Consider the following 57671-nt stretch of genomic DNA (forward strand, 5'->3'; position numbering starts at 1 on the left):
CACCACTGCTTTTGTTTCCGCCTTGGCGGCCTTTTACCAAAAAATACCCGTGGCCCATGTCGAGGCGGGCCTCCGTACCGGCAACATTTATGCGCCCTGGCCCGAAGAGATGAACCGAAAACTGGTGGGTTGTATGACCCGCTTGCATTTGGCCCCGACTGAATCGGCGCGTTGCAATTTGCTGGCGGAAGGCGTCCCCGAGGAACGCATCCGCGTCACCGGCAATACCGTTATTGACTCCTTGTTTTACGTGGTTAATCGCCTCAAAACCGAGGAGGCCTTTGTGTCCGAGTTGGCGCAACGTTTTTCCTTCCTCGATTCAAAGCGCAAGCTCATTCTGGTGACAGGCCATCGGCGTGAAAATTTTGGATCCGGCTTTGAGTCCATCTGTCATGCGCTCAAGCATTTGGCTGAACGCGATGATGTTGAGATTCTCTACCCGGTTCACCTCAATCCCAAGGTTCAGGAGCCGGTTCACCGCATCCTTGGACCCGTCAAGCAACGGGTTCACCTGATCGATCCCGTGTCCTATCTGCCTTTTGTTTATCTGTTGCAGCGCGCCTATCTTGTGCTCACCGATTCCGGCGGCATCCAGGAAGAGGCGCCCTCGTTGGGTAAACCGGTGCTGGTCATGCGGGAAACAACCGAACGGCCTGAGGCCGTCACCGCTGGTACCGTCCAGTTGGTTGGTACCGATTACGACCGCATCACCAAGGCCTGTTCCCGGCTGCTTGACGATTCCAAGGCTTATCAATCCATGGCCCTGGCCCACAACCCCTACGGAGACGGGCTGGCCGCCAAACGCATTTGTGAGGGGCTCTATCATGAAACCAAGGCATAAAGTCATTGTTTCCGGGTTGGGTTATATCGGCCTGCCGACCGCCAGTTTGATTGCGACCAAGGGTTTTGAGGTGCGCGGGGTCGATGTCAGCGAGCACATCGTCGACACCATCAACCAGGGAAAAATTCACATTTATGAACCCGACCTCGATGTTTTGGTTCGTTCCGCCGTGAACAGCGGCAACCTCACCGCAAGTCTGGAACCGTCCGCCGGTGATATTTTCATAATTGCCGTGCCGACCCCAATCAAAAACGACCACACCAGCGACATTCATTATATCGAGCAGGCCGTCACCAAAATTGCGCCCTACCTTGCGCCGGGTAACCTCATTATTCTTGAATCAACCAGTCCCGTGACGACCACCGAAAAAATCGGAGACTGGTTGCGTGCGTTGCGACCGGACTTGAGCATCCCAAGCTTTACCCTCGCCGATGACGATGATAACGAGGAGCGAATCTTTTTGGCGCACTGTCCTGAGCGGGTTTTGCCAGGGCGGATTTTGAAGGAACTTGTTGATAATACACGGGTTGTCGGTGGTGTTGATCCGGCTTCGACACGGGTTGCCATGGATTTTTATCGTTCCTTCGTAAATGGTGAAATTCTACCGACCAACTCACGCACCGCCGAGATGACCAAGTTAACCGAAAATGCCTTCCGCGATGTCAACATCGCTTTTGCTAACGAGCTATCGCTGATCGCCGACCAATTGGAAATCGATGTTTGGGAGCTTATTGGTCTGGCCAATCACCATCCACGGGTGAATGTGCTGCAGCCGGGGCCCGGGGTCGGCGGACACTGTATTGCCGTGGATCCGTGGTTTATTGTCGAGGCGGCACCGGATAAAGCAAAGCTGATCCGGCAAGCACGTGAGGTCAATTTGTATAAAACCGACTATGTGTTGGGTCGGATTCATGCTTTGGCGGGGACCATGTACCAGCCCAAAGTTGCTTGTTTGGGTTTGTCCTTTAAGGCTGATATCGACGATTTTCGCGAATCACCCGCGCTTGATATTGTCACCCGATTGGACGAACGCTTGTTTTCCAAGGTTTTGGTGGTCGAGCCCCATTGTCAGCGGTTGCCGGCCGGCCTACTCAACCGCGAAGGTTTCGAATTGGTCGATTTGGACGAGGCCCTCGCCGCCGCCCAGATGGTGGTGGTGTTGGTGAACCACAAGGCATTTTATGCCGTCGCCCCCGAGGCGTTACAGGGCAAAACCGTGCTTGATACGCGAGGGGTATGGCGGTTTTTAGAGCCAGGACAAATAGCTAAGTCTTGAGGGCTTAATGCGATTTTTTATGGATTGAGGCGCGAGCATGCGACAAGTTCTTCAGAATCTTAAAAACGGCGATGTTGAATTGGCGGAAGTGCCTTGTCCGCGGCTGAAGGCCGGCCATCTCTTGATTCGGACCACCCGAACCTTGATCTCGGCCGGAACCGAACGCATGCTGCTGGATTTCGGTAAGGCGAATTACCTTAATAAAGCGCGGCAGCAACCGGAAAAGGTGAAGCAGGTGTTGCACAAAATCCAGACCGACGGGTTGGTGGCAACCGTGAATGCCGTGCGCACCAAACTGGATCAACCGATGGCCATGGGTTATTGCAATGTCGGCGTCGTGATTGGTGTGGGTCACGGGGTGCACGGCTACAAAGTCGGAAATCGGGTGGTCTCGAACGGCAACCACGCGGAGGTCGTGGTTGTTCCCAAAAATCTGTGTGCACCGGTACCCGAGGGCGTTGCCGATGAAGATGCCGCTTTTACCGTGCTGGGTTCGATTGCGTTGCAAGGCGTGCGTTTGGCCGCGCCTACGCTGGGCGAGTCCTTTGCCGTATTCGGTTTGGGTTTGGTCGGTTTGTTAACCGTACAGTTGTTGCGTGTCAGCGGCGCCCGTGTGATCGGGTTTGACTTTGACGAGCAGCGGGTGGCCTTGGCCAAAACCTATGGCGCGGAAGCGATTTGCATCGCGGGTGGCGCTGATCCGATTCAAGCGGGCGTCGCCTTTTCCCGCCAGAGCGGGGTTGACGGGGTCGTGGTGACCGCCGCGACCAGCAGCGATGAACTGATGCACCAAGCCGCCCAGATGTGTCGCAAACGTGGCCGTATCATTTTGACGGGTGTCACCGGATTACACTTGCAGCGCGCCGATTTCTACGAAAAAGAGATTACCTTTCAGGTCAGTTGTTCCTATGGGCCGGGTCGATACGATCCCAGTTATGAGGAACAGGGCCGTGATTACCCGCTGGGGTTTGTCCGTTGGACCGAGCAGCGGAATTTCGGTGCCGTGCTCGATTTGATGGCGGAGCAACGTTTGCAGATGGGGGCTTTGATCTCCAAACGGGTGTCCTTTGATGCGGTAGAACAGGCCTACGCCGCCCTGCGAGAACGCGAGGCCATTGGGATTTTGCTCGAGTACCCGCAACCCCAAAATGACGAGCAGGTCGCCGCATTGCTTGGGCAAACCGTGTCTGTTCACGCCGCTGTCGGCCGTAATCAGCCCGATGTTTTGGCCGTGATTGGCGCGGGTGCTTTTACCTATAACATGGTGCTGCCTAAGTTGTCGGGTTGTGGTGGCCGTTTGAAGTGGATTTGTTCGAGTAAGGGGCAGAGCGGTACCATCGCCGCGCGCAAATACGGGATCGAAAACAGCACCACGGATATGGAAGCGATTCTGGCCGATGATGAGGTCAAAGCCTTGGTCGTTACCACACGACACAATACGCACGCGCGTTTTGTTTTGGAAGGCCTGCGCCGCGGTAAGCACGTGTTTGTGGAAAAGCCGCTGTGCTTGACCGCGGCTGAATTGGCCGATATCGAAGCGACCATGGCCGCATTTTCCACGGGGGAGGCGCCAATCCTGATGGTGGGCTACAACCGCCGATTTGCACCATTGGTCCAGCCGATCCACAAGTTTCTAGCCCAGCGCACCGCGCCGCTTTCGATGACCTTCACCTGTAACGCGGGTATGTTGCCTACTGATAACTGGAACCACGATCCCGAAATTGGTGGGGGACGGATTCTTGGTGAGGCGTGTCATTTCATCGATCTTCTCCAATTCTTGGTCGGGGCACCGGTGACGCATGTGGGTGCCATGAAGCAGCAACGTGAAAGCGGTGATACCGAGGATAATGTTGTTTTGTCCTTGATGTTTGCGGATGGTTCAATTGGGAACATTAACTACTTCTCAGGCGGTCATAAATCGTTTCCGAAGGAGCGGCTGGAAGTATTTACCGGTGGCGGTGTGATCTGCCTCAATAACTTTCGTGAGTTACGCGGTTATGGGATTCGCGGCTTTTCGAACCGCAAGAGCGGCCTTGATAAGGGTCATGAGGCTGAGTTTCAGGCCTTTGTGGCCGCTATCCGCGGCGAAACCGAGGCCCCGATTCCCTTTTCGCAATTGGTGAACACGACCCATGCTTCACTCGCGGCGCTTACCGCGATGCGTAACTGTTGCGTGGTGGATTTGACCGCGAATCCGGCGGATGTTGTCGAAAATGAGGTATCTTAGAGGGCTCACCGCCTGTCCGGCTTCTCGTTTCGATGGAAGCAATTGTATGGATTGGTTGTTATTGATGTATCCCTCGAGACGCCAAGTGGGTGTCGCTTGCGGGAGGTTCTTCCCTTTTGGGAACATAGGACTCGCGATGGTAGACGCGGTTTTTTTTACGGTGAAAGGAAAAGCACCCTATGGCTCTATCTTCTATTATTTTGGCAGGCGGCGGTGGATCGCGTTTGTGGCCGCTCTCGACCCCGACACGGCCTAAGCCGTTTGTGGATGTTTTTGCGTTAGGTGGACCATCCTTGTTCCATTCCACGTTGGATCGGATGGAGCGTTGTTTGCCCGAGGCACCGATTCGGGTTGTTTGTTCGCCGTCACTGGCGCCCCTGGTAACCCATTCATTCGGGGAACGGTCTCGGCGGGATCATTTGGACATAATCCTCGAGCCGGAGGCGCGCAACACCGCACCCGCGATTTTGCTGGCTGCCCTTGAATGTTTGGACGGGGACGAGGATGCAATTTTGGCCGTATTACCGGCCGATCATTTGATTCAAGAAGAGCAGATTTTTCAACGTGCGCTTCAAGCCGCCGTTAGTGAGGCTCGGCAGGGTAACATCGTTTTGTTGGGCATTGTGCCGACCAAGGCGGAAACGGGTTACGGCTACATTGAAACCGATCCCGGTGCGACGCGGATGCAGGCTACGCCCGTGATTCAGTTCGTGGAAAAGCCCGATCAATATCTGGCGCAACGTTACTTGGACAGTGGTCGGTTTTTTTGGAATTCTGGAATGTTTGTGTTTCGGGCGCGGACCATGGTGGATGCCTTTGAGCAATTGCGTCCCGATCTTTTGGATGCTGTTCAACGGCATCGTCGCGGCGAGCAGGGGGCGTTCGCTGCTTGCGCGTCTATTTCCATTGATTATGCTGTGATGGAACATTTTTCAAATAAGGTTGTTATTCCTGCGGATTTGGGTTGGTGTGATGTAGGGAGTTGGAACGCGTTGCACGATTTGGCCCAGGCTGACAAGCATGGCAATGCGGCGTTTGGCGGTGTCACCCTGAAGGATTGCGCGAACACCTATGTACGCGCTCATGACAAACCCGTGTTGGTAATGGGTATTCAGGATGCGGTGGTGGTTGACGCGGCGGACGGGCTTCTGGTGATGCGGAAGACCCGAGACTTGAAGGCGGGTTTAGCCCAGATGGCGCGCAACCAGCAGCCCGTGCTGGACCAATCGCCGAGTACCAAGCCGGATGAGGAGCCACGCCGAGAGGAGCGACCTTGGGGGCGATTTTCCGTTATGAGCCAAACCCCCAACTCCAAAACCAAGCGGCTGGAGGTTGATCCCGGCCAGCGAACTTCGTTGCAGATGCATCATCATCGTGAGGAACAGTGGGTGATTGTGGAAGGGCGAGCTCGTATCGTCAAAGGATCGGATATTCTCAATCTCAAGCCGGGGGACAGCGTGCGCATTAATCGTGGTGAGCGTCATCGGATCGAGAATCCAGGAACCGATGTGTTGGTGATCATCGAGGTACAAATGGGTACTTTGCTGATCGAATCCGATGTGGTCCGTTTCAAGGATGACTACGGCCGGGTGGCAACCGATGAGGCCGTACAGAGATTACCTGGCGAGTCTTTTTCCGCCTAGCCCAATTCTTTTCGAGAAAAAGCCAGGTCTTACTGGACCCAGGGTGACCGCCTTTCTTACTTCAACACCACAGGCTAGGAGCGTATAGCAACTATTCCAAGCACCTTAGGGGTGTCTGTCTTTTTGATCCCAAGCATTTTACGGGTGTCTGTCTTTCTGATCTATCAGGTCGTTGCCGTAGGCCGCTTTGGAAAGTCTGTCTATCAGATCGTTACAGAAGGAATTCTGCTGTTCTCATTGTTATCGGCGCTTACCCATCAAGGATGACGACCGTTGCGTGCTCAGGCCTGAAGAGCGTGGGCGTTGCGAAGAGTTCACTTTCCGCCTTGCCCGGATGTGAATAGCTTCCGGGTTTAGGGGGCATTCTGGAAAATCGACTTGTCCGTAGAAGACGAAATATAAAAGGTCATTTTTTCTAGGTAGTTAAGCATGTTTGGTGCTTTTTTCTCTTTTTTTCTTCCTTTGTGAACGCCATTTCCTCTCCGTGAGAATGTCGAAACGCGCAATTTTTTAAAATCTTGCAGAGACCCATTCTTCTGATCCGGCAATGAAAGAGGTTTGTTCAGTTATAAACAGAGGGCCTTTCTTAATCTATTGATAAAAAAAGACCTAGGCCTTGGGGGTCTCCTTGAGGCAGGTGGCGGTCTTCTTCACAGGCGAGGGTGGGGGTAAATGCTAGGGGGTGAAAAATATTTATATATAAAAAAAATAGATGCGAAAATGTTTTGTTGGTATAATCCCTCTCGCCAAACCTCGCATGGGGAGAAATGACTAACTATTCCGTGCGAAAGAAAAATACGCACCAGCTTCTACACGGCTCTTTTTTTGCAAATTCGATAAAGGGGTTTGTTCAGAGGAGCCGATCTAAATGGGTACCTGAAAGTAGCAACGCTACCTTGGGCCGCGCTTACCGCCGAAGATCCACCTTGATTGTCCCCACCAATCAAGGGGCAGAGATCGAATTCGTTGGTCGGTGCCGCCACTTTGAGGTGCTTGTCCGGCAACAGCATGAACTTCTTAGTTTCACACTACTAGGAGGTTCACTGTGAGTCGCAGACCCCGAATCAAACTGAATCGGCCAACGGCCTATTACCACGTCATGATTCGTACCGCCCAGCAAGAGATGTATCTTGGTGAGGATTACGTTCCTGGCTTCAAAAGGGTTATGCTTGACATTTTTCAAAGCATGGCTGAAGTCTACTACGTCAAAATCTTTGCTTGGGCCATCATGGATAACCACTACCATCTGTGCCTTGAAGTGAAAAAGCCACCGAAGGACATGGAAGATCTGCAGCTCAGGTTTGAACGTCTCCAAAGCCTCAATCAAAGCTCAAGGAAGTGGCAACCGGAGCTGGCCGATAAATTTTACAAACGCTTTACTGATTTATCAGAGTTTATGCGTTCCGTGAATTTACGGATTGCCAAGGCGTTTAACCGCGCTCGGGGAACCAAAGGCCATTTGTGGGGTGATCGTTTCTTAAGTAAGATTATTGAGAATAAACCAAGTCTTCTAAGGGTGATGGCATATATCGAACAGAACCCGGTAAGGGCTGGTTTATGCCGATTTCCTTCCCAATACCCTTGGTGCTCGGCAGGTTGGTATAAGACGCGGCTTCTTCAAGGAGAACTGGTTGAATTCCCTGCTTTCGAGATCTTCACAGGCGAAACACCAGACCAGATGATGGGTTCATATATTGACCTGGTTGACGAATTGGCTTTCAGGATGCACCCACCACCTCCCACTGTCGGAGCTCGAGTGGAACCCCCTCGGTTTCGCATGGATCCAGCCCAATACGCGTCTTGGAAACAAGACTTTGAAGCAGGAAAGCCGGAGGACTGGTCGAAACAAGGATTTGGGTCTTCTGCGTTTCAAAGAGAAGTTTCTCTTGCAGAAAAAACAAAATTGCAAAACAGGGCTCTGAAACGGGGCGAAGCCATGGAGCTAAACGCATACCAAAAAGCACTTTGACAAATTAGAACAACTCAAATTGCTTGTAAGTTTTTGCTAAATATGAGTTTAGCCTTTGAGCCCTTTGGGCTTGAGGATCTTCCTGCGTCTTGACGTAGGGATAAAGGCTTGAATTGGAAATTGCGCACGCCTTTGTTCCGGTGATAAACCAGGTGAGTGTTACACCTAGGAAGCGCGATAACTCTCGGTGATTTTCGCGCTTCCTCTGGGCTAAAACGGCCTGTTAAAATTCTCACCGTACCCAGTGGGTGTGGTCGTTCGCGACCCCGGTCCGCTTTTTCCAGACCATTTCGCTCCAGATCTTTAGCAAAAATCCCACGCTCTAATCGCGCTTCTTAGGCTAAAGGGTGAGCTCTTTAAGCTATTTGTTTTACGGGATCTTCTCGTTAAATTATTTACTTGCAGTATTTATAAAAGTCAGGTTGTTTTTGGGGGAGTCGGGCCGCCTGATGCTGGGCGGCCCGATCGATGTTGTGTGCTGGGCCTTTAAAAAGTTAATTGGTTTCTAGGGGAAACAACCAGGCTAACAGGTCGTCTTGGCGGGTACGCCAATTACCCCAACCTTGGGCCAATGGAAGTTCGTTTGTTTGGACACGAACGCCTTTGTTTTTAAGGGTTTCGGAAAAACGTGCATTCCAGGTGCCGACGGGGCGACGGCTGTCGTCTACGTGGTCGTAACTACCCCACTCGAGGTGAACCGCGACGTTGGGGGAGTCTTGGGTATCGGCGAGAACGGCTTTTTCGAGTTCTGGGTCGAATAGGCCGGATTGGACGGCAACCTTGCTGAAGATCTTTGGATACTTGAGCGCGGTGTGGACGGCCGCGGGTGCCAAACCGTAATGGCTCAGGATGCCTCGTGCGGATCGGTCGGCGCGGGTGCGGTAGGTGCTGTCAATATGGGGCACGATTTCTTCCGCGATCATGGCGGCCAGTTTGCCGCCATTTTGGCCGAAGTCACGTTCCGCGTAACGGTTGGGCTGGGGTGGGATAAATACCACAACCATTGGTTGAATTTGTTTGCCGATCAGTTGGTCAAGGGTGTTGGCCATTAAGCCGTAATCCAAAGCCAGAAAGCCGTAATCCACATAGACCGTGGGGTAACGGGTTTCCCCTTGGTCGTAGCCGTGGGGTAGGTATACCTTGAGTGGGCGTTTTTTCTCGGTATGCTTGCTCTCCAGCTCAATTTCTTCAATCCGACCTTTAGGAGCACCCTCGGCCGGTGGGCTGAGGTGGTTGCTGTCCGAGAAACCAGGCATGGTAAGCAGTGAAAGCGCGTCGTCACGCCACATGCCTTTGCCTTTATTGGGATTGCGTGGGTCGGCGGCGGCTTGTTGGTAATCGGTGGAAATGGCATACATAACATTTGCGGCTGGATCTATTTCCAGGGAGTAGTAAAACAGGTCGGATTTGCCGACGCGTTTCATGGGAAACTCGCGCGCGTAGCCAAGCGATTGGACGCTCACGGCGGCATCTTCGACAGGCCCTTGGAATACGATATGGGCGTAACGATCCCCTTCGATAATGGGAAAACCTGTTTGGGCGTTAAGGTACTGCTCAATTTCCTCCTTGGGATCGTCTGATTTTTCCCATTTGGCAACCTTCGCCGCGAATTGTGATTCAGGCAAAACACCGGCACCACTATCGGCAATGGCACTGCGCTCGGCGCGTCCCAGGTCGATGGCGGCGATGGATTTCATCGAGCGCACATACAGTTTGCCGTTTGCATAGGAAGGTGGATTGTAGGTAGTTTCTTCAAAGACAGCCAAGCTCGCTTTTTCCTTATATTCCTCGTGTCCGGCTTCAATTAGGTGAACACTGCCTTTGCGGGAAATAATGGCCAAATGGTCTTCAATCATGATCATAAAGCCTTCACCAGGGGGACGTGATTTCCATTGCCGTTTTCCTTCGGCTAAATCGATACAAGTCAAGAACTTGCCGCTGTAACCATAGAGGTAGCCATTGTGGTGAAGGACCATACCGGCGCCTTTGCCCAACTCCCGTGTGCGCCATAAGGAGGAAGCCTGGATACTGTTGTTTTCTTGCTTGAGTTGGATCAGCATGCCCTCGTCTTGGTAGTGAGAGGGATGCAGGTACATTTTGTCATCACCAATCTGGGTGAGGTGGCCACCAAAGCGCAGATCGGTTTTGAGTTCCCACAATTCCTGACCGGTTTGAGGGTCGACACCCACAACTTTTTCTTTGGCGGCAACCACCACCTGTTGTTTGCCGAAAAGGGTAAGCAAGCTACCGGTATCGTAAACGGCGTCAAAGGAGGGACTTGACCAAAGTTGTTTGCCGGTTTTTTTGTCGAATCCCATTAATCCGGCTTTGGCCTCTTTGCCACTGGTGTGCAAAACAAGCACATTGCCGGCGATTAGTGGGGAGGAAGTGAAACCAAAGTAGGGCTCAGGTGCGCCAAGGTCTTTTAAGTTGAAATGAAAAACTTTTTTTCCGGTTTTGAGGTCCAGGGCGAAGAGGTCGCCGACAGGGCCGAGCGCATAAACGTGACCGCCGTCGATGGCGGGGGTGGCGAGGGGGCCGTCATAAGAACCGCCGTTGCCTTTGTAGGCGGCGCCGATGTCGAAGGACCAGCGTTTCTCACCGGTTTTTGCGTCGAAGGCGACAGCGAAATCACGTTCTTCACCGCCGTAGAGGGTAACCGCGAAGCCGTCGGAAACAGAGATTGATGAGTAGCCGGGACCGAGTGGCTGTTGCCAGGCTTTGGCAAGACCGTGGCCTTGTTCAAAGCGGTTGGTATCGTGGGCGATACTATCTTGGGATGGGCCGCGGAAAGCAGGCCATTCTTTGCTGGTGGGTGACGCTGCGTAAGCGCTCGCCAAAGAGGCGACGATTACGAGTACCAAAACTAAGCGCAACATAAATATGCTCCTTGCATTAATGAAAACGAGACCTTTAGGGCAAAAGGCAAAAGCGCTTGGGTGCGTGACACAACGATTCGCGCTGTTTGAGACGATTCACGCGGTTTGTGCGGACGCAAAGGGTTCTTAGTTAGAAACATCGAAGCGAGGCGGTGGATTGCTGCACGCCGGTCCTAAAACCGCCAAACGCGTTCAGGTGTTCAGGGAATTGGTTAGGAAAAAACCAGAAGTACCATGTTGGTGGTGGGAATATCCAGAACAAAGGCTCCTACGAGTCCCATCCGCTAATAGTTTTCTTTTCTCCGAATGGGGCGGATAAGGATAGACGTGGGCAAATCGTTGGGCTGGCGATAGACGGTTTGACGGGCCTCGTGTTAATTAGTCCCAAACCGCTTTGGAATACGCCGAAAATTTTTAAATAGCAGGGCCAGGTTCCCCGAGTGCTGGATAAAAGGACCTATTTTCAACCCTTTTCACCGATGACCAAAATTTTTAGGCCCTGATTGGCGGCGATGTTAAGCCGTGTCGGTGTTCGTTTTTCGGTCTTTTCTTGCAGTTAACGTGGATCTAAAGTGAGAACTTAGTCAGATTTGGGTTCTCGGCTTGAAATCAATATGGGATCATGGCGAGAATAGCCCGTTAGTTGAAGGCAAAGCCGCCGTTCTGTTTGCTTAAGCATCTGGATTAAAAAGTTTTGATGCTGGTTTGCGGCGATCTTAAATACGGTTTCGCGTTTGTGCTGCACTACGCCCGCTGATTTCGGGTTGACGCGAGACAACACCCACCGTGAGGAGTACCCACGCATGCGCAACATTTTAGGAATCGGGGCCGGTTATGTCGGCGGTCCTACCATGGCCGTGATTGCCGACCAGTGCCCGGAACACAAAGTCACCGTGGTCGACATTAACCACGCCAAAATCGACGCTTGGAACTCCGACCAACTGCCGATCTTCGAACCCGGCCTCGACGACCTGATTCAGCGAGTACGCGGTCGCAACTTGTTTTTTACCACCGATGTGGAACAAGCGATTCGCGAAGCCGACATCATTTTTGTATCGGTGAATACACCCACCAAAACCTACGGTGAAGGCGCCGGCTTGGCGGCCGACCTGCAATTCTGGGAAAAAACCGCGCGGCAAATTCGCGAGTTCTCCAGCGAATCAAAAATCGTGGTGGAAAAATCCACGGTACCGGTTCGGACCGCCGTGGCGATGGAGCGCATTCTCAACGACAAAGACAGTGATTTGCATTTTGATGTCCTGAGCTGCCCCGAATTTTTGGCCGAGGGTACGGCCATTCGGGACTTGGAAGAGCCGGACCGGGTGTTGATCGGCGGCCGTCATGAAACGGAGAGCGGGCGTGCGGCGATGCAAACGCTCCATGACATTTTCGCCCACTGGGTGCCGCCTGAACGCATTTTGCATTCCAATGTGTGGAGCGCGGAACTCTCGAAGCTGGCTTCTAACGCATTTTTGGCGCAGCGCGTTTCCTCGATTAACGCGATTTCGGCGATTTGTGAAAAGACCCAGGCCGACATTTCCGAGGTTAGCCGTGCGATCGGCCTGGATCAACGCATTGGTTCTCGGTTCCTCAACGCCTCGGTCGGTTTCGGTGGGTCCTGCTTCAAAAAAGATTTGCTCAACCTGGTGTACCTGTGTCGCTTTTACGGCCTGGAAGAAGCGGCCGAGTACTGGATGTGGGTGGTGAAATTTAACGAATACCAAATGAACCGTTTCGTGGACCGCATTTTGCGCAAAATGTTTAACACGATCAACGGCAAACGCATTGTGCTGTTTGGCTTTGCGTTCAAAGCCAACACGGGCGACACGCGCGAATCGCCGGCAATCCACGTTACCCATCGCCTTTTGGAGGAACGTGCTGAGGTGGTCATCACCGATCCACGTGCCATCCCCAATGCGCGTAAGGACTTGCAAGGTTGTAACGCAACTTTTTGCGAGGATCCCTACGAGGCGGTGCAGGGTGCCCACGCGATTGCGGTGATGACGGAATGGGATCTTTACCGCCAACTGGATTACCAGCGCATTTACGACGCGATGGAAAAACCCGCGTTTGTGTTCGACGGCCGTAACATCCTCGATCACCAGGGTTTGTTTGAAATGGGGTTCCACGTGTTCCCTATTGGAAAACAGGCGTTATCGCATTTTAGCAATCGATGAACTTTGCCTCTTCGGCATGGAATCGTTACAATAGGGGACACTTGGCGCAAGCGCGCATGCGAGGGTTCCCCTTTTTGGTTTCTGTAGGGCGATCAGCTCCCAGGGACGATCCACCATGCGTTAGAGGATGTTATGACAGAAGAAAAGACGAAGCCCGAGACGACCGCGGCGGCGCCTGCCAAGGATTTAAGCAACGGTTTGAAAAGTGTACGCATCGACAAATGGTTATTCGCGGTGCGGTTTTACAAAACCCGAAGTGAGGCGGCGAAGGCCATCGCGGGCGGGAAAATCAAGATGGACGGCCAAAGCGTTAAGGCCCACCGACCGGTTAAAATCGGCGAGGAAATTGAGTTCAAACGCGATGGGCGTACCCATCACGTCACGGTTAAAGGTTTACTGGAACGGCGGGTCGGTGCCAAGGTTGCGGTTGAATACTACGACCTCACCCTCGACGCTCATCTTGACGAGGAAACCCGCGAGATGGTGGAGGTGGTGCGTGCCTTGGAAAAACAAGCGCCGCGCGTGCGCGGTCGTCCCACCAAACGGGATCGTCGCCAGATCCAGAAATTTAAGGAAAAAGGATTCGACTGAGAACCCGTATCGCCGGTTAAAATGGGGCGTTTCGTTCCTATTTTGATCCACTTCCGGGAGAGGTTGACATGAAGGTTTTGGTAGTAGGCGGCGCCGGTTATATCGGCAGCCACGTGGTTCTCGATCTATTGCAAGCGGGCCATGCGGTAACCGTGTTCGACAACTTGAGCAGCGGTCTGGAGATCAACCTCTTCGAAGATGCGCATTTTGTGAAAGGCGACATCATGTTCGGCCCGGAATTGGACGATACGTTGGCGGCTGGTTCCTTCGATGCGGTGGTTCACCTTGCCGCGCTAAAGGCGGCGGGTGATTCGATGGTTGAGCCCGAACGCTACGCCGAACACAACACGACCGGAACCTTGCGCCTAATTAACGCGGTGTGCAAACACGGTGTCGGCAAGTTTGTTTTTTCCTCGTCAGCGGCGGTATTTGGCGATCCGGTTTGCTTGCCGATGGATGAAAGTCACCCGCTCGTACCGACCAACTTCTACGGTTTTACCAAGTTGGAGACAGAGCGCTTCCTTAAATGGTACAGCCAATTGCGCAACCTGCGTTTCGTTTCGCTGCGTTACTTTAACGCGGCCGGTTACGATGTAGCGGGACGGGTCAAAGGCTTGGAACAGAACCCCAAAAACCTGATTCCCATTGTGATGGAAGTGGCGTGCGGTACCCGGGAGAAACTCACGATTTTCGGCGACGACTACGACACACCGGACGGCACCTGCATTCGCGATTACATTCACGTGAACGATTTGGCCGCGGCCCATACGAAAGCGCTGGACTACATGGCACAAACCGACAGCGATTTAATTTGTAACCTCGGCACCGGTACCGGTTACTCGGTTTTGGAAGTGGTAAAGGCGGCAGAGCGAATCCTCGGCAAATCGCTTAATTACAATATGGGTCCCCGACGCGCGGGTGATCCGGCCCACCTGGTGGCGGCAGCGGCGCTTGCCGGCGAAAAGCTGGATTGGACCGCCCGGCACAGTGATTTGGATACACTGCTGAAAACCTCTTGGTCAGCCTACCATTCGAATAAGTAAGATTTAGCCAAGAAGTCGGGATTTCTGACGAATGCCTCGTGCTTGGAGACCCTGCATGAGGAAAGCGGTACCTGTAAATTGGGGTTCCTTCCCTTCTGCCGGCAACATGAGATCGGTTGCCTTTGCACGGTCACGGCGTGTTCGCCTCGAGTGATCGTTCTGGTGATCGCTTCGTTGTGCTCGAGCGCCAGACTTGGCTCCAACCTGCATTTCTCACAAGTAATTCTGCTACGGGGCAACCCATGCGATTGCGCGAGGTCGGCCTTCCGCATTATTCGGTCCAGACACCTTCGCCTCGGTTGCTATACGGAAGGGTCGAACCCTCGGGTCGTCTCTCGGTCGTAAGCCTTGTGCTAACAACGGTTTTTGCATACTCGGCGCCAAACCTAGCGATGACGATGGGCCAAGATTTCTCTTGGTGTATCTACTGTGAATGTAGTACGTTAATGGGCGTACACTGGGTCTTTTTGACCAAAACCCTTTAACTATCCCTTCTTCCCGGTGGTTGCGCCTGCTCGAGCCGATCACCCGAATGACTTGTCCCTCAGGAGGATCTCACATGATGGATGCCCTTTTTTCCTTCCTCCAGTCGCCCACGGCCGTGGCTGTTTCGGCCGGTTTGTTGGTGACTTTGCCTGTCGGCTTGGTGGTCACCTTGATTTTGGTTTGCTTGCTGCGGCTCCTGTCTCCCCGTCGAGCGGGCTGGCGCTACAGCCTCTGCCTCGGTGGGTTGTTGCTTATTGTGAGCAGCGCGCTGCTGATGTCCGCATGGCTGGTTGAATTTCCCGAGGGACCGCGACTGCTTCACGGTCAAATCCTTGCTGAAACCCATACCAAGCCGGCTGCCGACCTTCCCATCGGTATGCCTGTTGAGCCGGGCCGTCCCGTTCGGGAATCGGGTGTTCGGCCGGCCGCGGAACTTGGCGAATCACCTTCTCCCGAGATGTACACGTTTTCTCTACTAGCCTGGTTTCTTTGGTTTTCCCCTTGGATGACCGGTGCTTGGTTGTGTGGGGCGCTCTTTTTTACCTCTCGGTTCCTGATTGGTCTGTTAGCCGACCACCGCCTCGTTCAGGCGGCCCATCCCTTGGAAGATCCCGAATTTCTGCAACAGATTCATGTGCTTGCCGAACGTGTTTGTTTAACCCATTTACCACGAGTGGTATGCAGTAATCTGGTAAGCAGTCCGGCCGTTCACGGTTGGTGGCGCTCCACCCTGCTGCTGCCGGTCTCTTTCGCGACGCGTTTTCCGCCGGACCAAATTGAGGTGATCCTCCTGCACGAGCTGGCCCACCTGCGCCGCCACGATTACTTGGTGAACCTGATCCAAATGCTGATCGACGCCCTGCTGTTTTTTAACCCGATGGTCTGGTGGCTCAACCGTCAAATCCGTTTGGAGCGGGAAGCCTGTTGCGATTTGGTTGCGTCGCAAGACTGTTCGGCGACCGCGCTTGCCCATGCCTTGTCTGATTTAGCCGGCGCCTTGAAACCGTCGCCAATGGCGGCGGCCCAGCGCTTGGGAGGCTTCCCGCGCGGGAGTTTGTTAAACCGCATCCAGCGTTTACTGCGCCCGGAAACCCGACCCAAACTTCATTTGTCGCTTTATCAGTGTGCCTCGTTCCTGGGGAGTTGGGGCGTGGGTTTGCTGTTTTTGTTTTTCGTCAGCCGCCAGGCAGCGTTGCTGGCCCAGCCCTTTTGGACACCCGCCACCTATGAAGCAATTACGGCCCAACACGAAAAGCAACAGAGGTTTGGCAAAGGTGGGCAGGGCGTGCAGCCGGCTCGAATTCACGTGGTTGACCCGGAAGGTCGGACCTACGTCGTGGTGTTCCGAAAGAATGCACCTCGTGGGGTGAAGGCTCTGTCTGCCCGTATTCTCAGTGGCAATTCGGGGACGGATGGGTTTCATCTCGCGATGAAACGTCGCGTGGTACTGATGCCTTTGGCCGATGCGGCGGACTTGCCGGCACATTTCCTGACCAATAGATCGCACTTTCCTCAGCATGATTTACTTTGGCTTTCGGTGCCGGGTTTTGCGCTGGCTGACATTGCTCTGAGTGATGCGGAACACGGTGGTCGGACACTGACAATACCCTTAAAGCGGGCTGACCCGCTGGGCTTTCAGTTAACAGACGTTGCGGGTAAACCTTTGGCCGGCTCACCCGTCACCGTGGAGGTCTGGCTTTCCCCTGTGATCGAATCGCGAAAGAATTTGGTTGCGGCGCGTGATCGTCGTGCTTCTTTTATTCGCGGCGGCTTGTATCAAGCGAACGATAAAGGTTGGGTGACGCTAAACAAAGAGGTTTGCGAGGACGACCGCGGCAAATACCGGTTTTTTATCAGTGCGCCGGGCTATGAACCGAGGGTTCTGCAAGGTGACGCCTTGGATGGTGTTACCTTGGCGCTTAAGCGCCTGCGCAAGTTCGATGTGGTGTTGCGGGACGCTGACGGCCAAGTGATCCAAGATGGTTGGGTGCGGCCGAGAACGGTACGGATCGGGGAACAAAATGAACGGGATATTTGGTTGGAACCGGCGGTTGGGATGGGGAAAACCGATGCCTCCGGCCGCGGCCAGGTTTGGTTTCCCGCCGATGCACGGGAGATTGTGATTGAGGCCGGCGTCGGCCACCCGCTCCAGGTGGGGTATCCCTTCGATTCCGTTCCCGATCATCGCCTGGCGGTGGCCGTGGTTTCCCCTGATCATCAAGGACCGGTCACCTTGACCCTCAAAAAGTATGGTGCAGACATCGTGATCGAAAAGGGCGATGCCGATCTGAGCGACTTTTCGTCCTACAAATTGGGCATGGTCCAGGCGTTTTGGTCTCAAGAGGTTGCGAGCGAAACACGGTCTCTCGGTACTTGGAGCCGCATCTCATTGACGGAGGAAGCAGACCGATTTCACGGCCGGGTTGAAAGCGGCTTGCCCGGGATCTTGCTCCGTTTGCGGCACCCCTTGGGTGAGCAAATGGTGGAACCGGATGAAGATGGTGTTTACCGTCTGCACCTTTCCGCTCAAGCCGAAGCGGAAGCCAAGTTGTCCGTGCCGCTTCGCGAGGTAACCCTGCTGCTAGAAGTTGCGGAGGGCGCAGCACCGCCGGAGGGAACCTTGAGTGTGAGCTGGTCGGTGCCGAACAACAGCGAGGCGCTTGCTTGGAACCACCACAAAACACAAGGTTTTTGGCCGCGTAATCAGGTGCCCTTGTCACGATTCTATAATGGATTGCCGAAATTCAGATCTTCGGCGAGCTTGCAAGTTGCGGTACGTGACGGCCGCGCGGTGTTCCATGCGCCGTCCGGTGTTAAGGTTCGTACTCATGAAAGGGGTTTAATTGGTTACCGGACCGAAGGATCCGGGTTAGGGCGATTTCAGGTGCCCGAGGGAACGGGACCGGTCACCTTGACTTTTACCGCGAAGCGGCGCGGTGTTGTTGCACTGAACACGCCGTTACCGGTTTGGATTAAAGAAGAATTGAGTTTGTCTTCGGGCAAATTGTTTGCCGAGGCGCGTTTTGTCCATCGCGATGAGCAAGGGTTCAAATGGGTAGAAGAGGACTTTACCATGCGGTCCGGGCGTACCTTGAAGATTCCGATAGGGGCCGATTCGGTGTCGGTCCACAAGGGCGCGTTGCAGCTATCGGCCCACGTCCCGCTCGATAAAGAAATGCAGCTTTTTGTCCAGCTCAATGGTGTTCTGTTGCTGTCGGAGCCATTTCGGGCAACCGTTTCCCGTCCGACCCCCGTGGTGCGCTTCGATTGGGCGCGGGCGTGGGCACAGACCGAGATTGAAACCACCTATCAAGGCGAAGCCCTGTCTTTTTGGCCGAACGGCCACATCGAAGGCTGGCCGGCCAATACGTTTACCTTTGGGAGCGAAAACCTGGGAACCCAGCGTTTAACCTATCCCAAGGGGTGGGAAAGCCACATACGGATCGGCGCCGCGGGACATGGATGGACCTTAAGCCACCGTCTGCTCTCTCGCACCACGCAGAACCGGGATAATCGGCATTGGCTGTTTTACGGCAAACAGGTTCCCCTTGAACCGGATTTGCCTCGCCAAAACATGGAACTCGATCTTTGGCCTTTGCCCCGTGAAGGCGACATTGCGGCGATCGTTTGGAGAGACGTGGAAAAACGGATGTGGCAAATGGTGCTGTCCCAGCGGTATGAGGATGAAGAAGTGCTGTTAACACCGCTGTACCTGTCGGTTTTCATGATAGAAGAAGATGGGATTCCTGGGCGGGTTGATCGGAGCGTGCCGTTTCGGCTCTTGCTAAAAAAGTCGGACCACATCATTAAAGGCCTTACCGAGTCACAACCGCTGCCGAGGCGTTTTGTGACCCCAAAAGACCGCCAAGCCTTTAATGCCGGGGAGAGAGTCGATGTAACCCTGGTAACCCTGCACTTGGATCAAGCGGAGGAATTGGTACCCAATATGCTGTGGCGTTTTGACGAAGAACCCTTGCGACTTGGCCGTGACCGGTTGAACGGTGCCATGGTGGCTTTGGATCCAGGGAAGCATCGCCTTGTTCCAAAGGCGCCTATTCCCGATACCGGCTTCCAATTCAGCAACACCTTTTGGGATAGAAATTAAGGTCACCCGCTTCAGCCAGGTTCCCGATAACAAGCGTTTCGGCGGGCGTTTTATTAGCGAGAAAAATGTGGGCCGGCGCACTTATTGGGCGTCGGCCCGAATCTTTTTGGATTGCCGGCACACCTACGATCTAACCGCACGCGTGTGGTGTCCGTGCTTGCTTAAGATCATCCGTGCGGCGGCTTGTTGCCGTCGCCTTGCTTATCCGTATTTTTCACGTTCCAGCGTGAAGTCACGCCGCCCAACCTCCATTCCTATCACTAAATCAAAACGGAACCCTTGGCCCGTATTCTACTGACCCGTGTTCTACCACGGCCGGCCGAGGTGTGTCTGTTTCTTTGAGGTGTCCCATGTTCCCTACTCGTTTCACAACCGCTTTGTCGGTTCTGCTGGTGCTCGCCCAGCTTCATTTGCCACTACAGGCCCAATCAGAAACGCCTGATCCCGTGTTGTTGGTTGTCGCCAACCAAGACGTTTATTATCCCGACTATATTCTGCCGCGCCAGGCCTTGGAGGCCGCCGGCTTCACCGTTACCGTGGCCGCCCCGCAAGCCGGGATCGCCACATCTCACGGCGCCGATCCCGATTTCCCCGTGGATGTGGCCCTGAGCGATGTCGAAGCCGCCTCGTTTTCCGGGGTGGTGTTGGTCGGTGGTTGGGGCGCCTCCGCGCTGCAATACCAATTCCCTGGCACCTACCACAATCCGGCTTACAACGGTGATCCCACCGTCCAGGCCCAGCTCAACAGCTTGCTCAACGATTTTGACGATCAGGACAAAATGATCGGCTCCATCTGTTACGGTATTTCGTTGCTCGCCTGGGCGCGCATCGACGGGGTGAGCCCCGTGGCCGGGCGGGACGTGGTTGGTTACTTCGGCAGCATCCCCCAATTCAGCCTCGAGGGAGAAAACTATTCCGTCCACACCAGTTGGCACGTGGCGCAAAACGGCGGTAACTTTCTCGCCGAGGGTTCCGTGGGTGATCCCACCACCTCCGCGGACGACGTCCTGGTTGATGGGAACTTGGTGTTTGGAGAAAGTTTTCGATGCGGTACCACCTTTGGCGAGGTATTCGCCGCCGAAATCCACGCCCGCTTTGTGCCGCCGACGCCGGAGCCGTTGCCCGTTTTGTTGGTGCTCGCCAACGACGGATTCTATTTTCAAGAGTACAACGACACCCGTATTGGGCTTGAGGCGCAAGGCCTTAGCGCGGTGGTCGCCGCCGGCGATGCTGATTGGTGCGTCCCGCATCCCGGCTCCGGCCAAGGGGCTGAGAGCGGTTGGATCCTTCCCGACCTCACCTTGGCCGAGGTCGATGTCGCCGACTATGCTGCTGTCGCGTTCATCGGCGGCTGGGGTTCGTCCCACTACCAGTACGCCTTTCCCGGAACCTACAGCAATCCCTACTACGGCAACAACGATCACCGCGACCTTGCCAACCAAATCATCCAAACCTTTGTCGATGCGGACAAAATCATCAGCGCTATTTGCCATGGTGTGGCGGTGTTGGCCTGGGCACGGGTCGAGGGTGCCAGCCCGCTGAACGGTAAAGACGTCGCCACCTATGCCTTGGGTGGTCCGGCCGGCCTTTACGACGGCGTGTGGTACAGCAATTGGGAAGTTCCGTCCAGTTGGCACGTTACCGTGAACGGCGGCAACTATTTACCGAGCGGTTCCATTGGCGATCCCGGCACCGTGGCAGACGATGTGATGGTTGATTTCGGCAACGGCATCCGCGTCATTACGGCTGAAAACTACGACACGGCTCTGGCATTCGGTCAAACCTTGGCGGCGGAGATTTTGGCCGAATAAGCCGCGCCTCAAGTTCCTTGTCAAACCGGCAACCCCACCGGTTCCCTTCAGGCCCGCGCCCAAAACCCATTTTGCTCCATAGATTCCCTGAATGATTGCGGGAAAATCAGTGAGCAATTGGGATGGAAGGCGCGGGCCTTTCCTTGTCCAGAAATAGAAAAAAAAGAGACGCGCTTGGGAGATAAGTATATAAAGCAGCCGTTTAGGAAAGACTGTCACCCCGTAGTCGCCGTAGCCGGTCACCCTGTAGCTGTCAACGCAAAGGTATAGACCAACTCGGATGAAGGGTCTTAAAAGCAGTCTTTCAGGGGGACAAAGACAGACTGTCGTTGCAAAGTTAGTAACCGAAATCGTGGGGATCTTTGGCGATGGTCCACGCAACCTGAACGTGGCGTTTTTGATCCGGTAGGCCGCGCGGTTTGATCGATTGGCCGTCGTCCTCGAAGTTCCACATCTCAATGTTGGTAGAGAAGGGGTTGTAGACCATGCCGAAATAGATGTGTGATTCGCCGTCGCCCCAGTTGGTGTCCGCCACCAGCACCCGTTCCACCGGGGCCGCTAACTTTTCCGCGAGCAGTTGCCCGATTTGGTCTTTCACGGTTTGGTTGCGGTGCTTGGAGGCCACGTTTTGGTAAACCACGTCCAACACATCCTTGGGTTTGGTGCTGCCTTTGGTATCCAATTGGCTCATCACCGTATCGACATCAATTTCCAATCTGGAACTGAGTTGGCTCACGGCGAGCCGAACCGCGCTTTTCTCAAGATCAGTCTTTTGGTAGGTGTCCAGTTCCTTGGGGAGCAAGGTTTTTTTCATCCAAACGTCGATGTCCCCTTCGCTTTTGATGATTTCGGCGAACTTGGGATCGAGGGAGGCGTCCAACAAAAAGGCGTGGGGTTCGTTCATCACCGGGACGGTCATTTTGGTGATGTCTTTTTGGCTGTAGCCTTTTCCGACTTCCTGGATGTTGCTGTGGATGTGGCGCATGGTGGTCACCATTTGCTTGAGAACCGGCCCGCCGTCGTTGGGGTTGCGATTGCTTTTGGGCAGTTTGTCGACCTGAGCGTTAGAGGAGGTCCCGAAAATGGTTCGCATGACGTCGAGTGGATTGGCGCCGCGTGGAAAACCCAGTGGCACCAACTGTAGGTTTTTGATGCCGGGAAGCAGGGCGTCCATGAAGGTGTCCGAAGTTTGACTGGTCGATTTCATGTTTTCGGTAAGCTGTTTTTGGAAAGCCTGGTAAGCGGTGCGCAACTTGTCGGCCGCGGGTCCCGACTTTTTGGCGATTTCGTTGAGATCGTTGCGTTTCGCTTGGCCGACCAAGCTCGTCAGCGCCTTCCGCAACTGACTTTTGTTGGTCAGTGGGGTCACCTTTTGGGTGATTGGGTCCCGGAAGTGGACCGCGAAACCGCCAAACAGCGAGCGTCCGTCCGGTGACGGCGTAGAATGGGGCAAAGTCGCGTCGTATTGCAAAATGATGTGCTTGTCGACCAAGTCGGTTAACCGTTTGGGGAAACCCGCGGTGAACTGCATGAAGCTGTCCTGGTCGGTTTGGTTTTCGATTTTGTCATATTGGGTCTGGATGCTGCCGCCGATACGCATTTGGGCGATGAGGTTGTTGGCGAAGGAACGCAGGGTCGGCGACACGAAATGACCTTCTGCCAAACCACTTAAGGTGTACTCATACGAGCGCAATAGGCGATTCTCCACCTGACTGTGGAAGTGATCGGAGGCGCGGGTTTTCATCGCGGTTTTTTGGCTTTGCCCGATGGAATGCGTGTTGTCGATGATGTTATCGAGCAGTTCCTTCGGCGAAACGGTAACACTGCTGTTCTGACCGCGCATCCGCGTGATCGCGGTTTTTAGAACCGTATCCTGGTTCTCCGTGATACCCACCGCGCTGAGTGCGCTGTGCAAACCGGGGATGTCGGTGATCGATTTGGTGGTGCCCAAGCCGCGGTTGTTGAGATGGGTAATGGTGCCGTCTGAACTTACCTTCATCTTTTGTGCGATCTGGGTGTCCTTGAGACTGGTATTCATCGGCATGTCTAGGTTTTGCGTGGGGCTCATGTTGTCCCTTTTGTAACTGCCGCGAATACGCCCGTTCTCCACCATGTCTTTGAGATGGTCGAGCATTTTTTCCGGGTGGTCCTTCTTCAAATGAATCGCGATGCTGGTCCCAAAGCACGAACCCACTTGGCCTTGGCGCAAATCGGCCAACATGGCGGACAGCACGGCAACCCGCGCGTCGCGGTTGCTGAGTGGGCTGGTGGTTTTTCCCAAGGTCGCTTGTAACATGCGCTCCTGGGGCGAGTTTTGGCGCGGCGCGGTAATGCCGCCCAGTTTTTCGCGCATACTGTGCGAGGCGCCGAATTTGCCGAGCATCGCCGCCATCGCTTTGTGGTGCGGGCCGGCCTTGAGCTTGCCCGCCAGCACGTCGTCTTTGAGTTGCTGCATCATTTCCGCGATGGCGAGGTTGTCCACATCGCCGTTGGGTTTGATGACGGCGTCGGCGATTTTCATGGCCAGCTTGGTGTGCAGCGAGTCGGACGGGCCTTGTAAGCCGCCTTTTTGCTGGGCGTTGGCGAAGAGGTAGGCCTCGTGGAGGATTTTGCCGGCTGTGATCGCGGTATCGTCGCCGGTTCGGATCGCCTTGGTGTGTTCTTTCAGCCAGGCCCCGCTGACCTCGTTGTTACCCAACATGACCGCCGCGCGTAATTTTTGGCGGTTGCTTAAGCTGCTGTGATTGATGCCGACCGAATCCAGAATGTCTTTGACTTGTTGAAGCTGGGTTCCACTGATGGTCGGTGTTTGCTGCTGATCGAGGGTGCTCAACGATTGGAACTGCTGTTGGGTAACGCCGGTGGAGACGTGGGTTTGGTTGTTGTGGTTAAACAGCGCCAGCGTTTTCGGCGGGGTGACCACCCATGACGACAAACTGGTGAAGGTTTTGCGCAGGTTCTGTTGGTCGACGTTGGACCCCTTGGCAAAGGAGCCTTCTACGAAGCGCCGGCCGACGTTGATTTCCATACCTTTCATAAGAACCTTCTTCTGTACACGTTATGTTCGGGGTTAGCAGCGATAGGGCAATAGTTCGTAGGGGATGTTGTCGGCGGCGGTAATGCGTGGGAAGGGGCAGGTCACCCGGTACGGGACCATGGTGTGACGCTGATAGACGTAAAACTGCAGGTGGTCGGCTTCCAAGGAGGGCTTGCTGATCTCGTCTGTTTCGAAGGGCCCGTGGCGATGGAAAGCGGGTTCCATGTCCGGTTCGATGTGGCTCATCATGCGTTCGTACTCCACGCAAAAGCTTTGCGGGTGCTCGATATAACTAAAGCGTCCGCCTGCCAGCATGAAATTTACGATTTGGGCAAAGGCGGGTAGCTCGTCTTTATCGCCGAGGTGGGGAGCGCGATCTAACAGCATCGGCAGGTTGTTGTACAGCCGGTCGCGGTAACGAATGCAGGGTTGGTCGTCGGCCTCGGTTGGTACCAGGTGGAAATACAGCATCTCGTTTTTAAACGGCAAGAATTGATTGAGATGCTCGTACATGTCGAGGACGGGAATCGCGTTCATGGTCCAATCCTTGGGCGGTGTGTTAAGCGAGTTGCGAGGGGGGCAGCCATAGGGGTGCCCGCGCGGGTTGGGGTGGCGCCTCGGTTTGGTTGAAGCGACGCAAGTGGTCGAACAAAACCAGGGCGGTGTCCATCAGATTGCCGGTAATGTTGATGAACGCGGTTTGGTCCAGGTGGGTCAAGGCCCGACGAAAGGTCATGAGGATCAGCCGGCCGTCGGGATCGAGGGCCAACTGGGTGCCGTTTGTTTTTTCTTCCAAAAAGTTCCAGGCACAACAAGTATTGATGATTTCGGCGCGGCGCGGGCCTGCCTCCCCCGGAATGACCGCGAGGGTAATCGTCCAGTAAAGATAAGGAACCTCGGGAACCCACTGGATGTGGCAGGGGAGATCTGGATTGAGTTGAAAACCGCACAAGCCCTGGTCGTCCAGTGCTAGGTCCAATTCACAACGACGCCCGAGTTCACCGAGCCACGTGTTAATCGTCGCCGCGTCGGCCATGAATGCCTCGCTTTTCAACGGGATTTTGTCCGTCGAATCGTTTGGATGGTGAGGCATTTTAACACGAGCGTTGCTAGAAACCTTCAAGTCGGTGGAATGACGTGAATTAGGCGCGCCATCCGAGGGGTGGGGGCGGCTCGATTTGGGGCGGGTTTTGTGGGGGCTGTTCTTCGTCTTCCTCAGGGGCGCTTGACGCGGATTCCCCGCGGAAGGTTTGCACCAACTGCAGCGCCGCTTGGCCAAAAGGCTCGAGTTCGGCCACAAACTGTTCGGGGCTGAGTTCCGCCACCAATACACTTTTGTTTAGTACCAAACGAGTGTGGTGTTGATCGAAGGCAAGAGAACCGCCCGCGGTAACCTGTTTGTACAGGTTGAGTCGCATCGCTTCACCAAGGATTTGGTTGTGCAGGTCTTCTTCCAAATCTTGCATGTCGATGATGACCGCCAAAAAAAACATGACCGGTGATTGATCGTCAACCGAAACCACCACCTCCACTTCTTCGCCGTAAACAAAGGCGGCCGTGCCCTCGGGACTGAGCTGCAAGCTTTCTCCCTGAATGGCGCCGATCACTTCGAGCCATTGGTTCATGGTTTGGGTGATGCTCATCGGGGACGTCCTTGTGTTCATTGCGGCCTATCGGCACGGGTGAGGGTGAGGTGTTGGTTTGGGAATGGACGGTCTTCAGTGTATCACCATCCGTTTGAATCGGCCGGCGGGCGATCGCAAGCTTTGAGAAAAACGCAAAGCTGGATGAGATCAAATCGTTTGTTCTTTGGTTGCCGCGAACTTAGGATGTAGAGCATCAAGAGTCCCCTGACGGTTCCCGCCCTACCTCTTGTTCGCACAGGCAAGAGCTTCACCCGGGGCGGTCGCCAAGCGCGGGGTTGTCGTTTGCCTTCCACCACCAACGGATACCAACCACCTCCACGGAAGGGTGCGACGGTTCGCGCTATCAAGGCTAAGTTTTGAGGAACGCTCGGGTCCCCCTCCGAGGTCTCGGGTGTTCCTCCTTTTTTTACCAGTTAAGCGTAAGTGCTTGAAAAATAAAGAATGATCTGAAAGGAGACGCACATGGAAACCCGCCACAAACACGATGGCCGCTGCCATTGTGGCAATGTTCGCTACCGTTATTATTCATCCCAGCCCGCGGCACAATTGTCCATGCGCGCTTGTTCCTGCTCCTATTGCCGCAAAACCGGTGCCCGGTACAGTGCTGATCCCTGTGGGATTTTGGTGGCCGAGGTCGGCGATTGCGATGCGATTCATCTCTACCGGTTCGGTACCCAAACCGCCGATTTTTACGTGTGCAGTAAATGCGGTATCGCCCCTTTTGTGATTTGGCCGGATGGTGCCGACCTTTACGCATTAGTCAACGTCAATACCTTTGATGTTCCGCTCGAGGTATCCGCGTGCCGCAATGTTTGTTACGCGCACGAGGATGTCGCCGGCCGCTGCGCCCGCCGGCGCCGGCAGTGGATCGGCAATGTCACACTTACCCTGCCCGGTCACCGGCGTGTCGATGATTTTGCGGTGTCGTCGGCGGTGTTGCGGGAGCAACCCGTCGCGCTTGGGTGAACGCACTTAAACTGACTTCCCGGCCGGCTTCGGTTAAGCTAATCTCCAATACCATGCGAATGCTTTGCAAGAGGTTGGTGTGCCATGGAAGCCGGCTACGCGTTGCCCCCTTTATTAGCCGTGCGCGTTTTTGAGGTGGCCGCGCGCCACCTCAGCTTTACCGCGGCGGCCCAAGAACTTTTTGTGACGCCGGGCGCTGTTAGCCGTCAGGTTAAGCAGCTTGAGGACTATTTCGAGGTGCGCCTCTTTAACCGGTTGGCGCGTGGTCTGGAACTCACCGAGGAAGGCCATTTCTACTTTCGCGTGGTGCAACAACCGCTGCGGCAATTGGCCGAGGGTTCGTCGCAGCTCAAGCGCCGCGGTCGTGAGGGTCCCCTGCGGGTAACCTTGATTCCCTCTTTTGCCGTTCACTGGTTGGTACCGCGGCTCGACCGTTTTTACAAAAGCCGGCCGGGGATTGATGTGTTGGTGGATGCCTCGTTTCGGTCCGTTGATTTTTCGCGCGAAGATATGGACCTGGGCATTCGCCTTGGCGAGGGTTTTTGGCCGGGTTTGCGCGCCGATTTGCTGATGACTTTTGACTGGGTTCCGGTGTGTGCGCCTGGTTTGCTGGAGAAAAACAAACCCTTACAGGAACCGAATGATCTCGCCCGCTACCCCTTGCTGAGTATGATGACCCGCGACATTTGGTTGGGTTGGTTGAAGATGGCGGGTGCCGATCAAGTTTCTTTTGAGCGCTGTACTTTTTTTAACGATTTTAACGTGATGTTCCAGGCCGCGCTCGACGGCTTAGGGGTCGCCCTCGGTCGCTCCAACTTGGTCGGGGCCGATGTCGCCGCGGGTCGGTTGGTTCAGCCTTTCGACATTGCGTTTCCCTCGCGCACCGCTTATTACGTGGTTTGTGCCGCGGAACGTTACCACCATCCCAAGATTGCGGCGTTTCGCGAATGGCTGTTACAGGAAGCGGACGTCTAACCTTAGCGGGTTTTGGGTAGATTGTGAGCGCAAACATTGGTGGTTTTTTTTGAGTACGTAAATATGACCTGTCGTCGTTATGGTCGTTTTCTCCGGGTCTGGCGATGTATCTATTTGGAGCATCATGTTTTATGTGGTCGGTGTCCCCTGGGAGTGCGTGAAGCACGCCGGCCGGAGCGCTGTTGCGCACCAAAAAACCGCCGGCTAATGGCTTGACAGCATCATGTGTACCGATTACGTTAAATGGTAACGCTAACATCAATTGGGTTTTTTGTTCTGTTTCGCCCCCGATACCTTGTCGGCCATGGTGTCAGCGCTTATTTTGTCTATGTCACGAGGGGTCAAATGAGACATCCATTGATTTTATGTGTCTTGCTCTGCCTTGCGACCTGTGCCGGTTTCGTTCTCAACGTTATGGCCCAGGAACCCGAGCAAACAACCACCACCCAGGAAAACAGCGCTTCCGACGAGGATTCTGAAATTCACGTCGACGAAGCAATGGAGATCGTGGGGATTCGCCGTTCACTCACCACCGCCGCTGAAATCAAACAACTAGAAGTGGGCGTGGTCGACGCCATCACCGCCGAGGGGATCGGTCGATTTCCCGATACCAACCTGGCCGAATCCATGCAACGTATTCCCGGCGTTTCCATTGATCGCCGCAACAACGAGGGTAACCAAGTTTCGGTGCGCGGTTTTGGCCCCAGTTTCAACCTGGTCCTGCTCAACGGGCGACAAATGCCCGCGGCGGCGACCCAAAAACAAGAAGGCGACAGCACCGCCGAACAAAGCCGTGCTTTTAACTTCGCAGAAATTTCACCCGATTCGATTGCCGGCGTCAAAGTTTACAAAAGTACCCGCGCGAGTGTAACCACCGGCGGGATTGGTGCGACGGTTGATGTCAACACGGCCCGGCCGTTTGAATTGGGTAAACGCACCTTGGTAGGTTCCTTCAAGGGAATGATGGATCAATCCAATGCCGAGGGTGAAGACCTGACCCCCGAAATTTCGTTTCTCGCCAGTGACCTATTTTTTGACGGTAAGGTTGGGGCCATGGTAACGGGTTCCTACTCATCTCGTGATAGTCGCGAAAATTTTGTTGCCACCGATGGTTGGTTGCGCGTGGGTGATGCCAATATCGATACCTCCGCGATTGACCCGGCGCTGAATCCGACCAGGCAGGTTTGGCTGCCACGCAACCTGGTGGTGGATCAAAGCGATCACGAACGCACCCGATTCAACGGACAAGCGGTATTGCAATTTGCTCCGACCACGCGTTTTAAGGCCACGGTTGATTACACGATGTCGGAATACGAGGACACGATTGAACGTGCGCAAACTGGGATTTGGTTTGAAAGTCCCAACCCCTCCGGCGTCGCGGATCGCCACGGTACGGTCATCAACCCCACCATTCAGAGTGATCCCACCTCCAACTTGGGCGCCCTCGACTTTCAGGGTTACAGCGACATTGTTAAAACCGAAAACGAAGCCATCGGTTTGAATTTCGATTGGCAAGTTGCCGATAACCTCAATTTCACCCTGGATCTTCACGACGCGTCTTCCGAGGCCCAGCCCGACGGGGTGAGCAGTGATTTCCTGGTGATCCTTTCCGGTCCGCTGGGTGTTTCCACCACGGTCAATTTCGACGGCGGTGACGTGCCCACCGCCACCATAAACGACAGTGGCGTGGGTGTGCTGAATCCCTCGCTTACCGACGGTTACGACGATGCCGCCGGCTTGCGGCCCAACATTGATTTGTTGCGCAACGTGTCCGCGAAAAACGAGGTGAAACAGGCGCAATTTTCCGGTCAATGGGTAAACCTCGGCGACACGGCCCTGCGCACCATTGATTTCGGAGCGGCGATGACTGATTACCAAATCGATACCGCTTGGTTGTTCGATCTCGGCGTTCAAGGCCAACCCGCTTGCTTGGATTGTGCCGGGTTTGTGACACGCCAAAACACCGCGTTTCAACAGGTCTTCCCAACCACCCTCACCTTTAATGCGCGGGGCATTTTTAATGATTTGGTTAACGGTTTGAATTCGGTGTTTGATCTGGTGAATACCAACCAGCACCGGGTGAGCGAGGAAACCACCTCGGTGTATGTCCAGTTCGATTTTGATACCAAAATCGGGAACAAGCCCCTAAAAATTCTCGCGGGCGCCCGCTACGAACGTACCGACGTTACCGGCACGACCCTACAAAACAATCCCGAGGCGATGGTCTATATCAGCCCCACCGAGTTTCGCGCGCGTTTCTCCGAGGAGCGGACCGCCTATTCGTTGGAATCCGATTACGATGTGTTCCTGCCCAGCTTTAACGCCAACTTGTCCCTTAATAAAAATTTGATAACGCGTTTGTCCTACGGTCGTTCGCTGGCCCGTCCCGACCTCAACAGCATGAAACCGGCGTTGCTGTTGGGCGATGCCCGTCCCGGCGGTCCCTACAACGCCTCTCAAGGTAACCCGGGCCTGGAGCCTTATCTCTCCGACAACATCGATCTGGCGTTGGAATACTACTACCGCAACGGCAGTTATGCGGCATTGACCTACTTCCGCAAATGGGTCGACAACTACATCGTGAGCAGCATTACCCAGGGAACCATTGTCGGTGACTTGGGTTATGAACTGACGGATCCCAACCCGCAAGACGATCCCCTTTTCCCGGCGAACACCGTCGGCGGCCCTGATGATCAGGTGATCACCTGGGACATTCTCAGTTTTGCCAACGGCGAATCGGCCTCGGTCGACGGCTGGGAAATCGCCCTGCAGCATATTTTCCAAGAGACGGGATTTGGTGCCCAGCTCAACTACACCTTGGTTGACGGCGATGTGGCATACGATACCTTCGCCTTGGGCCAAACCGTGGCCTTAACCGGTTTAAGCGATTCCGCCAACCTGGTGGTGTTCTATGAAAAGGAACGGCTTAAAATTCGTGCGGCCTACAACTGGCGCGATGCGTTTTTGTTGTCGACCAACCAGCTGCGGCAAGCAGACGAGCCGGTTTTCATCGAAGAATACGGTCAATGGGATCTGCGTTTCGGTTTCGACATTTTGCCAGGCGGCGACCTGAGTGCCTTTCTGGAAGGCCTAAATGTAACCGGTGAGCCCATGAAAGCCCATGGTCGCTTCGAAAACCAGTTCTTGCTTTATGCCGATCAGGAACCGCGTTACAACGTGGGTTTGCGCTCACGATTCTAACCGAAAACAGTTCTGTCAATGAGGAACGCACGGCTTGGTTGGTGAGGCCGTGCGTTTTTCTTTGCCGGCTGAGGCTGGCGAAAAAGCATGGCGCGCCGATAGGGTTAAAATCCACCGTTGCGGTGAACTTATCGGGGGGAGCTGGATTGAGTCGCGTATTCGAAAACGCCTTGTTTGTATACCATATCCATTACGACAACCTGGTTTATTACCACAAGCGTTATCAGTTTTTCCAAGCCGCCGCGAGGGCGGTGGTTGGCGATTTACTCATCATCTACGACTCGCGGGCCATGCCCCATTGGAATCGCACGCCCTACACCCGATGGGCGGAACGTGTTTATTTTATGGATTATCACCAGTTGGTGCGTGAGCGGGTCGATTTTGAAAAAAAGGGCTTCTTGGACGGTACCTTGGCTGAAATCCGGTCTTGGGCGCGGGAACTGGGCGCGGTGGATTGGGTGTTCGGCTACCAACTGCGTTATTCGCCTTTGGTGAAGATGGTGGTTGAAACGGTTTTGGAAACCGAGCCGAATTGCCGCCTCTGCGAGCTGGAAGACGGTTTGTTCGATTATTTGGTGGCCGAGGCACCGGAGCGGTTCCAACTAAAGGACGTATATGCCGGTAGCCGTTTCACCGATACGCCTTATCATGGTTATTTCTCGCTTGAACCACCGCGGGTGGTCCGCGAACGTTTTTACTTTTCGCTGTTCCATCCCGAACTCATTCAACGCTCGTTCTCGCGGCAGATTCATGTCGCTGAGCTCTTTGATTTCCCCGGCGCTGTCTTGCCCGGTCCCGTTTTGGAAGACACCGTGGTGACAAGCCCCAACTTACGAGGCGATGTCTCCCTCTTTATCGATTTCAACGAACAGGTTTCCCGCAAAGCCTGTGACCTTTATTGGGCGACACTCCACCCATTTAGTTTCTGGTACCGCGAAGCGGAAGTTCTTCCCTTGGTCGCCATGGTGCGGCGTGCCGGCTCGGTTGGGATCATCGGGCCGCATGCTTCCTCATTAGGAGATGCTTTGGCGGAAATGGTTCCCGAGGTTTCGGTGAGGCTTTGCGAGGAGGCCGCGGGAGCCGAGGCTGGGATCGGCTTATGGCTGGTTACGGGAAATTCCTCTGAGCCGAGGACGGGGTCGGTTCCAATGATCCGGGTAACAGACGACGATATCCGCTTCCTGGCGGAGGGAAGGGATTGGGACGGCGACCAACGGCGGCAGTTGCCCCTCCTTGCTGATGAACCCTTTGAACGCTATACCGCAAAGCGGCCGGTTGTTTACTTTAGCGCTTTGGTTCCTTTTGAGTTCATGTCGGTTCGGCAATCAGTGGTGATCTCGGCAAGCAGTTCTTTGTCTTACCGAGTTCGTCATATCCAGCCCGATAACGCTTCCTACGTGGTGGTACCGGCTTACGAAACGGAACACCCCCGCTGGGACAGCCGCCGCATCGTGCCTGCCGAGGAATGGGATGTGTGGGCAAGGGTTTTTTCAAAAATGGGCGTGGGTGTTTACCGCAATGACGCCGCCGGCCGGATCACACCAAGTCCGCGTTAAGTCAAAGCGTGTTAACGTGATAGCATAGCTCATCCAGCCCCCTGACAAAGCGAGGTCCCCATGGCCGAAAAAGATCTCAAGAACATTGAGGCGACACGCAATACCGCCAACCAAATGACCTTTTACGACCAGCTTATTGATTTCTGCGAAAACAGTGGCCAGTCCCCGTTCACCAAAAGTCGAAGCTTCGCCGCTTACGCCCCGCGCCAAGTGATTACCAGCTTTTTAGAGCGCTACGAGATCTTTAAGCTGGTACAGGACGTGCCGGGCGATATTTTTGAGTGCGGCGTGGGCTCGGGACAAGGACTGATGGCCTTTGCCCATTTTTGCGCCATCCACGAACCTTTCTGTTATACCCGTCGCGTGGTGGGTTTCGATACATTTTCCGGATTCCAGGGCATTAGCGAGAAGGATCGCACCAGCAAAGCGGCCCATTTGCAGGAAGGTGGTCTGGCGTTTGATACCTACGAACTGTTGCAGAAGGCGATTAGCCTGTTCGATATGAATCGGCCGATCGGACACATCCCCAAGGTCGAGCTGGTGAAAGGTGACATTAGTCAAAGCTTGCCCGCCTTTTTGACTGCTCACCCTGCTACGGTGGTTGGGTTGCTGTATTTGGATATGGATTTGTATCAAGCCACCTACGACACCTTGCATCTGCTTAAAAACCGCCTCGCCAAAGGTGCGGTCATTTGTTTCGACGAATTGAACCATCGCGATTATCCTGGGGAAACCCTCGCCGTTATGGAAACCCTGGGGTTGCCCAATGTACGACTGAGGAAGTTACCGATTTCGGCGAACATGTGTTATGCCGTGGTCGGTGAATAGACTGAAGGAGCACCGGATGGCTGCCGACATCTCTTCGCTGGGCGAGGCCGCTTGTCGCCGTTTCGAGGAACTGGGTTATGTGCATTGTCCGAACAGCGTGCCGGCCGAGGATCTTAACGCCTTTGAGACGACGCTGCGCGGTTTAATCCGTCATGCCGCCACCTGCTTACCGGAAGCCGAGCGGCGGGCATTTGATGCGTGCCGGTTTGATGACGAACGGTTGCTTCACGAAGGATTGATCAGGCTGTATCAGCTCAGCCCGCGCTTGGAACAATACGTCGTCGACGCCGCGCTCAACAGTTTCGCCTTCTACCGGGTGGTCGGCAATCCCCGAATCGCGGCCTTGGCGGCCTCGGCAATCGGCTGTCCCGTTGAGGAGCTCGGTGTGGTCGCCCCGTTTTTCCGTGTCGACCTACCCGGTAAATACGAAGCCTTGGCCCGTAAAATCAGCTTACCCTTTCACCAGGAAAGCAGCTATTACCGCTACAACGTTAGCCCCGATACCGGCATCGTGGTGTGGATTCCATTGTTCGATTGCGGCCCGGAGGAAGGGGCGCTTCACGTGTGTGTAGGTAGCCATCGTGAGGGGGCACTGCCGCACGAGGGTGTCTACCTGATCCCCGAGGAGCAGCGCCATTTCCGAACCCGAGCCCCGGACGATATCGTGGCGCGTTTCAAAGAGGTTCGTTTGAGCGTGAAACGCGGGGGCCTCGGCATTCAGCATTTCCACCTGTTGCATCGATCCGGCCTCAATACCCGTGACAACCGCGTGCGTTACACCATTTTAATTCGGTTCTCGCACCTCGGCGGCGTGGATTACCGACCGATTAGCTGGCGTTCTGAGGATGAAAAAGAATGAGCTTGCATCGGTGCTGTTTTTTTACGCTTCGCCAACTCGACCCAAGCGCAAGGCTTGATTCTTTTATGGTGTATTTTTCTTTTTTAACCAATTGATAATAAATATTTTGGACTTGCGAGGTGATGTGATCGACAGGGCTGCTGCAACGAAGGTAAACTGATCAAAAATCCACGGCTGACGCCGGTGTGATCTTAAAGGAGCCCAAAAAACCATGCCCTACATTAATGTCCAAATAACGACCGGCGCCACGCGTGCCCAGAAACAACAAATCGTGGCCGAGATGACGGACACCTTGGTGCGCGTGCTTGGCAAAAGGCCGGAACATATCCACATCGTACTGCAAGAAATTGAAGCGCAGAATTGGGGATACGAGGGGATGTTAACCGACGATTGGAAAAAGCGCCGTGGGCAAAAGGCCGACGCTTAAGCTTGGTTTAATTCCGACGGCCCGCTTACTTCCAGGGCTCCTCGCGAATCATCGCGTGCAAGTCCGCCTCGCTCACCCAATGTTCGCCTTGGCCGCTGTTGTACACAAAATCTTCGGGCAGTTTTTTCTTTGGATAAGATCGCTTGACCTCGGTTGAGAACCACTCCGGCAGAATGATGAAAAAATCCTTGTGACGGTAGGTCGTGCGCACCTCTTCTTCCATAATTAAGGTCTCGTGGATTTTTTCGCCGGGCCGGATGCCGATTTCCACCAGCTCGGCTTTCGGCGCCATGGCTCTGGCCAAATCCACGATGCGCATGCTTGGCAATTGGGGCACGAAAATTTCGCCGCCGACCATGGTGCGCAATCCTTGAATGACAAAGCGGACCGCCTGATCGAGGGTGATCCAAAAGCGCGTCATGCGGCGGTCGGTGATGGTTAGCCTGCCCTCGGCGCGTTGCTTCAAAAACAACGGAATGACGCTGCCGCGGCTGCCAATGACATTGCCGTAGCGGCAACAGGCGAGTTTGGTGCCGCGCTGGCCGGTGTAACTGTTGCCGTGAATAAATACTTTCTCGGCGCAGAGTTTGGTGGCGCCGTAGAGGTTGACCGGGCTTACCGCTTTGTCCGTGGACAAGGCGACGGCCTTTTTAACGCCGCAATCGATGGCGGCGTCGACGAGGTTCACGCTGCCGATAATGTTGGTTTTAATTGCCTCGAAAGGGTTGTACTCACAGGCTTGAACTTGCTTGAGCGCGGCGGCGTGGATCATGATGTCGACGCCTTCACAGGCGCGGCGCACGCGGTCCTTATCGCGTACATCGCCAATGAAAAACCGCAGCCGATCATCCTGTAACTGGTTGCGCATGTGGAATTGCTTCAGTTCATCGCGGGAGAAGATGCGAATGGTTTTGGGTCGGTGATGGGCAAGCAAATGGCGCACCATGGCACTGCCGAAACTGCCGGTTCCACCGGTAATCAATACAACTTTGTTTTCGACCGGGTCGGCCAATTTGGTGCCTGGCACCATCACACCTCCGAAACCAACCGCGCTTTAAGGTATCGAGCGGGCGGGCTCCCGCCGCCGGCGTTCCCGCCGCCGGTGTACAGGCTGCGTTGGTTGCGCGGCTTGTTGCCATGACCCGCAACGGGTTTGGCGAGGCCGCGTGAAGCGAAGCGCTAAGTCGGGAGAATGGACCATCTTACCATGAGAGATCGTCGGACTGAAACGCTCCGCGGTTTGAATCGCCCTTAGAACTCGCCGGATTCCCGCGCTTAACCTCGTACGCCAAATTAGGTATACTTGAAACCTGCTCAACTCATTGGAATGAAATACCGAATGGCTCTATAACCCATGTCGTGGCCAACCCCGGTTGTCAGCAGATTCTCGCGGCCATGCAAGGGCGATGTTCGGTTCGAACCAGGTTGTCCCGGGCGCCTCTTCCATTGTGGCGAAGGAGCCCATGGACCGAAGGCCTTTTTCACCGATTGCCGGCGCTCTTTTAATTATCTGTAACGGAAGGTGACGGAGCATCTATGTCAGAACAAAAACTCCAAGATTTAAAGAACTTAATCAGCGAGTTCAACGATATCAGCTTGTCCGACTTTCGCGATGCGTTTCAGGCGATCACCAAAGATAAAGATCCGGTGATCGACCGCTTCCTGGTCGGCCAGCTCAAGAATTGGAGTGGGAACCGCACCATGCGGGCCGTGTTTGCATCCGGTTTGGCGGAGCGCGAGGACGAGAGTTTTCTTGAGGATTTCGCCCAAGTTATTGAAAAAGAGACGGATGTAGGTCTGTGTAAAGAGTGTATCGCCGGGCTGGTGCGCATTGGCACCCAAGACGCCATTCAGAAGTTACACTTTCTCGCCAAATCCAAGCCCAATGCGACCATCGCCTCGCTGCTGCAGCGTGAGGTCGAAAAAATCAAGCAGGAAGAAAAAGAGCCGGTTACCTATTACCTCGAGCATTTGGCCTTGGGCAATAAGAACCACCGCCATTGTCGCCATGCCGCCAAGGTGCTGATCAAAATGGGCGACAGCAAGGTGGTCGAAGAGGTGATGAGCCAATTTGACGCCTACGACGATTTGGCCCGCAGCGAAGGGGCCAGGGTATTGGGACAACTGGCTAAAACAGAGCACCTTGAGCGGGTCCTGGCAATTCTGTCGCGTTACAACACCTTGTTCCATGACAACGCCCAGTTCATCGATACCGCCGAGAGTTTTGATCAGACGGCCAAGGACCAGCGGCTGGATCGGTTGGTGGAATATGCCGGCAAACTCATGAGCGATGAACAGCAAGATGCCAACGGTGCCGTTGAAAGTTTGTTGGAACAACGCAATTACGACGGCGCCAAGGCGGCCGTTAGCGATGTCATTGCATTGGGCGAGCCCATCGGCCTGCGTTATTTTCTCGAAAGCCGCATCATGATCCTCGAGAACAAGGTGGCCCATGCCAATAAATTCCACGAGGATACGCTGCGCGAATCGCGGATTCGTCAAACCCGGTTCCGCCAAATTTTGGCTGAACTGGCTTACGGCATCGGTAAAGTTGGTGGTCAGTTGCCGCCCGACAATGAACTGCGACCCCAAGTCCATGATTGGCTAACCCGTTTGATCACCCAGCACGAGGGTGATATTGAAAAACTGGGCCTCTACGGCTGTGCCTTTTTCTGTCGGCCCGAGGATGAAGAATTGCTTGGGGCTACGCTGCAAACCCACCATTTGGAGGGGATGACACGCCTGCTCAACGCGCTGGAACGCAAAACGGATTTGGAATTTTCCGACTTTTTCCTCAAAGTCTCGATGAACCACGAAATTCTCGACATCCAAGAGATGGCGATGCGGTCACTGGGCAGTTCCAAGGCGGTGCTGCCGCGGCTGCGCGAAATGCTGGAAAACGGTGAACCGGAGGAACGACGGACCGCGATTCGTATTGTCGGCGAAATTCGCGCCGAGGATTTTAAGCAAGACTTGATCGGCTTGTTGGAAGGTCAAAGCGATATCATTCGCATTGAGGCGATTACGGCACTGGGCAAATTCGGCGATCCCGACATTTTGCCGATGATTGAAGACGTGATGGTCGATGCCAAATCGCCGATGTTGGTGGAAACCTCGCTGCGTAGTATTGCCATGGTCGGTGGTGAAGAAGCGCTGGCCATGCTCAAGAAAGCGGCCGAACACAGCCGCAACAAAAAAACATCGCTCACCGCGGTCCAGTTGTTGGTAGAGAGTTACCGTACCTGGAACAAGTCGTTGCCGGTTTCCTGTAACGATATGATTCTTAAGAACCTGGGTGATTGGTTTAAAGAGCGCGACAAAAACATGCGCGAGGACGCCTACCCCATCGGCGCCGCCATCCTCAGCCGCAACCTCGAGTTTTACGAGGCCTTGCGCAAGCTTTATAAGGAAACCGCCTCGGCCTTGCGCAAACAGTCTTCCTGGGACAAGGAAGAAATGGAGTTGGTGGAGAACTCCAGCCGGGCCCTGAACCGCAACTACTTCTTCCTCAAAGAAATGCTCGATTTTCAGAAGGAAGTGTCGAACCGTTGCCGCAACTACGACAACCCAAGTTCGACAACGCGGGTTTCGGTGTTTGAAAAGCTCATCAACTACCTCGAAAATAACGCCAAGTTCATTCTCAGCGAAGAGAATTTGGGTGACATAGAGAAGTTGGTGCTGACCGGGCTGGAATTGGCAGAAACCAACTGGCGCGAGCAGAACCTGTTATTCCAGTTGGCCGGTTACACGGAAAGTCCCAAACTCATTGAGGAAATGGCCGGACGGGTTCGGGACGTCCCCAAACAAGCCAAAACAAACTTGTTGGACGCCTTGTCGCGCATGGGATTGTCACTGACTGACATCAACGATCTGACGCGTATCCGTAAAGTTCTGGTCCTGGAAGGTTCGGGTTTTATGCGCAAACGGGTGGTTAAGTTTTTGGAGGCCCAAGACTATACCACGCGGAATACCGACGACCTCGATATTGCCTGGGCGATGATTCAAACCGAAATTCCCGATCTCATCATTAGCGAAATTACCTTCGCCGAACCCTGCGACGGCATTGGTTTTATCGAGCGGGTGACCAAAGAATACGGTTCACGTATCGCGATCATTTTCTCGACCAACCACCGTGAGGCCTCGGTCATGCAACGGGCCGCCGCCCTTAAGCCGAAACGTATCTTCCACAAGCCGTTTCCTTTTGATCAGTTACAGGAAACGATCATCAGTTAACCGGTATTTCCGTTTGTGGGTGCCCTAAGGAGTTTTAATGGATATCGCCACCGTCGTCGGTCTTGTCATTTCGATGATTTTGATTGCGATCGCCATCGCCTTGGGCGGTTCTCCGTTGATGTTCCTCGATGCCCAGTCCTTTCTGATCGTTGTCGGCGGGGGTTGTATTGGTGCGCCGGTGATGGCGTTTCCTATAAAGGCCAGTAAAAGTTTGGTTTCGGTGATGTCGAAGGCTTTTTTCATCAAAAACTACGACGCGGTAGAGACCATTAAGTTCATCGTCGAGTTGGCGCAGAAGGCGCGGAAAGAGAGTTTGCTGGCGCTGGAAAATGTCGAGATCGAAAACGAGTTTCTCAAAAAAGGCATCACCTTGGCGGTTGACGGCACCGAGCCGCCCACCATCAAAGCGATCCTTTCGGGCGAAATGGCCTACATCAGGAAACGCCACGAAAACGCGATTTCCATGCTCAAGTACATTATGGACTCGGCACCCGCCTTCGGCATGATCGGCACCCTGGTCGGCTTGGTCAACATGCTGGCGACCTTGTCCGATCCCTCGGCGATTGGTCCCGCGATGGCGGTTGCCATCTTGACCACGCTTTACGGTGCTTTGGCCGCCAACGTCGTGTGTGCGCCGATTGCGCGAAAGTTGGAATGGTACGACGGTGAAGAGTCGATGCAAATGGAAATCATCATTGAAGGGATCAATTCGATCCTTGAAGGCGACCACCCCGCCATTGCCGAGCAAAAGCTGATGGGTTTTCTTCCCGCGGCTGAGCGTACCCAGGGTGGCGGGGAGTAAGCCGTGTCGGATGAAGCCGCCCCGGCGGAGGAATGTAAATGCGAGGCGGGGGCACCCAAGTGGGTTGTTACCTTTGGCGACATGATGTCGTTGCTGCTGTGTTTCTTCGTTTTGCTGCTCAGTTTCTCGACCACCGACGTGATTAAATACCGTGAGATGGCCGGTTCGCTGAAGGAAGCCTTCGGGATTATGGCCAGCGTGCCCAATACTCAGGTTCCGGCCGGCCAAACCATTGTGGCGCAGCATATTCAGCTACCGCCGGCGTTGACCGTGTTGGTGACCGTACGCGCCACGGCGATGCGCATGGACGACAGTTCCTCCGATGTAGAGATGGAGGCCGGTGCCGATTGGGTGCGCATTAAGGTGGACGGCGACGCCTTGTTTGAATCGGGTGAGTACCGCGTTCGGGAAGGGGCGGGTGTGATTTTGGACGAAATCGGCGACTTGGCCAACGAGTTCGACGGCACCATTATTATCGAAGGTCACACCGATACCGACGGGCCGGCAAACAGCCGTTTTAATGAAGCGGACGATTACCTCGGCAACTACGAATTGGGTGCCTTGCGGGCGGTGAGCGTGCTGGATTACCTGGTGCGCCAGAAAAATGTGGATCGCCAAAAGTTGGTGCCCTTGTCCCACGGTGGTGCACGGCCACGTGAGACCAACGACCTCACCGAGGGAAAGGCGCGGAACCGTCGGGTTGAGTTCGAGTTCCGCGCCGGTGCCGAGGCCCATAACGACGATATCGGGAACGAGATTAAGCCGGGTGATCAATAACCTGCTTGCACTGGAATCCAACAAACCAAACACGCTGAAGGCCAGTGCCACTTGGGTTGTGCCCCAAAGGTGAACGAAAAGGTGACCCAAGGGCAAGTAGGCAGTGCAGGATGTGGATCACTGGCCGGCAAAGCTTTTCTAGAGTGGATTGGCAGGGCCGTAGCAAAGGGTGTAGAGGGATTTGGTAACTGTTTCTCCCGTGATCTTGTCACGTACTTTGTAGTACACAAATCCGTCACGACGACAGTAAACCTTTAAGTAGGTGTCGTTTTCATACAAAGTTGACCCGTTTGTGTAAGTCCACTCGGTTTCGTATACACCGCTTCCGCCTGTGATCGTTGCGTAGAAGGCAATGCGGAAATTGGCGGGAGTGTCGTAGCCCTTTCTTAATGAAACGGCTAAGGGCTGTGCTTTTGAGGTGCTCTGCGTTGATTTAACCTGGGTAATGTGGCTCGATTTAGCTTGGTTTTCTTGGCTAACCGCCTCGCCCGCGAATGCGAGAAGTCCACCGGTTCCAACTAACAAGATTGTTAAAAGCAATTTCTTTGTCATGGAGACATCCTTTATTTACTGGAATAGTGTGTATTCTGTTGGGAACAATGAGGTTCACCGACTTTAAAGGACAAAGTGCAACCACACCTAAGACAAGGTGCGCTGGATACCTGAGCAAGATTGGTATTTGTTTTGTGTCATTGATCCTGAAAATTTCAGTGGCATTAGCTGAATTCGTTAAGTTGTTTTTTTACGTGTTGAGTGTTCCTGGGTTTGATTGCCGCTGAGTGGGACTCTGTACCTTGACCCCGCGACGCCGTTCTTTAAGACAGACCGCCAATCCATCACCATTCATTGAACCGCGCGGTACTTCCCCGACGCCTCGTGCTACAATCGCCGTCTGTTCTCCCAGGGGGGAGCTGCCTCCCCAAATCACATCTCGTGTTTTAGGACTGTTCTTTTGAGCGGCCTTTACCGCGTTCCATCGTTCAGCGCGAGCTCGGGGGCTTGCGCGATTCCTTGGGTCTCACCATTGCTAGACCCGTTTTTTGCATGGAACGGTTGCTGATTTGGGGAGCCTGTTCGTGCCGGTAACCGCCCGCGTGGGGCGGTGGTGCGGATTTTTTCGGGAGGTATCCATTTATGGCCGTTAGTCGGGTCCAGCACGTGGACGCTCGCTTTCGTGAAAGCGTTGGCGCCCAACGGGACCACTTTCAACCTGTTTCCAAAGAGGCCGGCGACACCCTTTTCGCCGGCAAAGCGATCACCGTCGCCGAGGCGTTGTCGCTGTTTCGCCACCAACTCACCAGTCGCTGGATTGATTTTGTGGCGCGTGAATTAAAAAACGAAGGGCTGAGTTTCTACACCATCGGTTCATCCGGCCACGAGGGCAACGCCATGGTCGGGATGCACACGCGTCATACCGACCCCGCTTTTTTGCACTACCGAAGCGGTGGTTTTTTCTTTGCGCGCGCCGCCCAGGTACCCGGTCAGACGCCGGTGTTCGACACCTGTCTTTCCTTGACCGCGTCGTCGCAGGATCCTATTTCCGGTGGGCGCCACAAGGTATGGGGCAGTGTGCCGCTGTGCATTCCGCCGCAAACCAGCACCATTGCGTCTCATTTGCCCAAGGCGATTGGTACCGCGTTTTTCCTAGAACGCCGTGACATGGTGACGCGACTGAGCAACATTGCCGAAACCTTTCCCGAGGACAGTTTGGTCGTTTGTTCTTTTGGCGATGCATCGGTTAACCATTCGACCGCGGTGGGTGCGATTAATGCCGCCTGTTGGGCCTCGTTTCAGCACTTGCCGGTGCCGATTCTGTTTGTGTGCGAGGACAACGGGTTGGGGATTTCCGTGCGCACGCCCGAGAATTGGGTGACAAGCAACTACCGCAACCGCGCCGGCCTGACCTATTTCCAAGCCGACGGTTTGGATTTCAAACGAGGTTACGAAGTTGTCCAGCAGGCTGTCCAACACTGCCGCGACCGGCGTCGGCCGACCTTTCTGCACCTGAAAACCGTGCGCTTGCTGGGTCATGCCGGTTCCGATGTAGAGAGTAATTACCGCTCGCGAGAACAAATTGAAGCGGTCGAGGCGCAGGATCCCGTCCTTCGTACCGCGTTGCACCTCATTGAAGCCGGGGTAATGTCGCCGCAAGCCGTGCTCGACCTTTACGATGAAATGGGTGAGCAGGTCCGTGCCGCCGGTCGCGAGGCCGGTAAAAGACCGCGCCATGAATCGGCCAAAACCGTGATGGCGCCGCTGCAACGGCGTTTTGAGACGATTTCCGCCGAGGTCGACGCCGAATTTGCGGCCAAGCGCCGCGAATTTTGGAAAGGCAAACCGCCGGAAGAACAGAAACCGCGCCACATGGCGCAGTTGATTAACTGGGGTTTGCAGGACATTTGCTTTAAGGAAGAAAACGCGTTGGTGTTTGGTGAAGACGTGGCCAAAAAAGGCGGCGTGTACACCGTCACCAAAGACCTCTACGACCGTTTCGGGGTCGGCCGCGTGTTCAACACCTTGTTGGATGAAACCACCATTCTCGGGCTGGCGATTGGTGCCGGCCAAGCCGGTTTCCTGCCCATCCCCGAAATTCAGTATTTGGCCTACCTTCACAACGCCATTGACCAAATTCGCGGGGAAGCCTCCTCGTTGCAATTCTTTAGCAACGGGCAGTTTCAGAACCCGATGGTCGTGCGCATCGCCGGTTTTGCGTACCAGCGAGGTTTTGGCGGTCACTTCCACAACGACAATTCGTTCGCCGCGCTCCGCGATATCCCCGGAATCACCATGGTCACCGCGAGCAACGGCGCCGACGCCGTTACCCTGATGCGCTCCTGCGTGCACTGGGCCAAGGAGCAGGGTTCGGTGATGGTGTTTATCGAACCCATCGCCCTCTACATGACCAAGGATTTGGTGGAAAAAGGCGACTGGAATTGTACCTATCCCGAGCCTGGCCAAACGATGCCTTTTGGTGAGGTGGGCCTGCAGGGTGACGAGGATGCCGAGATTTTGGTGATCAGTTACGCCAATGGAACCTACCTGTCGCGGCAGGCGATGCACGATTTGGCCGGTGAAGGCGTCAAAACCCGCCTGCTTGATTTGCGCTTCCTGTTACCGCTGAACCGCGATGCGATTGTCGAAGCCGCGCGTGGCAAGCGTTCCGTGGTGATTGTCGATGAGTGTCGCGCAACCGCCTCGATTTCCGAGGAGATCACCGCCATTTTGGTGGAGGCCTACCAGCACAACGCGCCGCATATTTCGCGTGTGGTGGGTGAGGACACCTTCATTCCATTGGGAACGGCGTGGGAGCACTGCCTGCCGTCGCGTGAAACCATCTACCGCGCTATCAAAGAACGCGCCGATAAATAGGGGGAGACCATGGCTAGATTGGTTTTGGTCGCGCCTGGGCGCGGCTCGTACAACCGTACGGAATTAGGTTACTTCAAACGGTTTCGTGATCACGCGGCGTTCGCCCGTCGCGGTGAACTCTTGGCGGAGGCCGACGCCTTGCGCGCGGCGGCGGGACGCCCATCCCTGGCCGAACTCGACACCGCGGCGAACTTCTCTTCCGCCCGTCACCTGCCAGGCGAAAACGCCTCCGGTTTAATCTTCACGGCAAGCGCCGCCGACCACGCCTTGTTGAATACCGACGAGCACCAAATTTGTGCGGTACTCGGCAACTCCATGGGTTGGTACACGGCGCTGTACCTCGCCGGCGCGCTGTCCTTCGGGGACGCCTTCCGCGTGGTCGACACCATGGCCAGTTACCAAAAAGGCAACATCCGCGGTGGGCAGATCATTTACCCGCTGGTCGACGATGCCTGGCGGATCCAGCCCGAACGCGAGCAAGAAGTCGCAGCGGCCTTGGCCGCGGTGAACGCCGAGGGCGAGGACTATTGGGTCGGCCTTTCGATTCGTTTGGGCGGTTTCCTGGTTTTGGCCGGTACCGACCTCGGCCTGAAAAAACTGACGGCCAAACTGCCGGCGGTCAAGCTGGGCAGCAACGATTATCCCTTTGCCCTGGCCCGTCACAGCGCGTTCCACACGCCGCTGATGGACGAGGCCTCGGCGCGCGGGATGGAGGACAACGCGGGCATTAAGTGGCGGCAGCCGAAGGTTCCGCTGATCGACGGCCGCGGCCACCAATGGTTGCCGGGGATTTGCGATGCGGGCGACATCCATCGCTACACCTTCGGCCACCAAGTGGTGGCGCCGTTTGACTTCACCGCCGCGGTGCGCGTCGCCCTGCGCGAATACAACCCGGACTACCTGGTGTTGCTGGGTCCCGGCGAAACGCTCGGCGGTTCGATGGCGCACACCATGATTGCCGAGGGTTGGCGCGGCATCCACGCGCGCACCGACTTCACCACCCGCCAAAAAAGCGAACAACCCTTGCTGGTCGCCATGAACCGACCGGACCAAGCCCGCCTGGTGATCTAACCAAGCAAACGCCCATCACCCAAACCGGCTGATGGGCGTTTCACCACGCTTCTGGTTACTTCCGTTTCTTTATGCGTGGTTGGACTGAAGTTAGGTTTTTCTAACGCGGCTGGTTAATGCGTTGGTAAATACGATGCGGCATTGTGGAAATGACATCGTGGATGTGGAAAATCGGTCGTATTTCTTGGCCTCGTCTTTGCTACCTTGTCCCTGCCGGTCTTGCTGGGTTGCCGCACCAAAGTGTGGTAAAACGAGGGGCACGTCTCCGGCTGATTTCACAAGGGAAACCGCTCATGAAGCCACGGTCGCATCGAAAAAACAGGGTCCTGCTGCTTTTGCTAAGTCTGCTTGGTGCCTTGGTGTTTGCTGATGTGGGCGACGAAGGTCGCACCACCTCCGCCCCGGCCGTGCAGCGTGAGGTTCAAGAAATCTCCTTTCCCATTGTCGCCATTCGGGTTAGCGGCAATCGTTTGGCAGGTGACCAGCTCATTATTAAAGAGAGCGGTTTAAAAACCAGCCGCGCCTACAGCGAAAAGCAACTCCAGCTTGCCCTACGCCGCGTGCAACGTCTGCCTTTTGTGCTTTCCGCCGAAATATCGCTGGAACGGGGCGACAGCTATGGCACCTTCGCGGTTCGTTTTGCCGTCGAGGAAAACAAAGCCTTGTTTTTCCATTATGACCGCCTCGAGATTTCACGACCCGATCCGCCGCCTTTGGTTTCTCCTGAAGATCTCGCTTCATCCACGCTGGCCGAGGGTGACTTGGCCACGGCGGTGGTCGAAGAAGACGACCTCAATCGCCTCAACCTCGGTGCCCGTTGGTTCATCGGCCGTTTTGCATTCGTTTATGGTTCAACGGCGCTTTCCTCCGAGGAGGGAAGCTTCGATTTGGCGCGCGGCAAACCGGTGGACGTGGGCTTCAGCCATTACAACCTGTTCGGCAGCGGCCTCTTTTTGAACCTCAATGTGCAGTTCAGCCAAACCGCCGACTTCGAGAATTTTGACCCCTGGACGCGCGGTCAGGTTCAGGTTCGCCTGGATCGCGATCCCACCGTGAGTGTTAACGCGGCGTTGCCCCTGGGGGGTCGGCATTTCCTCACCTTTAGCGGTAACTACCTGGATGAACAGCAAGTCCATTTGGGTGAAAACCTCTTTGTCGACCGTATCGATCTGCAGCGTTTGGTGCTGGAGGCGGGCTGGTTAAGCGAGGCCGTGAACGATGCGGTTTTCCCCTCGCGCGGCCGCCGTTTCCTTGTGAACCTTTCCTACATTGACGAGGATCGCGATTTCGATTTTGTGGCGACAAGCGAAGACACACGCGAAGGTGAATCCGACGATTTTACAGAGGATTCTTTTTTTGACACGGCTTTCGGTCCAAGCGGGCTAAATTCGGTGAGCGGTCTGTTTTTGCGGGGCGCTTGGGACAATTACCAACCCCTCTCCCGTCAAGGGTTTACCGCCTATCAGCGCGTCTCGCTCTTGGCCCAACTTGATCGGCAGGGCTCCCAATTTGAGGTGCCGCTCAATTTTGGCGGCGCCGCGACCCTGGGGCTGAGTTATGACTTGTGGGGTCGTGGCAAAGCGCGCCGATTCGGTGACCTGCGCCTTGAGGGCGAAGCGACCTATGTTCACACCGACCTTGACGAGGACGAAACCTTCTTGGTCCTGGAAGACCATTACCACCGCCTGCAAGCCTCGCTCGCGTTTCGCAATGCCTGGGGCCTGATCCGTCTGGGTGCGGCTTACCGATCCGACGCCTTACCCGTTGTGGCGCAAATGCCCTAATTCGTTTTGCTTCCACCGATCATTCCAGCCGTGATTTCTCGCGCACGGTGGGTTAATTCCTGCTAACGTTGTGGTTGCTTCCTCTTATTGTAGCCCCCCTGTTCTGAGGACCCACACTCACTCGCCGGAATCGTCTCCTTATGCTGTTACCGCTGTTGTTTTGGTGTACCCTTTGGCGCCCTATTGCCAAGCCGCCGTTGCAGGTGGCCGCCCCGGGTGTGTTGAAAATGGTATTGCCCGACGCCGTTTGGGAAGACGAAGATCTGCGCCGTCGTTTGTTTTCCGGCTTGACCACGACCATCGAGCTGGAAACCGAGTTGCCCCATCGCGATCCCGAGGCGCGCACGGCGTTTGCCCTTATGGAGATTCGCTACGATGTCTGGGAGGAACAACTTTTGGTCCGAACCTTTGAACCCGGTGGAAGCATGTCACAGGCGACCCTCAAAGATGTTGACGCCCTGCGCCTGTGGCTGAAAAAGAATCCCCTGGCTCTGTACCTGCTCGACGACCAGCACCTCAACCGGGCGCTAACGGCCAAGGTCCGCTGTCGTATTATTCCGTTTTCCAAGCTGGAGCAAGAGCAGACGATGGCCTGGTTTGCCAATCTGGGCGAAGCCCAGGCGAATGGTGAGCAGGTCGCGGCCTCGCGGGGTCGGTTGGGGCAGGGCCCTGAAACCGACCGCGGCGGCAATGATTTTTTCCGGGTGCTGATGACTACCTCGATTGAGCGCCGCAGCGTGGTCAGCTTCCGGTGGCGTTACGCCTTAACCCTGGGGGCGTCTTTTGCGGATGTGCGGCAATGAGGGCCCAGCTTTTGGTTTCCAGCCTGATGATTTTGGTGTGTTTGTTTCTGTTCATCCTTGCCCAGAAAAGCCTGTCCGATCCTTGGATTGAGTTGGCATTGGATCGCGAGGTCAATGCCTTGTTGGCGGAATCCATGGTGTTGCAGCGCAAGCTCAGCACCCACGAACCGGAAAACGAGGCGGAATACCGCGCCTTGTACCAGCGAACCCGCGAAAAGCTCCAGCACCGCGAGGTGTTGCTCACAACCCGCGACACGATCCGACGCCGTTATTACTGGATTCTCTCTTCGACCTTCGCGTTGTCACTGCTGCTCATCGCCGGTTTCCAGTTTTGGTACTTGCGCCGGCGTAACCTGCGCTTGCAAATCCTGCAACGCAACCTCGAAAAGTTGGCGGCGAACGATTTCGCCCTGGAATCGGTTGCGGGAAGCAAAGACCTGGTCGGCCGTATCGCCACGATGATCGCGGAGGCGGCCGAGGTGATGCAGGCCAATCGCAAGCGCTTGCGTTATTTGGAAAATCTCGAGATTTGGCGCGATTCAGCACGGCGTATCGCCCATGAGATTCGCACGCCGCTTACGGCGATTCGTCTGGAATTAAGGCAGTTGGTGCGGGGCGTGGTACGGGGTGGTGGGGATCGCGACCAGGTGTTGGAAGAAAAGCAGCAGAGTATTTTGGAAGAATTGGCGCGCCTCAGCGAATTCACCGACGCCTTTTCCTCTTTTGCCAAGTTGCCCGCCCCACAACGCAAAAGCGAAGATCTGGGGCGGTTCCTCGATGAGTTTGCTCAGATTTACGAACATGCCTGGACCAACATGACGGTGACGGTTTCGGTTCCGCCGGATCCGGTCAGGGTTTCGATGGATCGCCGCATGGTGCGTCAGGTGATTGTCAACCTTGCTAACAACAGCGCGAAGGCTTTGGGAGAACGCACGGGAAGTCTCGACATCAACCTGGAAACCCGAGGCGGGTGTGCCTTCATTGAGGTGGCCGACGACGGACCCGGCATGCCGGAGGAGATGCGCGAGATTGTGTTTGAACCCTATGTGACCGGAAACCCGGTGGGTGAAGGCATGGGTTTGGGTTTGGCGATTTCACGCAAAATCATGCTGGACCACGACGGCGACATCACCCTCATTGCCAGCCACGAGGGCGGCACCTTTTTTCATGTGTTTTTGCCCTTGGAACCCGAAGGGGCGGAACCCTCGGAAAAGTGATGCGATTTTTGCTTAAACAAGGCATTCGCCGGTGCGCGGCCCTCGCCCGGCTCACCTGTAGACAAGAATAAGGAGTGGTCCCCATGAGTCGTGTTTTGGTTGTTGAGGACAATAAAAAGATCTTCGCGCACATGGTGGCCTTGTTGCGGGACGAGGGGCACGAGGTGGACGGCGTGCACAGTGCCGAGGCGGCGCAGATGGTGCTGCGCGCGGGTCCGCTGCCACACTTGGTGTTGTTGGACATTCGCCTGGAGAAACAAAGTGGGATCGACCTGATTCGTGCGATGGGCAAAGACATGCCGCCCACGATTGTGATCAGTGGTGAGGCGACGATTAGCGAGGCCTTGGCGGCCTTGCGGATGGGGATTCACGACTTTGTCGAGAAACCTTTTTCGGACGAGCGGTTTTTGTGCTCGGTGCGCAATTGTCTGGAGAAGATTGCTTTGCAGGAGAAGGTGCGCGAGCTGGAGGCGCGTCGCGAGCGTGGTCAATCTTTGCTGGGCGAATCCGCGGCGATGCGGCGGGTGCTCACGCAAATCACCAAGGTGGCGCCGACCAAGGGCCGTGTTTTGATTACGGGTGAAAGCGGCACGGGCAAAGAGCTGGTGGCTTCGACGATTCACCATTTGAGTAAGCGTCGCGGCAAACCTTTTGTGAAGATCAACTGCGCGGCCTTTCCGGTGCACCTTATTGAAGATGAATTGTTTGGGCACGTGCGCGGCGCGTTTACCGACGCCCGTCAGCCGAAACGGGGTTTGTTTGAGGAAGCACACGGCGGCACCTTGTTCTTGGATGAGATTGGTGACATGGATTACGCGTTACAGGCGCGGTTGTTGCGGGTGTTGGAAGATGGGAAAGTGCGCCGGATCGGCGATACCCAGGAGCGCGAGGTGGATGTGCGCGTGGTAGCGGCGACGAACTGTGATTTACAAGGCATGATCGCGGAACAGAAGTTCCGTGAGGATTTGTACTACCGATTGGCGAGTATTCCCATTGAAGTGCCGCCGTTGCGCGAGCGCCGCGAGGATATTCCGTTGCTGGTCACCTACTACATTGAAAACTTTTGTCGGGAGCACCAGTTGCGCGCTAAAAGCCTTGCACCGGAAACCCTCAACGCCCTCGTTAACTATCATTGGCCAGGTAACATACGGGAATTAAAGAACTTGTGTGAAAGGCTGAGCATTTTTGGGGGGGATCCCATTGCACCCGACGACTTGCCTTCCCCGATTTTTTCCGAGGTGGCCGAGGAGTCCTCGGGGCTTTTGCGGATTTCCGAATTAAAGGCGATGTCCTTGAAGGCGTTTAAGAACCGCTGCGAGAAAGAGTTTTTGGAAACCATGTTGATCCGAACCAATTGGAACTACGTGGAGGTGGCCAAGGCATTGGAGATCAACCGCAGTTACCTGCATCAGAAGATTACCGGTTTGGGGATTCAACGAAAGAAGGGATTAAAGGCAACCGAGTCATAAGGTTGGGTTCAAGTTGTTGTTAGCCAGGCGGTTGTCCTGTGGCTTGCGGCGGGTGGCTGGGTGATGCCTACCGCTGCTTTTCCGATTTGAATTGATCCGCGAATCAGACCTGATACAATGAGGCACGCCAAGTGACAAATCATTGATAGGTCTTGTACAGCAAGCATTCGGTGCGTCTGTCTCGTGCGGTTCTGCTTGGCCTAATCGGCGCACGAGGTTATTCGGACGGCCATGGAGGAATGATGAGAATCTTGATCTTTGGTCCCAACGGCAGTGGCAAAGGGACGCAATCCGCGAATTTGGTTAAGAAATACAACCTAGCCCACGTTGAGTCGGGCGGTATTTTTCGCGAGAACATTGGCGGTGGTACGGCGCTTGGCAAAGAAGCCAAGGCGTATATTGATCGCGGGGAATTGGTTCCCGACTCGATCACGATCCCGATGATTTTGGATCGACTCAGCCGTTCCGATTGCCAAGAAGGTTGGATTCTCGATGGGTTCCCACGAAATCCCGCCCAGGCCGAGGCTTTGATTGAAAGCCTCGAGGCCAAGAACATGCCGCTCGATGTGGTGATTGTCATCCGGTTGGACCGCGAGATTTGCAAGCAGCGTTTGATGGGGCGGCGTACCTGTCCCAACGGACACCCCAACAACTTGGCCATCGAAGCGATTAAACCCGAGGGCCAAGGGGATCAACTGACCTGTTGGAAATGCGGCGCGGTGTTGACCGTGCGCAAGGACGATGTTGACGAGGGTGCTATCGACAAACGCCACGACATCTACTTCGATGCCGAGGCCGGTACCCTGGGTTCGGTGGCGGTGATGGAACGCTGGGTTGAACAACGCGAGGGCGCCCAGTTGGTGCGCGTGAATGGTGAAGGGACCATTGACGAAGTGCGCGAGAACATGTTCGCCGGGTTTGACGCCTAACCCATCGCGATAGCTAAAACATAAAAAAACCCCGCCGGATCGGCGGGGTTTTTTACTTGCATTTAATTAATGTACCGAACCTCGTGGGTGCTAGCGTTTCTCCGGTGCCTTGTAGGTGCGCTCGCCCGCTTCGATGGCCAGGTTCATCCAGTTTTCGGCCGGCGGTAAGGGGCAGGTGGCGTAAGGGGTGTAGGCGCAGGGCGGGTTGGTTGCGCGGTTAAAGTTCAAGGTGACTTTGCCGTCGACCGGTAAATCGGCGTAGAGGTAGCGACCCCCGCTGTAGGTGGTTGACCCGGAGGTCTGGTCCTTGAACATGAGGAAGAACTTGTCGTCCTCTTCACTTTCAAGGGTCGGCAAGAGTTCGTGTTCCACGCCGTCCAGGGCAAAGCGAATCACCCCGGGTACAATCAGCTCAATTTCGGTACCGATGACCGTGCCGATGCGCAGGATTTGCGGGCTCTCGTAAGCCTCGTAATCGGCTTTGATAACGAATTTGGCTTTGGGTGAGTAGTAACTGAGCGACTGGAAATTGACAAACTCACCGGCGCGCAAATCGCGGATGCGCACGGCCAAACGGTCGCCGCGCTTGATCAGGAAAAAACGCATGTGGTTGTGGTGTAGCACGTTGTCCATGGCGAGGGGGCCGCTGAGCGCGGCTTTGCCGTCGACGACGGCCCGTTGGCCGCGTGCCATTTCGTAACGGACCTTGCCGTTTTCGAGAAAAAAAGTGCCCGCTTTGAGGACGGTCGCGTGGCGGGGCAGCACAAAATCGGCGTCTGTGGCGGTGCCGAAGGTGTTGGCGCCTTCCTGTAACCAGAACAGACCAACAAGGTTAAGCCAACTGTTATCGGATTTCATCTCTTGTTCGTGATCCGCGCGCCAAGTGAGTTCCGCCTGCTCGAACGAAGACGCCGTGTCGGGTGTTGCCAGAAAAAGAAGCATGGTAACCAAAATCAAAACAATACCTCGCAATTGAATGGTTATTCCGGGGTGGGCTGAGTGAGCAACCCAAAGGTCGATGGGTGTTACGGGTTGGAAATATGATAACACGGCAGTTGAATTCCTGTCCGTGCGGAGACCGTTGTCAAAAGAGCCAAAGAAAAAGATGCATTAAAAACCGAGGCGATTGAAAAGATGATGTGCGAGATGGGCAAAACCGCACCTTGTGTACGGGGTGGGGAGCGGTTCGAAAACCTTGGCGGCGGGGCGGTTGCTGGAAAAAAGCGACCTCTATATCTTGTGGTCTATTGGGGGCCTTTGGGTAAATGTGGTAGTGGCGGCAGGTTTCAAGGATAACGTAAATCAGAAAAACCAGGACCCGAGACAACCACTTAGCTTCTGTTGACTTATGGCTGTGTTAAGGGGGGGCGAAACAAAAGACGGCGTGAATCCCTATTTTTCTTGAATTCAGGTTGAGCTATGGCTCAGTTTTACGTAGACTGTAGTGCGCATTACTGTGTTTTTTCGTGAGGTTTGGCTGTTTTAAGCACCTGTGCGGGATTTCCTCGCATGTGCGATTCACGTGAACGGTCTGACTTTGGTCCTCGCGAAAGGCAACACCGTTGGGTTGACACCCCGACTAGGATTCACGAAGTTACAAATTTTTATAACGGGAGGCTTCCCCGTGCTCAGATGGTCAAAAATTGGGGTGCTAGGCGCCCTCTTCCTTTCAGGTCTGCCCCTGTTGGCCCAGGGGCAGGTGATTGGTAAGGTTCTCACCGCTGCTGGTCGTCAACCGGACGTACAGATTACCCTTCGAAATGCTTCCGGGGCTGTACAAAAGTCCACGGTTTCTGACCAACGCGGCTCCTTTCGCTTTCGCGACTTGGACGCCGACACCTATATCCTAAACTTCTCCGGCGATGGCCTGGAGACCTACGTTCGAGACAATGTCGTCGTGCCCGACGGCCAAATCGTGGTCATCGAAGTGACCATGGAACCCACCAGCAGTTTGGTAAACGTTCTGCGCGTTGCCTCGGCATCGAGACGTGCGGAACGTATCGTTGAAGCGCCTGCCGCCGTATCGTTCGTTTCCGCGCAGGACATTTCAGCCCAAAGCGGTCACAACCAGTTCCCGCGCATTCTGCAAAACAAGCCGGGTGTTGAAATCGCCCAGTCCGGTATTTACGATTTCAACCTGAACACGCGTGGTTTTAACTCCTCCCTCAACCGCCGCATTTTGACCCTGGTCGACGGCCGCGACGTATCGACCACCCTGCTCGGTAACCCCGAATGGTCGGCGATGGCGACCAACCTCGACGAGGTTGAAAACATCGAATTGGTACGTGGTCCCGGTTCCGCACTTTACGGTGCCAACGCGTTTAACGGTGTTTTGAACATCACCACCAAACGCCCCGTTGACTCCTTGGGTGGCTGGTTCTCACTGACCGGCGGCGAGCTGGACACCAAACGTGCCGAGCTGCGTTATGCCGGTGAGTTCGGTTTCGGTTGGTCCTACCGCGTCACCGGTAGCTGGACCGAGTCCGACACTTGGACCCAATCGCGTAACTCGCTGGACAGTTTGGAATACGCCGGTCTCGACGCCGGTGACCTTGAAGCCTTTTCCGTTGAAGAAGGTTTCGAGAGTACGATTCTCTCCGCGCGCTTCGACAAAGAATTCTTGCAAGGTTGGGTCTTCTCCGTAGAAGTCGGTACCACCACTGTTGAGAACCCCACTGCTGTAACCGGTATCGGCCGCGTTCAGATCAACGAGGTTGAGCGTCCCTATTTCCGCAGCAGCTTTAGCACCAACAACTGGGAATTTAGTTTCTGGCGTTACGAGCGCGATACGCCCGAAGGTCAGACCGCCCTGGCCAACGGCGCGGTTTTCTACGAGGATTCCTACAACCAACAATTGGAAATTCAAGCCAACTACGACTTCTTTGACGAACGTTTGTTAGTCACTTTTGGTGGTTCTTACAGCGAGCAAGAGGTTGATACGGCCACGCCCGCGGGTAACCAGTCCTTGATCAGCAGTGTTCAAGACGGTGACCAGCAAGCCGTTTACGCCCAGGCGACGATCAAGCTGACCGATCAGTTTGACTTCATCCTCGCCGGTCGTTACGACGAATCAAGTTTGATTGACAGCCAGTTCTCGCCCAAGGGTGGTCTGGTATGGAAACTCAACACCAACAACACCGTTCGTTTTACCTACAACGAGGCGTTCCAGGCGCCCACCTACTCCGAATTCTTCCTGCGCGCACCGACCACCACGGTTCCTTATCAGGCCGTTGTCGCCGGTGTTGCCCAGAACTTGGCCGCCGCCGGTGTACCGGTTACGCCCGAGCAGTTGATCCAACTCGTGGGTTGGCAAAACGGTCCCGGTCTCGGTTTCGGTAACACCGACCTTGAGCCGGAAGAAGTCACCTCATTTGAACTTGGTTACAAAGGTGTGATCAACGAGAAACTGTTCTTGACGGTGGATCTGTTTAGCTCCAACCTCAAAAACTTCGTTTCCGACTTGAGCTCCCTGCCGGTTCCCGGTGTCCCTGGTTACCAAATGACCCAGGCCGATCAGCAGCGCATCACCGCCGCCTTCGGTCCTCAATTGGCACCACTGGTAATCGGTGGTCTGGTTCAAGGTTTGGGCGCGGTTGGTACCGGTTTCACCAACTACAGCTCCGCCGCTTTCGGCGGGATCGGTGAGAACAACCTGGCCGAAGGCCAGCCGTTTGCCACCTTCACCTACCAAAACGCGGGTGAGGTTGACACGGAAGGTTTCGACATCGGTGTTCAGTACTTCTTCGACGACAACTGGAGTTTTCTCGGTAACGTGAGCTGGTTTGACTTCGACGTTGTTTCGGGTAACGCGGCTACTCTGGTACCCAATGCCCCTGAAACCAAGTACAACCTGGGTGTTAGCTACAAGGACGCTCGTTGGAACGGCAGCCTCAACTACCGTTGGGTTGACGACTTTTTCTGGTCGGCCGGTGTATTCGAGGGTGAAGTTCCCAGCTACGACATCATCGACTTGATCTTGTCGTACAACGTGTTGGAATCCCTGCGCTTCGAACTGAACGCTTCCAACGTAACCGACGAAGAGCACTTCGAAATCTTCGGTGGTTCCTTGATTGGTCGTCGTATTCACTTCACCGCAAACTACCGCTTCTAATCGACCGCGTCGCCGCACGGCGGTTGGTCATCAAAAAGGCTCCTCGCAAGAGGGGCCTTTGTTTTTTATGGGATTAGACGGGTTCCGGTGTGAGCCGCAATGATCCGATACACTTGATGTAGATTTGGCTGGTTGACGACTTTGTGACTTGTGTAACTTAATCTTTTGACGTCGTTTTGTAATATGTCGCTAAAATAATCTCGCATTCACTGGGTAAATCCTTTAATGCCAATTAACTTATTTGATAAATTACAGCGAGTGCCCTGTGAATTAACAAAAAAATCCGGGTAACGCGAGCAACCTTTTCGTATTCATTCCTAGCGGTTCCCTCGCGCGTGTTTTCATCCACGTTGCACCGCCTGGTCCACCTTGAACCCCATTCTACGCTTGATGATTCCTGCTGAATCGGCCGTTGCCATTGTGTCACTTTCCGGTAAGAGATCCGCGAGGTGGATCGCGAAACCTCGGTTCCACGGTACAATACGCTGTACTCAGCTTTTTTCGTCCAGAGGTCCCAATGACCGACAGTTTACCCATGCGGTCGACATCGGAAACATCGTCCACGTCGGAGGACGCCCTTTTTCCCAGACGTACGTCCCAGCGCCGGAGCGCGGACGACGGGCTGATTGGGCGTCGCTTGGGCCGTTACCGCATCCACGAGTTGGTGGGGCGCGGTGGTTTGGGATCGGTTTACAAAGCCTATGATGAAAAGCTTCGCCGTCATGTTGCACTGAAAGTACTGGATAAAATCGAAGGCGATGATTGGCATGCACGGGTCCTGGAGGAAGCCCAGGCCCAGGCCAGGGTTGAGCACCAGCATATATGCAAGGTGTTTGATGTAAGCCAATTGGATGAACGTACCTGCATCGCCATGCAATTCATCAAAGGGCGAACCCTGATCGACGCCGCTCATTTTATGAAGATGGATGAGAAGGTGAAGGTGCTGCAGCAGGTGTCGGAAGCGGTACACACCGCCCACCGTCTGGGGATGGTCCACCGTGATTTGAAACCGAGCAACATTATGGTGGAGATTGACGCCCAAGGTGAACACAAGCCGTATGTTTTGGATTTCGGCCTGGCCCGTGACCTTAATCCCTACCGCGCCAATACGCCGGGTTCGATCAACGGTTCGCCCCACTACATGTCGCCGGAGCAAGCGAGCGGCGCAGGCAGCCAGTTTAGCCGTCAAAGCGATGTGTACAGTTTGGGCGCCACCCTGTACCACGTGTTGTGTGGCGAGCCGCCGATAAAAGGCGAATCCCGCAACGAAATTATCCAGCGGGCCCAGGTTGAGGTTCCGGTCGCACCCCGTAAACGCAACCCCGATATTCCGATGGACCTCAATGTGATTGTGATGAAATGTCTGGAGAAGGATCCCGACCGACGCTATGACTCGGCGCTTTCCCTTGCCAACGACCTCCAGCGCTACCTCAACCGCGACCCGATCATGGCTTTGTCGCCCTCGTTTTCTTATTACCTCAAAAAAATGATCGCCAAGCACCGTGCCTTGTTTTCGGTAACAGTGGTTGCCATGACGATGCTGTTGTTCATTGGTGGGCTCAGCATGCATGTGCAGTACAAAAACCGCGAACGCGCGCGCCTGTTGCAACGGTTTGTGGCGCAGGTGGAAAGCATGGAGTGGTTCTTGCGCGTGGCCAAAATGATGCCGCGACAAGATATACGGCCGCAAAAACACCGTGTTCGTGAGCAAATCGCCAAGATCGAAGGGGACATGTCCGAGATCGGCCGGCTAGGGGCCGGTCCAGGTTATTACGCCATTGGTCGCGGTTACCTGTTGCTGGAGGAATACGAGAAAGCGCGCACGAATCTGGAACGGGCGGTTGATCACGATTTTGGTTCGCCGGAGGTTTATCGGGCTTTGGCTGAAACGCTGGGCGCACTCTATGATCGCGCACTCCGCGACATTCAACATACCTCCGACCGTCAGTTAAAGAAGGCCGAGGAAGAACGCATTCAGCGCGAGTTTCGCGACCCCGCGGTCGAAGCCTTTAAACGTTCGTCCGAGGGCTGGTTGGACGGGGCGAATTACCTAGAAGCGACCCTGGCTTATTACGAGGAAGATTTCGATCTCGCGCGTGGCAAGGCGCGCGCCGCCTTTCGGGACGACCCCTGGTTTTATGAGGCGCGGTTGCTCGAGGCCAAAATTTTTATGGCTCTGGCCGAGAAGGCACGCGATGACGGCAATTACCACCATGCGGAGGATACCCTCAAGGAAGCTTCGCATGCCATTGGGGAAGTTCAGCGCATCGCACCCAGTGACATTAGCGCTTACTTGTTGGAAATGGATCGCTTGCGCGTTCTTTTTTTTCAAGATACACGCACGGGTCGCGAAGCGGATACCGCCCATGATCGCTTTAAGGTGGTCAGCGAGCAGGCCTTGGAGATCGATCCCGCCGACCTCCACGTGATTGCCAAAAAGGCGCAAATGCTTTTCCATTGGGGTGAATACGTCTGGTTTTACCAAGGCGGCAATCCACAGAAAGAAATTGATACCGCTCGGGAACTGCTTGAACCCGTGATGGAGAAACACGGCGATTTTGCG

General features: G+C 54.9%; 36 protein-coding genes and 1 pseudogene (2 of these 37 cut by a window edge). 29 read left to right on the forward strand and 8 right to left on the reverse strand.

The genetic code is table 11. The features are described 5' to 3' along the window. From wecB to J3U88_RS18165, 5 genes are all read left to right on the forward strand, one after another. Positions 1-841, forward strand: the 3' portion of a protein-coding gene (gene wecB / locus J3U88_RS18145) for a non-hydrolyzing UDP-N-acetylglucosamine 2-epimerase (RefSeq protein WP_207860353.1). 341 nt of this gene lie to the left of the window's left edge; 841 of the gene's 1182 nt are visible here — the last part of the coding sequence; its start codon lies beyond the left edge, outside the window; the stop codon is at positions 839-841. Then, entirely contained in the window at positions 825-2117 is a 1293-nt protein-coding gene (wecC, locus tag J3U88_RS18150; RefSeq protein WP_207860354.1) for a UDP-N-acetyl-D-mannosamine dehydrogenase, read from the forward strand. Before wecB ends, wecC begins: the two co-directional genes overlap by 17 nt. A 37-nt stretch (positions 2118-2154) precedes the next feature. Beyond that, positions 2155-4344 (forward strand): bi-domain-containing oxidoreductase, encoded by a 2190-nt coding sequence (locus J3U88_RS18155; RefSeq protein ID WP_207860355.1) that lies wholly within the window; start codon positions 2155-2157, stop codon positions 4342-4344. Between the two features lie 179 nt (positions 4345-4523). Next, a complete protein-coding gene (locus J3U88_RS18160) occupies positions 4524-5987 on the forward strand; it encodes a mannose-1-phosphate guanylyltransferase/mannose-6-phosphate isomerase (protein WP_243436017.1) in 1464 nt (487 codons plus the stop codon). A 1045-nt stretch (positions 5988-7032) separates the two neighbouring features. After that, positions 7033-7956, forward strand: coding sequence for a transposase (locus tag J3U88_RS18165; RefSeq protein WP_207860357.1), 924 nt, complete (start codon positions 7033-7035; stop codon positions 7954-7956). Positions 7957-8450: 494 nt separating this feature from the next. Here the strand turns inward: J3U88_RS18165 and J3U88_RS18170 are convergent, their stop codons facing one another. After that, positions 8451-10835 (reverse strand): outer membrane protein assembly factor BamB family protein, encoded by a 2385-nt coding sequence (locus J3U88_RS18170; RefSeq protein ID WP_207860358.1) that lies wholly within the window; start codon positions 10833-10835, stop codon positions 8451-8453. Between the two features lie 803 nt (positions 10836-11638). On the opposite strand from J3U88_RS18170, the gene J3U88_RS18175 reads away from it, so the two are divergent. The 5 genes from J3U88_RS18175 (at position 11639) to J3U88_RS18195 (ending at position 21048) form a co-directional block, all read left to right on the forward strand. Beyond that, positions 11639-13012: a nucleotide sugar dehydrogenase gene (locus J3U88_RS18175; RefSeq protein WP_207860359.1), complete on the forward strand. Its 1374-nt coding sequence runs from the start codon at positions 11639-11641 to the stop codon at positions 13010-13012. 132 nt (positions 13013-13144) lie between these two features. Then, a complete protein-coding gene (locus J3U88_RS18180) occupies positions 13145-13603 on the forward strand; it encodes an RNA-binding S4 domain-containing protein (protein ID WP_207860360.1) in 459 nt (152 codons plus the stop codon). A gap of 68 nt (positions 13604-13671) precedes the next feature. Continuing rightward, positions 13672-14646, forward strand: a complete 975-nt coding sequence (galE, locus tag J3U88_RS18185) for a UDP-glucose 4-epimerase GalE (protein ID WP_207860361.1) — start codon at positions 13672-13674, stop codon at positions 14644-14646. A gap of 559 nt (positions 14647-15205) precedes the next feature. Next, complete coding sequence (locus tag J3U88_RS18190; RefSeq protein WP_207860362.1) at positions 15206-19237, forward strand: M56 family metallopeptidase; 4032 nt, start codon at positions 15206-15208, stop codon at positions 19235-19237. Between the two features lie 350 nt (positions 19238-19587). Continuing rightward, the gene (locus J3U88_RS18195; RefSeq protein WP_207860363.1) at positions 19588-21048 is read left to right on the forward strand and encodes a DJ-1/PfpI family protein; all 1461 of its coding nucleotides are present in this window, start codon (positions 19588-19590) and stop codon (positions 21046-21048) included. 337 nt (positions 21049-21385) lie between these two features. On the opposite strand, the gene J3U88_RS18200 is transcribed toward J3U88_RS18195, so the two are convergent. From J3U88_RS18200 to J3U88_RS18215, 4 genes are all read right to left on the reverse strand, one after another. Continuing rightward, positions 21386-24085, reverse strand: a complete 2700-nt coding sequence (locus J3U88_RS18200) for a hypothetical protein (protein WP_207860364.1) — start codon at positions 24083-24085, stop codon at positions 21386-21388. Positions 24086-24118: 33 nt separating this feature from the next. Further along, positions 24119-24622 carry a hypothetical protein gene (locus tag J3U88_RS18205; RefSeq protein ID WP_207860365.1) on the reverse strand — a complete coding sequence of 168 codons (504 nt, stop codon included), beginning with the start codon at positions 24620-24622 and terminating at the stop codon, positions 24119-24121. 22 nt (positions 24623-24644) lie between these two features. Beyond that, a complete protein-coding gene (locus J3U88_RS18210; RefSeq protein ID WP_207860366.1) occupies positions 24645-25121 on the reverse strand; it encodes a CesT family type III secretion system chaperone in 477 nt (158 codons plus the stop codon). 106 nt (positions 25122-25227) lie between these two features. Beyond that, the gene (locus J3U88_RS18215; RefSeq protein ID WP_207860367.1) at positions 25228-25728 is read right to left on the reverse strand and encodes a CesT family type III secretion system chaperone; all 501 of its coding nucleotides are present in this window, start codon (positions 25726-25728) and stop codon (positions 25228-25230) included. A 465-nt stretch (positions 25729-26193) separates the two neighbouring features. On the opposite strand from J3U88_RS18215, the gene J3U88_RS18220 reads away from it, so the two are divergent. The 7 genes and pseudogenes from J3U88_RS18220 to J3U88_RS18250 form a co-directional block, all read left to right on the forward strand. Next, positions 26194-26697, forward strand: coding sequence for a GFA family protein (locus tag J3U88_RS18220; RefSeq protein WP_207860368.1), 504 nt, complete (start codon positions 26194-26196; stop codon positions 26695-26697). Between the two features lie 84 nt (positions 26698-26781). After that, positions 26782-27672, forward strand: coding sequence for a transcriptional regulator GcvA (gcvA, locus tag J3U88_RS18225; protein WP_207860369.1), 891 nt, complete (start codon positions 26782-26784; stop codon positions 27670-27672). Between the two features lie 345 nt (positions 27673-28017). Beyond that, on the forward strand, positions 28018-30873 hold the full coding sequence (locus J3U88_RS18230; protein WP_207860370.1) for a TonB-dependent receptor: 2856 nt from the start codon (positions 28018-28020) through the stop codon (positions 30871-30873). A gap of 146 nt (positions 30874-31019) precedes the next feature. Then, positions 31020-32429 (forward strand): hypothetical protein, encoded by a 1410-nt coding sequence (locus J3U88_RS18235; protein ID WP_207860371.1) that lies wholly within the window; start codon positions 31020-31022, stop codon positions 32427-32429. Positions 32430-32489: 60 nt separating this feature from the next. Beyond that, the gene (locus J3U88_RS18240; RefSeq protein ID WP_207860372.1) at positions 32490-33257 is read left to right on the forward strand and encodes a TylF/MycF/NovP-related O-methyltransferase; all 768 of its coding nucleotides are present in this window, start codon (positions 32490-32492) and stop codon (positions 33255-33257) included. A 16-nt stretch (positions 33258-33273) separates the two neighbouring features. Next, positions 33274-34116 carry a phytanoyl-CoA dioxygenase family protein gene (locus J3U88_RS18245; RefSeq protein WP_207860373.1) on the forward strand — a complete coding sequence of 281 codons (843 nt, stop codon included), beginning with the start codon at positions 33274-33276 and terminating at the stop codon, positions 34114-34116. A gap of 208 nt (positions 34117-34324) precedes the next feature. Continuing rightward, positions 34325-34543: pseudogene (locus J3U88_RS18250) on the forward strand (tautomerase family protein); the annotation flags it as partial. Between the two features lie 25 nt (positions 34544-34568). Here J3U88_RS18250 and pseB read toward each other — a convergent pair. Continuing rightward, entirely contained in the window at positions 34569-35573 is a 1005-nt protein-coding gene (gene pseB, locus J3U88_RS18255; RefSeq protein ID WP_207860375.1) for a UDP-N-acetylglucosamine 4,6-dehydratase (inverting), read from the reverse strand. 506 nt (positions 35574-36079) lie between these two features. Between pseB and J3U88_RS18260 the strand changes: the two genes are divergently transcribed. The 3 genes from J3U88_RS18260 to J3U88_RS35055 are packed head-to-tail and all read left to right on the forward strand — an operon-like array spanning position 36080 to position 40355. After that, complete coding sequence (locus tag J3U88_RS18260; protein WP_207860376.1) at positions 36080-38776, forward strand: HEAT repeat domain-containing protein; 2697 nt, start codon at positions 36080-36082, stop codon at positions 38774-38776. A 37-nt stretch (positions 38777-38813) separates the two neighbouring features. Continuing rightward, on the forward strand, positions 38814-39578 hold the full coding sequence (locus tag J3U88_RS18265) for a motility protein A (RefSeq protein ID WP_207860377.1): 765 nt from the start codon (positions 38814-38816) through the stop codon (positions 39576-39578). Positions 39579-39581: 3 nt separating this feature from the next. Then, positions 39582-40355 (forward strand): flagellar motor protein MotB, encoded by a 774-nt coding sequence (locus J3U88_RS35055; RefSeq protein ID WP_207860378.1) that lies wholly within the window; start codon positions 39582-39584, stop codon positions 40353-40355. Positions 40356-40493: 138 nt separating this feature from the next. Here the strand turns inward: J3U88_RS35055 and J3U88_RS18275 are convergent, their stop codons facing one another. Further along, positions 40494-40907 (reverse strand): hypothetical protein, encoded by a 414-nt coding sequence (locus J3U88_RS18275; protein ID WP_207860379.1) that lies wholly within the window; start codon positions 40905-40907, stop codon positions 40494-40496. A gap of 582 nt (positions 40908-41489) precedes the next feature. Here J3U88_RS18275 and J3U88_RS18280 point away from each other — a divergent pair. From J3U88_RS18280 to J3U88_RS18310, 7 genes are all read left to right on the forward strand, one after another. Beyond that, the gene (locus J3U88_RS18280) at positions 41490-43724 is read left to right on the forward strand and encodes a thiamine pyrophosphate-dependent enzyme (protein ID WP_207860380.1); all 2235 of its coding nucleotides are present in this window, start codon (positions 41490-41492) and stop codon (positions 43722-43724) included. Positions 43725-43733: 9 nt separating this feature from the next. Further along, positions 43734-44795 (forward strand): hypothetical protein, encoded by a 1062-nt coding sequence (locus J3U88_RS18285; protein WP_207860381.1) that lies wholly within the window; start codon positions 43734-43736, stop codon positions 44793-44795. Between the two features lie 293 nt (positions 44796-45088). Beyond that, positions 45089-46579 carry a BamA/TamA family outer membrane protein gene (locus J3U88_RS18290; RefSeq protein ID WP_207860382.1) on the forward strand — a complete coding sequence of 497 codons (1491 nt, stop codon included), beginning with the start codon at positions 45089-45091 and terminating at the stop codon, positions 46577-46579. A gap of 140 nt (positions 46580-46719) precedes the next feature. Then, a complete protein-coding gene (locus tag J3U88_RS18295) occupies positions 46720-47382 on the forward strand; it encodes a hypothetical protein (protein ID WP_207860383.1) in 663 nt (220 codons plus the stop codon). Then, positions 47379-48599 carry a sensor histidine kinase gene (locus J3U88_RS18300; RefSeq protein ID WP_207860384.1) on the forward strand — a complete coding sequence of 407 codons (1221 nt, stop codon included), beginning with the start codon at positions 47379-47381 and terminating at the stop codon, positions 48597-48599. Before J3U88_RS18295 ends, J3U88_RS18300 begins: the two co-directional genes overlap by 4 nt. An 83-nt stretch (positions 48600-48682) precedes the next feature. Next, complete coding sequence (locus J3U88_RS18305) at positions 48683-50068, forward strand: sigma-54-dependent transcriptional regulator (protein ID WP_207860385.1); 1386 nt, start codon at positions 48683-48685, stop codon at positions 50066-50068. Positions 50069-50310: 242 nt separating this feature from the next. Beyond that, positions 50311-50997, forward strand: coding sequence for a nucleoside monophosphate kinase (locus tag J3U88_RS18310; RefSeq protein ID WP_207860386.1), 687 nt, complete (start codon positions 50311-50313; stop codon positions 50995-50997). Positions 50998-51087: 90 nt separating this feature from the next. Here J3U88_RS18310 and J3U88_RS18315 read toward each other — a convergent pair whose 3' ends face one another. Continuing rightward, positions 51088-51954: a DUF1684 domain-containing protein gene (locus J3U88_RS18315; protein ID WP_207860387.1), complete on the reverse strand. Its 867-nt coding sequence runs from the start codon at positions 51952-51954 to the stop codon at positions 51088-51090. Between the two features lie 667 nt (positions 51955-52621). Between J3U88_RS18315 and J3U88_RS18320 the strand changes: the two genes are divergently transcribed. Together J3U88_RS18320 and J3U88_RS18325 are read left to right on the forward strand one after the other, a co-directional pair. Further along, positions 52622-55108: a TonB-dependent receptor domain-containing protein gene (locus J3U88_RS18320; RefSeq protein ID WP_207860388.1), complete on the forward strand. Its 2487-nt coding sequence runs from the start codon at positions 52622-52624 to the stop codon at positions 55106-55108. A 517-nt stretch (positions 55109-55625) separates the two neighbouring features. Next, positions 55626-57671, forward strand: partial view of a serine/threonine-protein kinase gene (locus tag J3U88_RS18325; protein WP_207860389.1) — the 5' portion only. The gene runs 1017 nt beyond the window's last position; 2046 of the gene's 3063 nt are visible here — the first part of the coding sequence; it begins with the start codon at positions 55626-55628; its stop codon lies beyond the right edge, outside the window.

The sequence above is a fragment of the Acanthopleuribacter pedis genome, from assembly GCF_017377855.1.
In the GTDB taxonomy this organism is placed as follows: domain Bacteria; phylum Acidobacteriota; class Holophagae; order Acanthopleuribacterales; family Acanthopleuribacteraceae; genus Acanthopleuribacter; species Acanthopleuribacter pedis.

What these genes read in the sequence shown, in the direction of transcription:
- J3U88_RS18190 (WP_207860362.1), top strand. Translation starts at nt 15,206, where the DNA reads ATGATGGATGCCCTTTTTTCCTTCCTCCAGTCGCCCACGGCCGTGGCT.
- J3U88_RS18155 (WP_207860355.1), top strand. Translation starts at nt 2,155, where the DNA reads ATGCGACAAGTTCTTCAGAATCTTAAAAACGGCGATGTTGAATTGGCG.
- J3U88_RS18170 (WP_207860358.1), bottom strand. Translation starts at nt 10,835, where the DNA reads ATGTTGCGCTTAGTTTTGGTACTCGTAATCGTCGCCTCTTTGGCGAGC.
- J3U88_RS18205 (WP_207860365.1), bottom strand. Translation starts at nt 24,622, where the DNA reads ATGAACGCGATTCCCGTCCTCGACATGTACGAGCATCTCAATCAATTC.
- J3U88_RS18265 (WP_207860377.1), top strand. Translation starts at nt 38,814, where the DNA reads ATGGATATCGCCACCGTCGTCGGTCTTGTCATTTCGATGATTTTGATT.
- J3U88_RS18160 (WP_243436017.1), top strand. Translation starts at nt 4,524, where the DNA reads ATGGCTCTATCTTCTATTATTTTGGCAGGCGGCGGTGGATCGCGTTTG.
- J3U88_RS18310 (WP_207860386.1), top strand. Translation starts at nt 50,311, where the DNA reads ATGAGAATCTTGATCTTTGGTCCCAACGGCAGTGGCAAAGGGACGCAA.
- J3U88_RS18215 (WP_207860367.1), bottom strand. Translation starts at nt 25,728, where the DNA reads ATGAGCATCACCCAAACCATGAACCAATGGCTCGAAGTGATCGGCGCC.
- J3U88_RS18260 (WP_207860376.1), top strand. Translation starts at nt 36,080, where the DNA reads ATGTCAGAACAAAAACTCCAAGATTTAAAGAACTTAATCAGCGAGTTC.
- J3U88_RS18280 (WP_207860380.1), top strand. Translation starts at nt 41,490, where the DNA reads ATGGCCGTTAGTCGGGTCCAGCACGTGGACGCTCGCTTTCGTGAAAGC.
- J3U88_RS18240 (WP_207860372.1), top strand. Translation starts at nt 32,490, where the DNA reads ATGGCCGAAAAAGATCTCAAGAACATTGAGGCGACACGCAATACCGCC.
- J3U88_RS18180 (WP_207860360.1), top strand. Translation starts at nt 13,145, where the DNA reads ATGACAGAAGAAAAGACGAAGCCCGAGACGACCGCGGCGGCGCCTGCC.
- pseB (WP_207860375.1), bottom strand. Translation starts at nt 35,573, where the DNA reads ATGGTGCCAGGCACCAAATTGGCCGACCCGGTCGAAAACAAAGTTGTA.
- J3U88_RS18210 (WP_207860366.1), bottom strand. Translation starts at nt 25,121, where the DNA reads ATGGCCGACGCGGCGACGATTAACACGTGGCTCGGTGAACTCGGGCGT.
- J3U88_RS18220 (WP_207860368.1), top strand. Translation starts at nt 26,194, where the DNA reads ATGGAAACCCGCCACAAACACGATGGCCGCTGCCATTGTGGCAATGTT.
- J3U88_RS18300 (WP_207860384.1), top strand. Translation starts at nt 47,379, where the DNA reads ATGAGGGCCCAGCTTTTGGTTTCCAGCCTGATGATTTTGGTGTGTTTG.
- J3U88_RS18305 (WP_207860385.1), top strand. Translation starts at nt 48,683, where the DNA reads ATGAGTCGTGTTTTGGTTGTTGAGGACAATAAAAAGATCTTCGCGCAC.
- J3U88_RS18245 (WP_207860373.1), top strand. Translation starts at nt 33,274, where the DNA reads ATGGCTGCCGACATCTCTTCGCTGGGCGAGGCCGCTTGTCGCCGTTTC.
- J3U88_RS18200 (WP_207860364.1), bottom strand. Translation starts at nt 24,085, where the DNA reads ATGAAAGGTATGGAAATCAACGTCGGCCGGCGCTTCGTAGAAGGCTCC.
- J3U88_RS18175 (WP_207860359.1), top strand. Translation starts at nt 11,639, where the DNA reads ATGCGCAACATTTTAGGAATCGGGGCCGGTTATGTCGGCGGTCCTACC.
- J3U88_RS18285 (WP_207860381.1), top strand. Translation starts at nt 43,734, where the DNA reads ATGGCTAGATTGGTTTTGGTCGCGCCTGGGCGCGGCTCGTACAACCGT.
- gcvA (WP_207860369.1), top strand. Translation starts at nt 26,782, where the DNA reads ATGGAAGCCGGCTACGCGTTGCCCCCTTTATTAGCCGTGCGCGTTTTT.
- J3U88_RS18275 (WP_207860379.1), bottom strand. Translation starts at nt 40,907, where the DNA reads ATGACAAAGAAATTGCTTTTAACAATCTTGTTAGTTGGAACCGGTGGA.
- galE (WP_207860361.1), top strand. Translation starts at nt 13,672, where the DNA reads ATGAAGGTTTTGGTAGTAGGCGGCGCCGGTTATATCGGCAGCCACGTG.
- J3U88_RS18230 (WP_207860370.1), top strand. Translation starts at nt 28,018, where the DNA reads ATGAGACATCCATTGATTTTATGTGTCTTGCTCTGCCTTGCGACCTGT.
- J3U88_RS18295 (WP_207860383.1), top strand. Translation starts at nt 46,720, where the DNA reads ATGCTGTTACCGCTGTTGTTTTGGTGTACCCTTTGGCGCCCTATTGCC.
- wecC (WP_207860354.1), top strand. Translation starts at nt 825, where the DNA reads ATGAAACCAAGGCATAAAGTCATTGTTTCCGGGTTGGGTTATATCGGC.
- J3U88_RS18195 (WP_207860363.1), top strand. Translation starts at nt 19,588, where the DNA reads ATGTTCCCTACTCGTTTCACAACCGCTTTGTCGGTTCTGCTGGTGCTC.
- J3U88_RS18290 (WP_207860382.1), top strand. Translation starts at nt 45,089, where the DNA reads ATGAAGCCACGGTCGCATCGAAAAAACAGGGTCCTGCTGCTTTTGCTA.